Below are 57,671 nucleotides of genomic sequence, written 5' to 3' on the forward strand. Positions count from 1 at the left end.
GAAGGTCTCGAGGCTCTCACTCGCGGACATGTAGCTGCCCAGCAGTAATATAAGCGCACCGCTGAACCAGACCATTCTTTGATAAACGTTTCTCTTTCTTGCCAGGCTTTTGCCTGCCAGGCTTAAATAAGAAACGATCGTTGCTGACATGGGAATGATCCATATCGTCAGGAAGATTAAATCCAGACGGTCAAAGAGCTGAAAGGATAATCCTTTGAGCAGGAATAGCACGGGTTCCTTAATTTTGGACAAGGCCTCCTGACTAAAGCCGATCAAGCATATAAAAACAAAATAGGCGTAGAACAAGGTAACAAACCAGTTGGCAAGCGATATGGTTCTCAAGGTGCCCCGAGGCGTATCCTTAACCTGGGCGCTAAAGAAGAGAATAACCTCAAAGCCAAGCATGGCGAAAAAGGTTTTCTCGCTCCCTTTAGCCATTTGGGCTATACCCGTTTGTCCCACTGGCAATACATTCGAGAAATGCGCATTATTAAAGAAAGTGGCCAGGCTCATGGCAAACAAGACGATGAACAGAACAGAGGCTACTTCATAAAATCTGGCTATAACCCGCAAATCTTCGACGGCGAGGTATATTCCGACTCCGAGAATAAGCAGCAGCAGCACCCAGTCGGGGGTCAAGGGGAGCAGCCAGACTTTAATGAGCTTGACATATAGGGTGCATGCATATCCCGCAATAACGACAAAAAAGCAGTAGTAAATAACATTGACCACTCTGCCGGCATATTTACCGAAAAAAAGCACGGTCATTTCGCTTAAGATTATTCCGGGATATGTGCGTATTAAATGCCAATACACCAGAATAATCAGCTGGATGATAACCCCTGAACAAAGCACGGATATCCATGCGTCCGCTCCGGCGGTATTCTGAATGACGGAAGGCAGAGATAACAAGCCAATGCCGATTTGGGTTTTGATGATCAAGAAAAACAATTGTCTGTTCGTAATGGAGATATTCATTGGCGTTTCCACCTTAGAGTAAAGGACTGTTTGCGGGAGCCGTTCTTTTGAGCATTTTGTTCGGTTTTCCAGACCGGCAGTCTAAGAAATATATCCTTCATGCTGTCTTTGCCATGGAAAGGACCAAAAGGAGCGAAATAAGGGACGCCCAAGGTCTCGATTTTGCATAAATGGATAAAGATGACCATCATCATGACGGAAATGCCGAAGAATCCGAACAGAGAGGCGGCAAGCATCGTCGGAAAGCCCAATATGCGAAGACTCGTTCCGAATTCGTTTAAGGGAGCGGCGAAGGACGCTATAGCCGTCAAACCAATGACGACTATCATCGTATGGGAGACGAGATGGGCCTCAACGACGGCGGTTCCGATAACCAGACCTCCAACTATCCCGATTGTCTGGGCAATGGGAGACGGGAGCCGGATCGACGCTTCTTTCAATAACTCGAGAATAATTTGCATGGCCAGCGCTTCTACAATAGGGGGAAACGGAACATAGGTCAGGGAGACCTTAACGGAATATAGAATCCCTGGAGGAAGCACTTCCGAATGATAGGACACGATTGCGATATAGATGGCGGGCAGACTGATCGCCAGAATAAAGCTGATCATCCGGATAAACCGGAAAAAGGAGCCCGTAATCCACCTGCTGTTATAATCATCCGGCGATTGATAGAAGGAGAAGAATGTGATGGGAAGAATCAATACCGTTGGATTTCCGTCGACGAGTATATTGATCTTTCCTTCCAATAAATAAGACACGGCCCGGTCGGTACGCTCCGTGTGCAGCGATTGGGGAAAGGGAGACATGGGATGTTCCTCGATCATTTCATCCACTTCGCCCGTTGAATAGAGATGGGTAAGATTAATGGATTTCAGCCGTCTCTCGCATTCTTCCACGATGTTGGAATCGGCCAGCTTTTCCATATAGACCATGGCAACCTTGGTATTGGTGAGAGTGCCAATGGAAAAATATTTCACCTTGAATTGAGGGCTTTTGACCCGGTAGCGCAGCAAATAAATATTCGTGTTCAGATTCTCGACAAAGCCTTCATGCGAGCCTTTAATGATCTGTTCGGCAGAAGGCTCGTCGATCGAGCGGCCATGAGATTGGGGAACGGCGATCATATAGGCTTCCGGATGGTTTTCCAACAAGACCACGCAATAACCGTCCAACAAAGACTGGCCGATAAGAGAAAGATCCGAGGATTTGAGAATGCCTGACACAGCTTCAAGAGAAGCGATGCCATCCTCAAGCAAAGGCAATACAATGAGGGATTGAATAAGCTCTATTTTCGCAAAGGATTCCAAATAAAGAATGGAGCAGGCTTGGTTATGAAAGGCAAAGCGTTCGGTTTTCAAATCCTCGGTACCGGACAAATATAAATTAATTTCCTCGCCGGATAACGTCATGACATCACCATCTTCATTTCCTAGTTTGTTCTCTATTATGAGCTTTCAACAGGAAAATTATGAAAAATGGTTGAGCAGCTTCTCCGTTGCCTGCTGCTGCTGGTATTGTCCCCGGGGTAAGCGCAGCAGATCGCTCATGAGGTTGGCCGGCTCCGCTGTTCAAAAAGCAAAAAGGAATGACGCCGCTCGATTATCGCTTCGCGCTGCATTATTCCGCCAAGTAGCCGGCCGGGTTATACCCGGCCGATTCGGAAAGAACGGTACTGCCCGGGGGTAAAGCCCGATTGCTTGCGGAACAGCCTAATGAAGTAATTCGTATTTTCAATCCCGACCTGATGGCCGATTTCGGATACGGAAAGCCCGGTGCTCTCGAGCAGCGCCTTGGCCTTTTTCATCTGCAGGTTATGCAAATATTGAAGCGGGCTCATCCCCGTGTATTTTTTCAGGCAGCGGGCGAGATAGTCGAAATGGAAATGCAGGGTCTGCTCCATATGCTTCGCGTCAAACGGGCGGGTCACATGCTGCTGCAAATAAGCGATCGTTTGGTCGCAGAGCAGCCTGGACCGGGGAGCCAATTGACTGCTTACGGCCGTCTGCAGTTCAACAAACAGCCCGGCTAACCGCGTTTGGAGCGTTAATGAGCTTGCGGGCGATAAGGTATGATGGAGCTCCAGCATCTGCTGCAGGAACGGCAGAACGTCGGTGGCGCGTATATTCGTAAATTTCGGTAAGTACATCACCTGCCGGTGGGGAGTAAGGTCGTCGACCGTCCCTTTGGCAAAAGGAATCGACCATGAGATCTGCCCGCTGTCAATCGTGCGGACCGGGGCGGAATGGGCGAAATGGATCCAGTAAATTTCGGTCGCTTCCTCGCAGGGGCGATGCCCGATATGCATACGGTTTGGCTCCAGCACAAGCATGCTGCCTTCCTTGATCTCGTAGGGCACACCGTCTTCGGTCATATATAAAGTCCCTTTCAGAACAAACAGCATGTCGTACACGTTGAAGGATCTTGCCACATGCTGTTGTCCCGGTGCCCAGCAGGAATGGCCGATGGTCAACAACTGCGGAAGCGGAGGGATGATCAGCTCCAGGCAATGCATCGTGAAGCCAGCTCCTTTGTCTTGTAATCGCTTACCCGATTGTAACACGGTCATTGCCCGTTAGGTAGAAAATGTGCTATAAAAAGTCGTTAATGAACCTGTCCGGTCAAACGCGGAACTTATATAGTTAAGGTAAACGAACCGGAAAGGATGACAACTTATGCGTTTTCGCCAGGTCCATCTTGATTTTCATACCTCCGAAGCCATTACCCCCATTGGTCATCGGTTTGACAAAAAACAGTTTCAGGAGATGCTGCGGCTAGGCCATGTCGACTCGATCACCGTTTTCTCCAAATGCCATCACGGCTGGGCCTATCATCCATCGGAAGCCAACGAGATCCATCCGGGCCTAAGCTTTGATTTGCTTGCCGCGCAGATTGAGGCCGCGCATGAAATTGGCGTGAAGACTCCCGTCTACCTGTCCGCGGGTCTTGACGAGAAGCTCGCCAGGCGGCATCCGGAATGGCTGATCCGCGACGAGAACGATACTACCGGTTGGGTAAAAGGCTTTATGGAGCCGGGTTATCACCAGTTTTGCATGAATTCGCCGTATCTCGGTATTCTTCTCGCGCAGATTCGCGAAGTGGTGTCCCGATACGATGCGGATGGCGTGTTCCTCGATATTGTTGGCGTGCGCAAATGCTATTGCCATAACTGTATCGAAAGCGCAAGGCGGGAAGGCATGGATCCAAGGGATGAGCAAGCCATGCGCCGTTTATGGGAAAGTACGTATGCCAACTATACGGCTAGGGTGAAGGAAACGGTGGATTCCGTTAAGCCGGGACTGCCGATCTTCCATAACGGCGGGCATATCAGGCGGGGCCGCAGGGATTTGGCCATGATGAACACGCATCTGGAGCTGGAGTCGCTTCCAACGGGCGGCTGGGGTTATGATCATTTTCCGTTGTCGGCCAGATACGCTCAAACCCTTGGCGTTGATTTCCTGGGCATGACGGGGAAGTTCCATACGTCCTGGGGAGAATTCGGCGGCTATAAGCATCCGAACGCCCTGCGTTACGAAGCGGCGCTCAGCATAGCCAATGGGGCGAAATGCTCGATTGGAGATCAGCTGCATCCGGACGGCTATATGGACAAAGCGACGTATGCGCTGATCGGCGCCGCGTATAGCGAGGTCGAGAGCAAGGAAGCCTGGTGCGCAAACGCGGCAAATGTGGCCGATGTGGCTCTACTGTCGATTGAAGCCGTTGGCGTCCATGAGAAAGCGCGGGCTGGGCAGTCCACAGGCGTCTCCGATGCCGGGGCCGTACGTATGCTGCTTGAAGGAAAAATCCTGTTTGACGTGATCGACAAGGAGCATGATTTTAACGCCTACAAGGTGTTGATTATGCCGGATTATGCGGCTGTTGACGCTCATCTGCAGGGCAAGCTGGAGCAGTACCTGCAGCAAGGCGGCAAACTCCTCGCAACGGGCTGGTCCGGACTTGATCCGGCGGGAGAGAAGTTTGCGGTTGACCTCGGAGTACGGTACTTGGGAGTGAACCCTTACAAGCCGGATTATTTCCGTCCGGGTTTTGCGTTAAAGAGTCTAAAAGAGGCTTCGTTTATCTTTTATGCCCAGGGGCAAAAGGTTGAGCTGGCCGGGGGGACGGAGCTAGGCAGGCGTGAAGATCCGTACTTTAACCGGGATGCGTTTACCTTCTGCTCCCATCAGCATACGCCAAGCAGCGGGAACGATGGCGGTCCGGGCATGGTGGAGAGCGGCAGCGGGATTTATATCGCCTGGAACGTATTTGAGGATTACGAGAAGAAAGGCAGCCTGATTTTGAAGGAAACCGTTCTATACGCGCTGGACCGCCTGCTTCCGGGCAAGACGCTTCAAACCGGTCTGCCGGCGCAGGGCGTTGTTACCCTTCAGGAACAGAAGGGGCTCAATCGCCTCGTGAATCATCTCCTTTACGCTTCGCCGGTGCGAAGAGGCGATGGAGTGGAAGTGATCGAGGATATAATTCCGCTATACAATGTTCAAGTTTCGATCCGGACGGACCGTCCCGTCAAACAGGTCTATCTGGCGCCGCAAATGACTCCGCTGCCATTCAGCAATAATGATGGCATGGTTGCTTATACCGTGCCCGAGCTGGAATGCCATCAGATGGTCGTTATGGATTACGAATAAACAATCTTATCTCATGCGAATGGAAGTGCATTCATGAAAGCCTTAACCGATTTTATTAACCGCGTAACCTCCTGGCGAATTCCTTGGGCAGAGGTCATGGTCGTTCACCGCAATGAAACGGTATTCCGTTACCGAAGCGGTCTCTCGAGCCTGGAAGAAGAGACTCCCATTGAAGAGGGACGGATCTTCAACCTCTATTCCATGACGAAGATTATGACCTGCGTGGCAGCCCTTCGGCTTGTAGAGCAGGGGAAAATGCTGCTGAACGATCCGCTGTCCGCTTACCTTCCCGAATATGCGGAGATGAACGTCCGCAAGCGGCTTCAAGGCGGCAAGCTCGAGATCGAGCGAGCTAAAAATCCCATCCTTGTTCGCGATCTGTTTACGATGACGGCCGGTTTTTCTTATGATATCGGTTCTCCATCCCTTAAGGAGGTTGCGGAACATACGCAGGGAAAGGTGCCGACGCGCGCGTTTGCGGAGGCGTTAGCCAAGGAACCGCTTCTCTTCGAGCCGGGCACCCGCTGGAATTACAGCTTGTGCCATGACGTGCTTGCGGCACTGGTTGAGGCGGTGGACGGCCGGCGTTTCGGCGCTTATATCCGGGAGGAGATTACGGGACCGCTGGGAATGAGGGATACGGCGTTTGATTTAACCGAGGAGCAAAGGAGCCGACTCCTTCCCCAATACGAATACAAAGACGAGCTGGGCAGACCGGTCCGCAAAGACGGTAACGGCTACCGGTTAGGAACGGAACACGAAAGCGGCGGTGCAGGGCTATTGTCTACCGTAAGCGACTATGCGATTTTCCTCAACGCCCTTACCAATAAAGGAAAAAGCCCGGAAGGGGTTCGTATTTTGTCGCCGGCAATGATCAGTCTGATGCGGACGGACCATTTGACCGACCGTATGCGCGGGGATTATAACTGGGAGCAGCTGAAAGGCTACGGCTACGGCTTAGGCGTCAGAACGCATGTGTCCAATGCCCGAAGCGGGTCGCTTAGTCCGCTGGGGGAATTCGGCTGGAGCGGCGCCGCGGGCTGCATGGCGATTATCGATCCGGATTCCGAGCTGACGGTTATGTACGCGCAGCATTTGCTGAACAATCAGGAGCCTTATATCCATCCTCGGTTGAGAAATATCATCTATTCGAGTTTAAAATAAGAAGGCACAAGGAAAGTTTATTGCTTGTGTCCGTACAGCCCGCCTATGGCGGGCTGTTGCGGTTTTGTCGTATAATGGGAGAAAGCGCTTCCTGACGGGGTTAGTCCGGAATAAACGCAAGGAGGGACGGGATATGAGGGGAATTGTTCGGATGACGTTGATTGTACTCGCCGTTTCTTCCGGGCTTGCGGGCTGCTCGATCGGGGAAGGCAAGACGGACGCCGGCATGGGCAATGAATCCGGCGCAGGCACGGCGAAGAGCATAACGTTAAACGTGCTGACTAACCGGGTGGATTTAATCGAGAATGGCACGATGAACCGTTATGCCGCGTTGTTTGAACGGGAGCATCCGGGGACTTCGGTGGAATTTCAAGGATTCAGCAATTATACGGCTGATATTATGACTCGTTTGTCCACCCTGAATATGGGGGATGTCCTGCTGCTGCCGGCTAATATGCTGGCGGAGGACCTGCCGCAATATTTCGAGCCTCTTTCGGACGACGATTTATTCGCTTCGGTCCGCTTCGCGGATTATAAATCGGTTAACGGAGCCCGGTATGGCATTGCGTCCGGAACCTCAACGATTGGGATTGTATATAACAAGAAAGCGATGGAAAAAGCAGGCGTAACCGAGCTTCCGACAACGCTCACTTCCTTCTATGAAGCATGCAAGAAGCTGAAGGCTGCTGGCATTACTCCCGTTTTTCTGAATTACGGCGCGCAGTGGCCGATGAAAACCTGGGGGGAAGAGCTGGTCAGTTTTATGTCGGGAGATCCCGACTACCTGAGCGAGATGGCGGACACGGACAAGCCCTGGGATATAGGCAATGAATGGGGACAATCCATGAAGATCGTGCAAACGTTGATTCATGACGGCTACACGGAACAGGGCTTGATGAACAATCAGTGGGAACTGTCCAAGAAAAAAATAGCGGATGGCGAAGCGGCCATGCTGCTTAACGGCAATTGGGTTATTAATCAGATTATTGAAGCGGGGGCTAAGCCCGAAGATATCGGATTTTTCCCTTTTCCTTATGATGATGAGGACAAGCGTTACGCTCCGCTTCTACCGGATTGGTTCATTGGCGTGAGCAAATTCAGCGGCAATAAGGAGCTCGCTAAAGCGTGGGTGAAATTTTTTGTAGAACAGTCCGGTTATGTGGAGGAGCAGGGGTATCTTCCCGTGAAACTGGCTTCGGACACGGATATATCGCCCCAATTGAAGCAGTTCCTGTCGTTCAAGCCGTCGTTTGTTGAAAACGTGCCGCCCAGCGACAAATTTCTTAGGATAGCGGAAAAGGCGAATCTGTCTTTATGGTCGGGAGAGTACATTCAGGATTGGATCGCTTCCCCTGACCTTCAGAAAACGTTCGAGCAATACAACGCCATGTGGCAAGAAGCGCGTCACTTAGAGCAATAACCTAAAGGAGCTGTTCCAAATGGAACAGCTCCTTTATATGTCATTAGCTATTCAGCTGAAGGTTGCGATCGATCAATTGTATCCGCTGCTCGACGCACGCGTACGAACGAAGAGGGTCCTCCGGCGTATTCGTGACATAGTCGAGCAATTGGTCAACCGTTGTCGTTGCCACGTGGCAGCGCGTGTCCGAGGAAGCGTAGTAAACGAACACGTCGCCGTTATCGCGAGCGATAACCCCATTGCAGAATACGACGTTCGAGACGTCGCCGACGCGCTCGATTCCTTCCGGCGCGATAAAGTGGCCGCCGGGACGGTGCGTGACGACATTGGGGCGATCCAGCTCCGAGAGAAACGCGTACAGCACGTAACGCAGGCCGGCCGCGGTGTTACGGACGCCGTGGGCAATATGAAGCCAGCCTTTGCTTGTCTTGATTGGAGCAGGCCCTTGCCCGTTCTTCACTTCTTTGATCGTATGATAATGGCGATGGTCTACAATCGTTTCGTTCTCGATTACCGCGTTCTCCATCGAATGCGATAATCCCCAGCCGATGCCGCCGCCGGAGCCCGCATCGATGAATCCGTCCTGAGGCCTGGTGTAAAAAGCGTATTGTCCGTCAACAAACTCGGGGTGAAGAACGACGTTCCGCTGCTGATTGGATCCGGTTTTCAAATCCGCGAGACGTTCCCAGGATTTAAGGTCTTTGGTGCGAACGATGCCGCATTGGGCGACGGCGCTCGATAGATCGCCCGGAGGGGCTGCGGGATCCTTGCGCTCGGTACAGAACAGACCGTAAATCCAGCCATCCTCGTGCTTGACAAGACGCATGTCGTAGACGTTCGTATCCGGAATTTCGGTTTCCGGCAGCACGACGGGATGATCCCAGAAGCGGAAGCCGTCCACGCCGGTAGAGCTTTCGGCGATTGCGAAAAACGATTTGCGGTCATGGCCTTCCACGCGGGCTACCAGATAGAACTTGCCGTTCAACTCGATAGCGCCGGGATTAAATACGCAGTTTACGCCAAGCCGCTCCATGAAATACGGATTGGTCTCGGGATTAAAATCATACAACCAGATCAGTGGCGCATGAGCCGCGGTCAATACGGGATTCTCATAGCGGTCGTAGATGCCGTTTCCAAACGGCACCTTATGATTGGGTTTCGCAATTAAAGTTTCGTAACGTTCAGTAAGGGCTTCTTTGCGGCTTGAAAAAACAGTATTCATCGATTATTCCTCCAAATCTTGTATTCGTTCGGTTAACGGGACAAGCGCTCCAGCATTTCAAAGCAGGCTCTGCCGTTATGGTAAGGGCATTTCCAGGCGCCAACCTTCGGATGTCCGGCCACGGGCTCGCCGTCCTTCGTAACGCTCCAGTGCCATTCTCCATGCTCCCGGTCGACGAGGAAGTCTTGGATAAACTTCCAGGAAGCTTTGGCCGACTCGGCATACCGCTTGTCTCCGGTCAGCTCGTAAGCGTTATAAAAGCCGACAACCGCCTCCGCCTGCGGCCACCAGTCCCGGTTCGCGTCGATCAGACCGGAGCTGTCCGCTTCATTGGGAATGCCGCCTTCCGCGTCGATTCCTTCGCGAAGCGTGGCTTCGGCCATGAGGACGGCAACGGCTTTCGCCTTTTGAAGCAGCGCTTCATCGCCAAGCACTTCCGCCGCTTCGTGCAGCAGCCAGCTGCCTTCGATATCGTGGCCGTAAGAAATATGGCCGGATTTGCTGTTCCAAGCTTCGTCGAAGAAGAGTTTGAAATGGCCTGTTTTCGGATCCACGATATAGTCCATCGTAATCTGAATCAGCTCGCCAAGGGACTTCCGAAGCGATTCGTCGGGCCATATCCGGTACAGGTTGGTATAACCCTCAAGCACGTGGAGATGGGTATTCATGGATTTCTTCTCGTTCAAATCCTTGTCGCTGAGACTAAGCTCGTCGGTGGTGCTCCAATCTTCGGCAAGAGCTTCGATATAGCCGAGATGCAAGGGGTCCCGTCCGTATTTTTCGATGAGCCGGTACAAGCCCGCTGCCTCCTCGAGCGCTTCCGGATTGCCTGTTGCCCGGTAATACTCGGACCAGGCATAGATCGCGAAGGCTTGGCCGTAGATTTGTTTTTTGGCTGAGACCGGTCTGCCCTCCGCGTCCAGCATCCAATAGAGACCGCCATGCAGCTTATCGATGAAACAGCTATGGATGTAGCGGTAAGCCCGATTAGCCGCCTCCAGATATTCCTCTTTTCGGAATAAACGGTAAGCGGTGGAAAAGGTCCACAGGATGCGGGTGTTTAACACAAGACTTTTCTCGGCATGATCCATCCGCGTCATGTCTTGCCTAATCTCGCCGACAAAGCCTCCGAATCTTTCGTCCGGCGCATGCTTCAGCCAGAAGGAAAGAATATTCCCGTCAAGCTCACGCTCGATCTCAAGCCTCCATTGCCGTGTCTCTTCCGTTAACGAAGTCATCCGTTTGCCTCCTCGTGTTCCCGCGTTTTTTGAGTGTAGTACCGTTTGACGACATGTTCTCCCGATTTGCCGAACATGCAATAATCGTCGTTGCTCGAAGCCTGATTCTCCGGATAAAGCTGCGCCGGCCAGTCCCAGAGCATGAAACCTCCAACCCATTCCCTGGAATCGCAGGCGCCGAACATCGTCTCCAAATATGTTTGCTGCACTTGTTCGTCCGGATCGCCGGCTAGTCCCCAGTCATTGGGAAGCGCATCCGAGCCCTGGCGGCTCGGACAGCCTGCTTCCATGAAGAAGAAAGGCTTCCGGTGGCGTCGAACGACGGCTTCGATCCGGTCCAGCTGCCGTTCCCAATCGTTAACCGGGTAATAGCCGCTGGAGGAAATGACGTCAACCGCATCCCACCAATTCACGTGATCCTCCTGATATTTGTCGCAATTATAAGTAATAAGTCCGGAGTAGACCGCTCTTACTTTCCGGATAAGGGCTCGCCATTCGGATTCCCTGCGGTCCGTTTGAACCATTTCGCAGCCGATGCACAGCATCTCGCAGCCGGTTTCTTCGGCAATAGCCGCATAATGCAGCATGAAGTCGGTATACGAAGCGAACCAATCCGACCATTTAGGCTCGCAGGGGACATCGTGATCAAAGAAATTGATATGAGCCCTCCATGTGCCGTCGGCGCAATTAACGACCGGCTTCAGAACAACCTTCAAGCCAAGCCGTTTCGCCTCGCCGATTGCATGACGGACCTCCTGATCCGTTACGGTGGGAGCTTCCTTGTAAGCTATCTTTGTTGCCTGCGGATGCGCCTGCATCGCGGCAAAGGTGACGGCGGTCCAGTTAACGTTGAGCCTCTGCGCCATCAGCTGCATGGAACGAATCGCTTCCTCATTCCCCCAGGTTCCTCTTATCCCGGTCCATCCCCAAGTCATTCCGCCAATAAATGGTTTGATCATATACACCTCTCCGAATAAATGTTGTTAGCATAACAAAAATAATGATTTGTTATCATAAGTTAACAACATCAATTGCTGTTTGGCAATAGCTTGCGGGAAAAAATGCTTAGGATCCCGATACTAGGCCGAGAGCGCCTGATATTTATATGAAACAAGATAAAAACGGCAAAATATAGCGGTTCTGGCAAACAGGAGGAGTCATTTTGCCCAAAGTGTTTTTAAGACCAGAAAAGATAATACAGACCATTTTATTATCCGGGAGATGGTTATATACTCGAAATGCAAGCGGTACCAAAAACATTTTCAGGGGGAATTGCGAATGAAAAAGAAGTCATTGTTATTGTTGACTAGTGCAGTTATGCTAACAACTTTGGCGGCGTGCGGCGGAAACAACAGCAGCAATAGCAACAGCAGCACAAATGTGAAGCCTTCAAACAGCGCTGCGGAAGCGACGCCGGCAGCATCCGATGCGAACGGCGCTACCGAAGAGATCAAAGGGAAAGTCGTCTTCTTAACGCAGCGTACCGACATGATCGGGAAAGAATTTAACGACTACAAGAAAAGATTCGAGGAGAAGTATCCCGGCGTAACGGTTGAGTTCGAGGGAATTACGGACTATGAGAAAAACGCCAAAATCCGGATCGCCTCCGGCAAGTTCCCGGACGTTATTCTGATCGGACCGGGCATTCCAAACTCCGATTTCCCGAAATATTTCGCGCCGCTTGACGACATTAAGTTCTCGGACGAGATTCGTTTCAAGGATTTGAAAGCGTTTGAAGGCAAGATGTACGGTATTTCGTCCGGCAACAGCACGGTGGGAGTTGTCTACAACAAAAAGGCGTTTGAGAAAGCTGGCATCGCGGAGGTGCCAAAAACGCTTGACGAATTTTATGCAGCGGCGCAAAAGCTGAAGGATGCGGGAATCGTGCCGCTGGCTTCCAACTTCAAGGACAAATGGCCGCTTGACGCTTGGATTTACGACGTTCCAACCATGGCTGGCGGAGCTTCCGACCACCAAAACAAACGCGCGGACAGCGACGCGCCATACACGATGGACGGCGTATACGGCCAATCCTGGTCGATTCTTCGCACGATGCACGAGAAGGACCTGCTGGAGAAGGACATTAAATCGACAAACTGGGAGAAATCGAAGAAGGATGTCGCCCAAGGCAAATCGGGCATGTATCTGCTTGGCAACTGGGTTATTAACCAGGTTATCGACAATGGTGCAGCTTCGGAGGATATCGGCTTCTTCCCGTTCCCGGTCGACAATTCCGGCACGTTTAAGGCTCCGCTTAACCCGGACTGGTTCTATGCGGTGAATAAAGACGGCAACGTGGCCGCGGCGAAAGCTTTTGTGAAATGGATGATTGAGGAGTCCGGTTACGAGGATTTTGCGGGCTTCATTCCGACCTTGAAATCCAAAGAGCCTAAGCTTTCCCAGCTGGCTGAATTCAACAGCTATAACCCGCAATACATTGAGCTTGGCCCGCCGAACGATACGGCCACTTCGATCCAAAATGCGGCGCAAATCGATCAGAACAGCATGGTTCAGGAGTTTGTTCTGTCGAAGAATCCGCAAACCGTGCTTGATAAATACAACAAGCTGTGGGCAAACGCAAGAAAATCGGCAGTTAAATAAGCAGCAAGGCTTGACGTCTCGGGAGCGGGGGAATTGTATGCATCCTGCCGCTCCCGGGGCATACACCATGCATGCCGGATCCAGATATCCGGCCGACTAGACAAGGGAGAGGAAGGGATACCATGCTCAGCAGGCTTCCTTTTGGAACACAGAAAAAGATCATTATTATATTGTTTGTCACGCTGCCTCTCCTGCTGCTCTTGACGTTCTCTTATTATCCGGCTCTCGAGCTCGTAAGGCTCAGCTTCACCAATTGGGACGGCATGAGCGCGGACAAAGAATGGATTGGGCTTAGGAATTACAAGGAGGTCTTCACGAATCCGGAAATATTCGGCGTGTTCAAGCATAACATTGCCTATTTCGTGGTGGGAATTGTACAAAATATCGCCGCGATCTATTTCGCCATTATTTTGAACGGAAAGCTGAAAGGCAGATATTTTTACCGCCTGCTCCTATTCCTGCCTTACATCCTCAACGGCGTAGCGGTAGCTTATTTGTTCGGTTATGTATTTGATACGACGGAAGGCTCGCTTAATTATTTGCTTGGCAAACTGGGACTAGGCTCGGAGACAAGCTGGCTCGGTTCGGAAGGGTTTGTGAATTATACGCTTGCATCCATCGGATTTTGGCGGTTTATGGGGTTTAATATGGTTATTTATTTGGCCGCTCTCCAGTCGATTCCTTCCGACTTGTATGAAGCGGCATCTATAGACGGCGCAAACCATTGGCAAAAATTCCGGTTCATCACGGTTCCTAATATATACAAAATTATTGAATTGAACTTGTTCCTGACCGTGACCGGCGCTCTGGAGGTATTCGATCTACCGTTTGTGCTGACGAACGGCGGACCTGCGGGAGCGAGTCAAACCTTTGTTATGAAAATTATCGAGACCGCCTTCCAGTTCAATAATTACGGACTTGCATCGGCGATGAGCGTAGTTTTGTTGCTGGGCGTTGTTCTTGTGCTTTCCATCCAAAGATACTTCTTGAACAAAGGGAGGGATTGATCGTGATACGAGAAAATCCGGTCTGGACCGTTACCAAATATGTATCCCTGCTGATCGCAGCTTTTATCGTATTATTCCCGCCTTATATCATTGTGGCGAACGCATTCAAGACTCCCGATGAATATTTGACCAAATCGGCCATGGCGCTTCCTGACAGCTTCCTGAATTTCCGGAATTTTGGCGAGGCCTTCATGCAGGCCGATATGGGAAGAGCGTTCGGCAATACGCTTATCATCCTGGGTACCACGCTTGTTCTGAACGTGCTGCTCGGCTCCGCTTTTTGTTATGCGGTATCCCGTTTTCAATTCAAGCTGCAGGGGCCGCTCATCGGACTGTTTTTGTTCGCGACCATCATTCCGCAAATAACAACCCAGGTGATTAACTACAAGACGATTCAAGGACTCGATCTGACCAATCATTTGATGGGCCCCGTGCTGCTCTATGTCGGCGCGGATATTTTGCAAATTTATATTTATCTGCAGTTCATTCGCAACATTCCTTATGATTTGGACGAAGCGTCCATGATGGAGGGGGCATCCCTGTTCAAAATCTTCTTTTCCGTCATCTTCCCGCTGCTTGGGCCGGCAACGGCAACGATTGTCATTCTGAAGACGATAGCCATCTATAACGACATGTATACGCCGTTCCTTTACTTGCCGGGCTCGGAAAACGTTGTTGTTTCGACGTCTTTAATGCGGTTCTTTGGAGTCAATAGCGGGGACTGGCAGATGGTTTCTTCCGCGATTCTCATTATTATGATCCCAACCGCGATTATGTACGTGTTCTTGCAGCGTTATATTTTCGCCGGCGTTACGAACGGGGCTGTCAAATAGAAAGCATGGACATATGAGGATAGAGGGGACGATTACGTTCTCTCTATCCGCTATACAGCAGCAGGCAGCTTCGTGGTTTGATTAAATTGAAAGCGCTTTAACCCAATCTGTCCATGGAGAGTGAACAAGCTTGAACAAGGCGAAGAACAGGTCCACCGCGCTAATGGCTGCGGCGTTATCGGCAGCACTTTTGTTTCAGGGAACGATTCAGGCGGCAGGCTTGCCTCTGAAATCCTCTTATTCCGTACCGCTCCAGGCTGTCGTGCAAGAGGGGGGGCACTGGGCTTCCGGTGCCTTGTCCAGGTGGGCGGGGTATGGCGTCATTAAAGGCTTTGCGGACGGCTCTTTGCATCCGGACGACAAAGTGACGCGCGCGGAACTGGCAACGATCCTTAACCGCCTGTTCGGCTATTATGCCAAGTCTGGCAATACATTTGCGGATATCCCCGGCGGAGCGTGGTATGCCGATGCGCTGAGCATTGCCCGCAAGGCAGGCTACTATGAGGGGGTTCCGGGCAATTTGTCCAAAGCGTCCGCTGCCGTTACCCGGGAGGATGCGGCGGTCTTTCTCGCGAGAGTGCTCGAGCTAAGCGCGCCAGAGCCAACCGGCCAATTGCCGTTTGCCGATTCGGCTCAAATCAGCGCGTATGCACGCGGGCCGGTCCTGGCGCTTGGCGGTACTTTGAAGGGCTATGCCGACGGTACCTTCCGGCCAAACGCGGAGATGACGCGCGCGGAGCTTGTCACCGTCATCGACCGGTTGGTCGGCCAGCTGTACCAGGAGGCGGGAACGGTTTCCGGCGGCAAGCTGGAGAGCCACGTCATCATCAATCAGCCCGGAGTAATGCTTAAGAACGCCGCAATCTCCGGCAACCTGTACCTTGCGCCGGGAATTGCGGACGGTGAAGCATCGCTCGAAGCCGTACAAGTAAAAGGCAATACTTTTATTTCGGGCGGGGGCGATCACTCCGTGCATATTGGACAGGCAACGCTCTCCGGATTGATCGTAAACCGCGCGGAAGGGAAAGTTCGAGTCGTTGTATCGGGCGATTCGGCTGTTCAAAGCTTGTCGTTGAATTCGGCTGGCGAAATCGTGGTGGACGGCGAATCAACGGTACATTCGATTACGATTGGCACCGAGGCATCGGGCTCAACGCTGACCCTGCAAGCGACGACGGGTGAGGTAACGATTAACCTTCTGGGCGGCAATGCCGTTATAAACGGCCAGACGATTACCGCGGCAGGTTCATATGCATGGAAAAACGGCAAGCTGCTGTCCGGCACGTTAACGGGGACGGGAAGCGCTCCGGGAACAGCCGCGGCAACCGCAAATCTGGTAGACGCGGACGCTACCGGCGAAACGAAGTCGCTCTTTGCTTTTTTACAGGATACGCGGGGGAAAGAAGTGCTATTCGGCCATCAGCATGACACAACGGTCTCCATCGCCGGAAAAGACGGTGACGGAAATATTATCTCGGATGTAAACAATGATGTTGGCGACTATCCGGCTGTTTTTGGCTGGGATACTTTGAGCCTGGAGGGCCGGGAGAATCCTCCGGGCGTAGCAGGCGATGCTGAGGCGAGCCGGGCCGGGCTATCGGCAGCCATGAAAAGGGCGTATGCGCTTGGCGGCATCGTAACGCTCAGCACGCATCCGTACAATTTCGTAACCGGCGGAAATTTCAACGATACCGGCAATTCGGTTGGCGCGGCTGAGTCCGTAGTCACGCGGATTCTTCCCGGAGGAGACAAGAACGGGGAGTTCAAGCATTACCTGGACCGGATTGCGGCTCTGGCAAATGGGCTCAAGGATGACCGAGGACGTCTGATTCCGGTACTGTTCCGGCCTTTCCACGAGCAGAACGGCAGCTGGTTCTGGTGGGGGGCTTCCACAACTGCCAAGGCGGAATATGCGGAGCTGTACCGTTACACCGTTGAATATTTGCGCGATGCGCGTCATGTCCGCAACTTCCTGTACGTGTATTCCCCTAACGGACCGTTTAACGGCAACGAGGACGAATATTTGACAACCTATCCGGGAGACGAGTACGTCGATATTCTCGGAATGGACCAATACGATAACAAGGATAACGCGGGCGGCAATGCCTTTCTTGGCGGATTGGTCAAAGATCTGAGGATGATCTCGCGCTTGGCGGACCGCAAAGGGAAAATCGCGACGCTCTCGGAATATGGCTACAGTGCGCAGGGGATGAAGACGACCGGCAATAACGAGCTTCAATGGTTCACCAAGGTGATGAATGCGATCAAGAACGATCCGGATGCCAAGAGAATTGCCTATATGCTGACCTGGGCCAACTTCGGCGAGGGCAATAACCTGTTCGTCCCGTACAAGGATGCAGCCGGCAAAGGCAATCACGAGCTGCTGCAGGATTTTATCCGCTACTACGATGATCCGTATACGGCTTTCGCAAGGGATATCCGAAGCGATAATGTTTACGGCAGGACGCTGCAGACGGCAGAGGAGCGGCCTTTTCTGCATATTGTCTCGCCGACGAACGTAGGCACCGTAACCGAGGCGCCTGCCGTAATCCGGGCAAAGGTTATCCATGCAGCGCCGGCTAAAGTAACCTACACGGCCGGGGACAGCGGTACCGAGGCGGAAATGAAGCTGGACGGGGACGGTTACTATGCAGGCGCATGGCTGCCCGAAGCGTCATTAAACGGCAAATCGGCCTTGATAACGGTTCATGCCTATCTGCCGGGCGGGGCAAAGCTTGAACAGACGATCTCGGTATTTGTCAAAGTGCCCGAGCTTGATGTAAAGCGTTTCACCTTTGAACAAGAGGGCGATATGTCCGATGTTCAAAATAACGGTACGTACCCGTCCTCCATCGAAATGGCGCTCGAGCATAAAGCGTTGGACGGGAAAGGCATGCTTGGTCTAACCGTATCCCGCGGTCTTGCAGCCGGCGATACTTGGCAGGAGCTGAAGCTGCAGCTGACGGGCGATGGGCTTCGCGGCGTTAACCTGTCCCGGGTGAAACGGTTAAAGCTGTCCGCATTGCTTCCGTCTGCGCTAGGCCAAGATGGGGCGGTGCAGGCCGTTGCGATGTACCCGGAGGATTGGGGAACCAAGTATGGCGGCAATGCCGCGAAACGTTCGCTCTCGGAATTGGAGCCGATTACCGTAAACGGAACGGTATATTACCGATATGAGGCGGTTATCGACCTGAATAGCGAAGCCGCGGCGGCGCAGGCATCGGGGCTCGCGGTATCGCTTGTGGGAAGCGGGCTCTCCGCTTCCGGGCCAATCACGGTCCTGATTGATGAAATCGGCTTGTACAATACGTATGCCGCCCCGGTTCGGGATACCGGCCTTATTGACGATTACGAAGGATACGGGGGCGCCGGCGACGCGCTTAAAGCCAAATATCCGAAGGCAGGCGGCGATGATATCCGCGTTTCCTTAAGCGGGGAGGCCAAGTCGGCCGGCGAATATGGCATGAAGCTGGAATATGCGGTTGGCACAGCGGGCTATACCGGTGTCGGCAAGAGCCTTGGCACGGTTGATTGGAGCGGCGACAATGCGCTGTCGTTATGGATCAAAACCGACGACGCCGGCGCCTTTGCCAAAGACGGCAAGCCGCTGAAGCTTGTGGTGCAGCTTATGATCAACGGCACGGCGTATGAAGCTTATCCGGCTCTAGCGCCGTCTGAGGAATACAGCCTGACGATTCCGTTTGCGGATTTTGCCGTCGCGCCTTGGAGCTCTGGAGGACCGATCACGAAGGAAGCGCTAAAGAGCGTCACGAGCTTCAACCTTTATATCAATGCAATGGACGGCGGCAGCCATAGCGGCTCGCTGGGCTTTGACGAGATTCGAGCGGTGAGCGCAGCGGGGCTTCCCGAGCTTCCCGGCGCGGCGGAGCAGCCGGGAACGCCAACCGGGCTGCTGTATTCGTTCCAAGCGGCCGGCGATGTGACCGATTGGAGGCTGGAAAACAATACGGCGAGCGCCAAGGACATAGGCTTCGATGAAGAGGAAGGAACGCTGACCGTTGATTTCCCGCTTGTAAATACGGGTCAGAATCCGGCAACTCATGCCTGGAACGAGGAGTTTGAACTCACGATAAACCCGTCGGCGCTTAATTTGACGGGAAAGAATTCCCTTACCGCGGCAGTTAGATTAAGCGAGGGATCGGCTAAAGCGCGTATTTTCATCAAGAGCGGAAGCGGCTGGACGTGGGTGGACAGCGGCGCCCCGTCAGCCGTCAGCGCCGCGGATTATACACCGCTCACCCTTTCCCTCAAGGACGCTGCTCAGGTCGCGGGCGTCGATCTGAAGCATATCAAGGTGATTGGCATTAAGCTGGAGGAGCTCGGCAGCAGCGGAGCTTCCGCCAAGCTCCATCTGCGTCAAATTTCGTTGCAATAACAAGGGAAAGAGGCATCCCGCCGTCCAAACGGACAGGCGGGAGGTCTCTTTTGCCCATTCCTAAGCTTGTTAGGGGAGTTAGCTAACTTTACTAACCCGTCATAACAAAAACATGCGATTGCTAACGGATTGTCGTATAATGTTTGGGTATATCAGTTGAGGGTGGTAAGACTAGCATGATGAACGCGAAACAATGGGCCGGGGCGGTATGGTCCAAGGTGACGGACATGCCGATGGAGCGCAAGCTGCTGACCGTGTTTCTGGTCGTCATCTCTTTGCCGCTGGCTTTTATCGGTTACATCTCTTATTCCAACTATTCAGGCTCTATCGAGAATACAACCGTGTCCTATTCCAACAATTTGATGATTGCCATGATGGAACGAATGGATGACTACGTAGAGGATATGATGCGCGTATCCTCTATTCCGGCTTATCAGGCGGAGATCAAGCAAAATCTGATCCGCTCCAACACCTACTATGAACGGCTGCGCAAGAACGGCGAAGGACAGTCGGCGGGGAACGACATCAATCAGCTGCTCCAAATTCAGCGGGGAATCCAGTCCTCGGTAAAGTTTATCAATAACATAAAAAGAGGCGCGAATGTCGTTTATATCTTTGATGCGTATGGCAACGGCTATTATTCGACGGAGACCGGCTCCGTGCGGAGCAATCTGGAGGAGAGCTACCGGCGGTGGAAAAGCCTTTCCGATCAATCAAGCGGGGAAGCGCTGCTCCTCGGGACCGAGACTTACGTCAGCACGCTGAACAGCAACAAGAACGCTTTGACCGTCGTGCGCAAAATTCTCGACGACATTTCGCTCACGCCGATCGGGCTTATTGCGGTGGACACCGATTTCCGCGTCATTGAGGATCAAATTGTCGAAATGAATAAGCTGACGCACGGCAACGCGTTGATCATGGATGATCGGGGCAGCTTGATTTATGACAGCGATAACAATCACAGCGCCCGCGATATCGCTGGCAAGGTCGCCGAGCATAGCGAGAAAAACGGACATTTCTACGCCGATATTGACGGGCAGCGGCAGCTCGTTATTTACACAACCTCGGCCGATACGCACTGGAAGTGGTTTGTCCTCATTCCGGAGAAGGAGATGAACAAGGACTCGATCCGTACCCGGAACACGACTTGGGCAGCTACGTTCGCCATCATCGGGATTGCGCTTCTTATCTCTATTCTGCTCTCCATCGCCTTGACGAAGCCTCTGAGGAAAATGATGAGGCTGATGCGCAAGGTTCAGGAGGGGGACCTGAGCGTACAGTTTCCGATCCGGCACAGGGACGAAATCGGGCAGCTCGGCCTTCAGTTTAACCGCATGATCGTAAGAATCGACCATTTGATCAAAGACATTTACGAGATCGAAGCGAAAAAGAACGAAGCGGAGATTCACGCGCTTCAGAATCAGATTAATCCGCATTTCATGTACAATACGCTGGAGACGATTCGGATGTTTGCGGAGCTGAATGACGATGAAGCGGTCGCCGATATGCTGACGGAATTCGGTCAGCTGCTGCGTTACAGCATTGGCGATGTGCGAGAGAGGACAACCGTTAGAGCGGAGCTTGAGCATGTCAAGCATTATGTCGAGATGCTTAACTACAGGTATCCGAACCGGTTCCGGCTTCACCTCCATTTGGAAGAGAATCAGCCTTTTCTTGAAATTCCGACGCTGAGACTGCTATTGCAGCCAATTGTCGAAAATGCGATACAACACGGGTTTGACGATTCGAAGCCGGTAATGAATATTGAAATTCTGATTGCCAGTTCCGATCAGAGCCTGCTGGTGCGTATCCTGGACGATGGCTTGGGCATTCCGCCCGAAACGAGGGAGCGGTTAAATCAGGCCTTTCTCAACCTGCAGCCTGTCCGTGCAACCGGCCGTGGCGGGATCGGCCTGCGGAATGTAAACGAACGAATCAAGCTGCACTGCGGAGCCCATTACGGCTTACAGGTGCTGGAAAGATTGCAAGGCGGTACGGAGGTTGTCCTGAAGCTGCCCATTGGCGGTTACGAGGATAAGGGATTAACGGAATATAGCGACGGGGGAAGACGATAGTGACGAAAAAAGTGACCATGCAGCAAATCGCGGATCATCTGGGGGTATCCAAATATGTCGTTTCCAAGGCTCTCTCCGGTAAAGGAGGCGTCAGTGAAGCGACTAAGGAACGGGTTATCGGAGTTGCTTCGCAGCTTGGCTATTTCGCTCAGAACAGCGGTTATGTCAAGGCGGGCAAGACGGGACACGAGGACGGCAGGCTCCCGGAAACCGGAGTGAGGCAATCCGTGCTTGTGCTTATGCCGAATATCAGGTTTCAGACAAGGGATTCCGTCTATTGGGGACGCATTCTGGACGGCATTGCGAGCCGGCTGGAGGAAAAAGAAATAGGCAGCGTCATCGTTATGGAGCAGAAGGTAGAAGGCTTCCTGCAGCTTTTGAAGCCGGAAGGACTGCTCGGCATGATTGGGGTTGGCGAGATTGCTTCTTCCATGCTGCTCGAGATACACCGTCTTGGTATCCCCATGGTGCTCGTTGACCATGAGGACATGCTGATTCCGACAGACACGGTCTACGCGAATAATTACGATTGCATGTATCGGTTGACAAAGCATCTGATCGGCATTGGTCACCGCAGTATTGGCTTTATCGGGAATATACGATATTCCCGCAGCTTTTTCGAGCGCTGGAACGGATTCCGGCATGCGATGGAGGAGTTTGAGCTTTGGGACGGACATGATCATCTGACCGATCTGGCGGCTATGGAGCATTTCGATGAGCCGATCAAAGCCTGGCTGACCCGCCGCAAGAAGCAGCGGCTGCTTCCGACGGCACTGGTATGCGCCAATGACTCCATCGCCATTGACGCGCATAGGGCTGCGAAAGAACTGGGGATGGAGGCGCCCGGCGATTTCTCTTTAACCGGATTTGACAATATTGAAGATGCCGCCAGGCATTACCCTCCGATTACGACCGTAAACGTACCGAAGGAGTGGCTTGGAATCCGTGCGGTAGATAAGCTGCTGGAGAGGATCGAACGGCCGGAGGAGCCGCTTGAGAAGCTCATGATACTTGGCGATTTGGTTTATCGCCAGTCTATTCAAGGGATTAAACCATAACAAACGTTAACGACTCGAAGAAGGTGTATAGGCATGAAGGCCATGATTGTCGATGATGAAGACGTTATTCGTCTGGGGCTGGTTAAAATCTTGTCCAAGCTGAACCCCGGAATCGAAGTGATCGGTACATTCTCGAACGGACAAGCGGCTTGGGAGCAGTTCGAGAGCTTATGCGGACAAGGGCTCGACCTTGTCATTACGGATATCAAAATGCCCCGAATGGACGGGATTCAATTAATCAAGAACATCCGGCAGACCGGATCCGGCGTTGATATCATCGTGTTGAGCGGCTTTGAGGAGTTTGATTATGTAAGAGCTGCCTTGCGCAGCGGCGTAAAGGATTACCTGCTTAAGCCGATCGTCAAATCGCAGCTCGAAGCCGTGCTTCAGGAAATCGAGCGCAAGCTTAAATCCTCGGAGCCGGCACCCGAGAAATCGCGGGAACGGGAGCATCACGCGGTCGAAATGGTCAAAGAAACGTTAAAGCAGTCGTACGGAGAACCCTTTGAGCTTGATAAGCTTGCCGACATAGTCGGAATGAACGGTAACTACCTGAGCCGGCTGTTTAAAAATCAGACGAACATGACGATCACGGACTATTTGATTCACCTTCGGATTGAGAAGGCCAAGGAGCTGCTTAGCGAGGAGCCTTCCCTGCGAAATTACGAGGTTGCGCAGCTTGTCGGCTACCATGATCCCGTTTATTTCAACAAGCTGTTCAAGAAAATGGTTGGCGTTACGCCGAAGGATTTTAAAGGGAAAAGGTGGCCGGGACTTGAGTAAGGCTTGACTTGGAGTCCACTCCAGCATATATACTCCTTCTGTATTCGAAAACGATACAGTCAATCTGAACAGAGAAGGAGTAGATAAACCATGTGCACGTCTCATGTACTCAGTGTGGCAAGCGCGAAGGCGCCCTTTGAAAAAACAACGATCGAACGGAGGGCATTGCGTCCCGACGATGTTCTAATTGATATCAAATTCAGCGGTATTTGCCATTCGGATATTCATACGGCCTTTGGCGAATGGGGCGAAGCGATCTTTCCGCTCGTTCCCGGGCATGAAATCGCGGGTGTTGTCGAAGCGGTTGGATCCGCGGTGACCAAGTTTGCCGTTGGCGACCGCGTCGGCGTAGGCTGCTTCGTGGATTCCTGCGGGGAATGCGAATATTGTCTGCAAGGCGAGGAGCAGTTCTGCACGAAAGGCGTAGTCAGCACCTATAATTCACTCGATTATGACGGACAACCGACTTATGGCGGTTACAGTCAGAAGATTGTTGTCACGGAGAGATTTGTTGTCCGCGTTCCGGACAGCCTGGAGCTTGATGTCGCAAGTCCGCTTTTATGCGCGGGCATTACAACGTATTCTCCTCTGAAGCATTGGAACGCAGGTCCCGGCAAAAAAGTTGCGATCGTCGGCATGGGCGGTCTTGGCCACCTGGCCGTGCAATACGCGCATGCCTTGGGAGCGGAAGTGACCGTTCTGAGCCAGTCGATGAACAAGCGGGAAGAAGCCTTTGCGTTTGGAGCGGATCATTACCGGGCAACAAGCAATCCGGATACGTTCAAAGAGCTGGCTAACCGGTTTGACCTGATTTTGAATACCGTGTCCGCCAATCTGAATGTGGATGCGTATCTGTCGATGCTCCGTGTTGACGGTACGCTGGTTAACGTAGGCGCGCCTTCCGAACCGGATTCCTATCGAGCCTTCTCTCTGATTATGCAGCGCCGGAGCCTTGCCGGCTCGCTGGTTGGCGGCATCCGCGAGACGCAGGAGATGCTCGATTTCTCGGCGGAGCATGGCATTAAACCGCAAATCGAACGGATCAACGCCGATCAGGTGGATGAAGCTTATAAGCGCGTACTCCGCAGCGATGTCCGTTACCGGTTTGTCATCGATATGTCGACGATGTAAACTGTTGTTAGATGGATCAGGGAATAGGAGGGACAATTCGTATGAGAATGGCCGAAGTAAGCGCCAGGTACGACCTGTCACAGGATACGCTCCGTTATTACGAACGTATTGGATTAATCCCGTCCGTGAATCGCAATAACAATGGCATCCGGGAGTATACCGAGGATAATCTCAGGTGGGTTGAATTCATTAAATGCATGAGATGCGCCGGTCTTCCGATTGAAGCATTGATCGAATACGTCAATCTGTGCCAGCAGGGCGATCATACGACGGAGGCAAGGAAGGATCTCCTGATCGAGCAGCGGGAGCAGCTCCGTCTACGGATTGAGGAAATGACAAAGACGCTGGAGCGGCTGGATTCCAAGATCGATAACTACGGACAAAACCTGCACCGCAAGGAACAGGAATTATACAAACCGCAGGAGCGGGAAGCAAGATAGAAGTACAGAAATAGAAATAGAAATAGTAATAGAAATAGAAATAGAAAGAGAAAGAGAAAGAGAAAGAGAAAGAGAAAGAGAAAGAGAAAGAGCAAGCCGTTTATCCATACGGCCTGCTCTTTTTTTCATTGCGCCATCGTTTTCTCCGGGGCAGGATCTAACGGCGTCATCATTTGCTTAAGCCTTTGAAAGGTAAAGCGGTCAGGGAGAACGTACCCTTTGGGTTGAGCTTCCAGAATACGTCTCCAAACCTCTTCATCCGTTTTTGAAAGGGTAAAGCCCGGATCAAGCGGCGAAGCAAAGAGAGGTGCGAGGTTTAGCGTTTCAACAGCAATCGGTACTTGCTTTTTTCTTCGTTTGCGTAACGGCGGAGAATTTTTTTTTGACGTTTTTATCTTTTTCCTTTTATTTTTTTTCGGTATTTTTTTGTTTTTCGAGCTGACGGTTTTCTCTTTTTTGGTGTAACCCATTTGCGGTCCTCCTCTTCCATTGTTATGACTCGTTCCCCAGATTGTGCCTCAAAGGCTAGGCGCTCCTCCGTATGTTTGCTCCGGGCGTACTCGTACAGCTCCAGAACCCGAGTGATCATCGTAGACAATGACCAATGATTATGCCCCCACACTTTGGCTTGGTTGGCCATGACGCTTAACAGCACCGGCTCTTCTAGAGCAGTTCGAAGGCATGAATAGAGCTGCTCTGGGTCCCCCATGTGAGATACCAGCCCGTTCTGAAGGTGGATAACCATTTCCGGTATGCCTCCGGCATCAGAAGTGATGACCGGCTTACCTGCGATTTGAGCTTCAATGATGGCAAACGGCTGATTGTCTTGCATGCTGGGCAGAACGACAAAATCAGCTTGCTGCATCATTTCGGGCACGTCCTCCCGGTGTCCCCAGAAGAGAATATGATTTGCCAGACCAAGCTGATTGGTCAGTTGAATTAATTCTTCACGAAGGAAACCGTCGCCAACCAGCCAGCAAACCCAGTCAGAACGTTCTTCTTTTAGTTTGGCCAGAGCATGAATGAGAGTGGAGTGTCCTTTAACGATATCGAAGCGGGCGGGGCAAATAAATACTTTCTCCGCAAGGGGTTTAATCGTCGTAGACTCTCTTAGCATTTTATTCTGAAATTCCTCGATATCTATCCCATAATGACTAACCGTTACGCGCTCTTCAGGAACAGCAAAGTCATTGACCAGTTCGTTTTTTAACCAAAGCGAAGGAGAAATCGTTACATCGCTAACCGTTGCGCCAAGATACTCCCGCAAGGACGAATAGTACCACAAGGGAGAGTTTACATTTTGGTCAGTCAAGCCCAATTCCTTCAATTTAACGAACCATTCCTTTGTAAGACAACCATGAATGGTTGTGACAAGGGGGATGTGTGCAGGTTTTACGCGGGAAATCGCGTGTGCGCTTACGATGTCCTGCGCGTGTATGACATCGTATTCAGCCAATCCAAAATACAAAGCGGCTGCTTCCATGCACAATCTATCAACCTCTGCTTGCTTGATCCAAGGATCGATACCCGGCAGCAGTTGATTCAAATAAAGATCCGTTTGGTGGGCAATGAGAGGGGAGATGCGACTTTTATCTATCGATAAATTTCTGCTTGGAATATAGAAGCCTTTCGCATCGGTTGTTGAGGAAAATATATCAACTTCATGTCCCGCGCTTTGCAATCCCTTGACCAGTTGATTGATATAGGTATTGACTCCGCCGGCATGCGGCAGTGCCCACATGCAAGCGATTAATATTCGCATGTTTTGTCCTCCGATTGGTCCGTCGTCCCATTAGTATATGATTCAACCAAAGCGTTGTTAACGTACACGAACCTATTTCAGCCGTATTTCCGGACGGGCATCTCCCTATTAAATAGCCCTGTAAAATAGATAGAATTCCGACATCAACCCCTAAAGCATGGCAATTATCTCTTCTAGTCCACAAATTCGGGATAATCTACTATTTTCAAAGCTATTAGACGTTTAACTTATGCGTCTCTGATTCATTTGCGTATTATGCTAGAGGATGAATTAAAGGAGTTGAGAGAGATGGAGCTTGCCCTTAAATATAATATCGCCATAATCGGCCTGGGGTATGTCGGATTGCCGCTCGCGAAGCTGTTTGTACAGAAAGGGAATACGGTATACGGAATTGATACCGATATTCGCAAGATTCAAATGCTGCAGAAACGTCAATCCTATTTATCAGACTTTAAGAGAAACGATATTCGAGAGCTCTTCAGCGGAAAAAACTTTCATGTCAGCCATTCGTTTGAAGTGATAGAGAAAGCCGACGTTATCATTCTGTGTGTTCCAACGCCGCTTGACGAGCAAATGCAGCCGGATTTGAGATTTGTTATAAACGCCACACGCTGCATTCTCCCTCATTTACGAAGAGGTCAGCTTGTTGCCCTTGAAAGCTCAACTTTCCCCGGGACCAGCGAGGAAATTTTGAAGCCGCTTTTGGAGTCCACGGGACTGGAGGTCGGGAAGGATCTTCTGCTTGCTTATTCGCCGGAACGAATCGATCCCGGATCGCACTGGGAGCTTTCCCAAATTCCGAAGGTCGTAGGCGGAGTGAATCCGGCAAGTACTTCGTACGCCAAAGAAGTCTATGGCACCGCATTTGAGAAGATAGTTGTCGTCTCTTCTCCTCGAGCCGCGGAGATGACAAAGCTGCTGGAGAACTGCCAGAGATTCCTGAACATTTCTTTTATGAACAGTCTTCTTAAGCTATGCGAAGAACTGGATATCAATCTTTGGGAAGTTATTGAAGCAGCAGGGACAAAGCCATTTGGATTTACCAAGTATTATCCGGGTCCGGGGATTGGCGGACATTGTATACCCGTGGATCCCTTGTATTTGCTTTGGAAGGCGAGAGAGCATCAGATCGATATGCCCTTTATCGAGCTTAGCTCGCATGTAAACGAGAGTATGCCCGTTTATATCGTGGAGAGAGTTTCCAAAATCCTGAGGCCGAAAGAGCTCAAGGACAGCAGCGTGCTGATTATTGGAGTCACGTATAAAAAAGACGTCAATGATATGCGCGAATCTGTAGCTTTGCCTATTATTGAAAAATTGCTGCAGGAAGGCGTCCATGTCGGCTTCTTCGACCCCTATGTCGAAGAACTTCAAGTCGGCGAAACAACCCTCCATTCGATTCCGCTTACTGCAAGGAATATGAGAAATTTTGACTGCACCCTTATTCTGACGGATCATTCTAATATTCCATACGAGCTGATTGCGGCTCATACCCCTATCGTCTTGGATACGAGGAATGCAACCGTCAAACTTGCGGACCGAAATAACATTATCCTAATTTAAGGAGAGAGTTCGTTGAAAATATTAGTAACAGGCGGTGCGGGATTCATTGGTTCTCATCTTGTGGAATGCTTGTTGGCGGAGGGTCACACAGTCTTGACATTGGACGATTTCTCGAACGGACGGCCGGAGTTTCTCGCTCATTTGCTCAATCATCCTCGTCACCGGCTTATCGTAGGCTCGGTGCTGGACCGCAAACTAGTGAAGAAATGCTTAAGTCAGGTAGATACCGTCTATCATTTGGCAGCCGTGCTTGGAGTGAAAAATACGGTTGAAGATCCCATTAAGGTCATTGAGGGCAATATTGACGGGACCCGTAATATTCTTGAGCTCGCATATCCGAGCCGAACAAAGGTTATATTTGCATCGACTTCCGAGATTTACGGGAAAAACGAAAAGCTGCCGTTTAACGAGATGTCGGACCGCGTTTACGGTGCGCCGTCCATCCATCGCTGGAGCTATGCAACAGCTAAATCCATCGACGAGCACATGTGCTTTGCGTATGCTGCGAAAGGACTTCCGGTAACGGTGCTCCGGTATTTCAATGCTTACGGACCTAGACAAACGAATTCGCAGTATGGCGGGGTCGTAGCCAGATTTATCACTGCCGCGTTAAAAGGAGAACCTCTCGAGGTATACGGGAGCGGTACGCAGCGAAGATGCTTCACTTTTGTGGACGATACCGTAAGAGGAACGATCGCCGCGTTAAGCCCGGAGGCAGATGGTCTGTCCTTTAATGTCGGTTCGACCCACTCCGTAACGATCACTGAGCTTGCGCAGTTAATTATTCGGCTGAGCCGCTCTGCATCGCCGATTATACTCAAATCTTATGCAGAGGCTTATGGTCCGGGATATGAGGATATGCCGGCTCGCGAGCCCGATTTGACTCGGGCAGAGACTATACTTGGGTATAGACCATCCGTTTCTTTGGAGCAAGGACTTATTAAAACGATTGAGTGGTACCGTGAACGTATCAGCTTAGAGACGGTCTAGCCGGAGGAGGGAAGCGGGATGAAGATTGCACTTGTTTCCTATTGGTGTATTCCCTATTCCGGCGGAGTTTCCACTTATACGCTGGCACTAAGGAAGGGACTCGAAGAGCTTGGGCATGAAGTGGATATTATCTCCCACAACGAAACGGGAATGAAGTACCACATTGTAGACAAGGGGAAAACCATCGATAAACCGTTGATTTCGGAAGCGGTAAAGCAGAATACCGGTAGGCGATACAATATAAAAATGCATGCCTATGACGCTTGGCTGGCGGATATGGAAAGCGAGCGAATCGCTTTCCGTCAAGCGTTATCCCATTTCAGATTGGATAGCTATGATCTCATCCACGCGCAGGATGTCATATCCGCGATAGGCGCCTATGAAGTGAAGCCGAGCAATATTCCACTGTTATTAACTCTTCATGGAGATTTGGCTGCGGAATGGCAGTATCAGAGGGTTGTCTCGAAGCGCTCTTTATCCTGGGAATGGGCGAAAGCACTCGATCATTACGGAAGAACAGCGGCAGACCAGATTGTCTTTCCTTCCAGATGGCTTAAGCGGCAGTATGACATAAAACCAGGCCGAACGAATTCCAAGGCAATCGTTATTCCTTATGGCTTCGATACGATCAAATTCCTCCACCAATCCGCGCTTTTTATACCTTCAATTAATAAAAGCGGCTCGAAGTTAATTCTATGTCCTGCGCGTCTGGATCCTGTGAAGGGTCATTATTTACTGCTGGAAGCTTTGTATAAGTTAAAGGAACTTCGTTCGGATTGGATTTGTTGGCTTGCGGGGGAGGGTCCCATGCGCAAACAGCTGGAACACTTGGTTAGCCAGTTAGGGTTAGGCCATCAGGTCAGCTTTCTTGGTCACCAAAATAATATGGCGCTGCTCCTGCAGGAAGCGGATTTGATCGTTCTGCCAAGCATTCATGACAATTTACCTTTTGCCGTAATGGAAGCGCAGGTGGCTGGAAAACCTATCATTGCTTCAGACACAGGGGGAATACCCGAAATGATTGATAACGGAAAGACGGGCTTGCTGTTTCCAAGCGGGAAGTCGGATCTGCTATGCAGGGGGTTAAATCAATTGCTTAGCGATGAAGACCAGCGAAAGAAGTTGGCCAATCAAGCGAGATATCATGGTCTTCGCAATTGGTCGCTTCAAACCATGATTAACCGGACGATTCTTCTTTACGAGAAAGCCATAGCCTCGAAGCGTGCTGACAGCCTATGAAAATTCTAATAGCAACGTATTGGCTGATTCCGCATGTAGGCGGGGTATGGGTATATATACAGGATCTGAAAGCCAGTCTGGAGAAGCTCGGGCATGAAGTAGACATACTCGCAAGACATCCGGACGAGAACAGCTACTATATCGTGAATACCGGGCGCAGGGTGGAGAAGAAGTTGTTTCGGCCGCTGATAGAAAAAAAAATAAAAGCGGTGTATGCCTCGCAGCCAATTCCAATCGATCCTTGGATCGTGGACCAGGAAATCGAGTTTTGCTCCTATGCGTTAGCAGCCTCGTATTTAGGCCTTCGAAGCTATGATATCATCCACGCTCAAGATGTGATTTCCTCGCGTGCCTTATGGCAAATCAAGCCGGATGGTGTTCCTTTGATAAATACCATACATGGTTGCCTAGCAACCGATTTCTGGGTTTCGTTGGAAGGGCAAACGCCTTCCGATTCGATTTGGAAGTATGCCTGCGCCAGAGAGTATTATGGAGCAACCTCAAGTGATTTGGCTGTTGTGCCGACGCAATGGCTGCATAAGACGCTTGGCAGTTATTTGGTGCCCGGCGATCATATGGAAGTGGTTCCTTACGGGATGAACATCGAGCATTTTTTACAGCGCACCAAAGAGCGAAATTCTTTCAGACTTCCGAAAGACAACTGCAATATTCTATGTCCAGCCCGCCTGGATAAAGTAAAAGGACACAGCAGCTTGTTGGATGCCCTGTATCTGCTCAAGCAATCCAGGACCGATTGGAGATGTCTGTTTGTTGGCGACGGTAGTCTCCGGGAGGAGCTGGAGGCTAAAGCTCTTCATCTTGGCTTATCGCCTTATGTTGTATTTGCGGGCAGCAGGAATGATGTGCCTGCGTTAATGCGGCAATCGGATATCATCGTCCTTCCAAGCCTGAATGACAACCAGCCGTATGCCGTTATGGAAGCTCAGCTCGCGAGCAAGCCGATAATCGTTTCGGATGCCGGAGGCATTCCGGAGATGGTTCAGCACGGTCAGACCGGTCTGATGGCAAGAGCCGGGGATAGCGGCGAGCTGTCGCGCTGCCTTGAATTATTGATTGAGAACAAGCCGCTTCGCAATCGAATAGCCAAGAACGGACACAGCTGGGGTCTGAAGCAATGGTCGCTCCCCGCAATGACAGACCGAATCGAAGAACTTTATGGACAGCTCCGGAGCAATAAGCATATCCGCAAAGCTTTACATCCGCCTAAGCATCCCGCCCATCACGGTTCAAAAATATGCACCTATTTCCGGAATGCTTATCAGATGGATATTCCAAAGTCTTTTTCGATCGTAGACGACCATATTGTCGGTTCGATCTTGTTCCAAGCCAACCAGTCTTAATAAGTTTTAGAAAGGGAGTGACGATAGATGGCAAATCAGCAAATTACCCCTTCAGGGCCTCAGCAGGAGCCGTCCATTGCGCTTAATAATCTTGACCAATCCACCATCTTGGTAACGACAAACGATTTGCGTTCGGGCAATAACATGACAACGGTCTACCGTTCGATTAACGCAGGGGTATCGTATGCTCAAACCTTACTTTCACCTCCACCGGGATTTGACGCGTCGGGAGATGGCATAGCCGCTTTTGGTTATGCTCAAACCTTTCTGGTCGCCGCTACCGCGCTCACTGTAAACCCTGTGCAAAACTCCTCGATTATCGTTTATCGTTCAACCGACAATGGAGCTACTTTCTCTACTCCTATCATTGTCAATCAGGGCTTCGGGACGGCCGTTTATAATGATAAACCTGCGCTTACTATTGATACGGCGAATGGCAGCCCTTATTTGGGGCATGCGTACATCGCATATACCCGGTACTTTAACAATTTTACGCAGTCGGAAACCCTGTTTCAGCGATCTCTGGATCAAGGACTGACCTGGTCTCCGCCAATTCTTCTGACGAATCAGGTGCAAGGCGTAACAAGCTTTGGATCCACGATTGCGATCGGACCGCAAGGCGACGTGTATGTCGGATGGATGCAATACGGACCTGGGACCCCGCAATATTTAATGCGGAGATCGCTGGACGGAGGGGTAACCTTTGGTCCAATCGTAACCGTGTCCACGGTCAGCCTTGTACCGACTCCTCTGCCGGTTCCAACCTTTGGCTTCCGCGTCTTGACCATTGCTTATATGGCGACGGATATCTCGCCGTTTAACGGTCAAGGCATCGTCTATGCCGTTTGGCAGGATGACCGTACAGGCAGCGCGCATATCTTTATGTCGCGTTCGACGGACAGGGGCAATACCTGGTCAGCCGCAAAGCAAATTGATGACAGCCCCGCCGGTACGCAGAATTTTCTGCCCAATGCGACGGTTTCCCGCGACACCGGAGCTTTCAAAGCTATGTACTATACCAATCGCGTAACCAGTAATCTTATTGACGTATTTTTGGCCGAGTCGAATGATGCCGGCAATTCGTTTCTGCCTAACCGCCGGATTACCGGCGTCTCTTTTAATCCTAACGCGGACCCTTCGCTTGGCCTTCCTACACCCTCCATTGGGGATTACAACGACCTGGAAATCAACGCGGCAGGAACAACTTTCGTTGTATGGATGGATACCCGAACCGGCTCGCAGAATATTTTCGAGGACCGGTAAACAAAGAAGCGGTTGGTTAGCCGGAATCCAGCTAACCAACCACCTCATTGCTGCTTACTTACAGATACACGGTTCCATCAAGATGCACGGGGCCGGTTATGGTAACCGAGTTTTGTCCAACATGCTCTACGGTGAGGGAATATTGCTGGAAGGTACCAACGAGCCCGGCCGTTGCCGTTTCCGTATGCTGGAAAGCCGTCGTGAAATCAAGCGCTACCCAAGGGCCTTCTTGCGCTGTTCCGATAAAAGCGGAATCCATGGTCTGATAAACAACCGGAGCAGGAGCAGAGATACCACCGCGCCGGATGCGGAAGAGCAGCTTAGGAACGATATTGAGCAGCAGCAGCTGTGCTTCCCAGCCAATGGATGCTTTGATTTCAATCCGGTTATTGATGTTATTGATTTGGAGAAAAACGGAAGTCAACAAGTATTCGGCACCCGGAGAGATTATAAACGGGAGAGAACCCGTTCCGGCCGCAACTTCTTGGTACTGGTAGTCTACAATTGAAACAGTCATGCTATCACCTCCTTTCAAAAGCAGAAACCGTCAGGAATAACCGATTGTTGTTCCTTTCAAATCGATAGGTCCCGTTATAGTTATCCTGCCGATTCCAGCTGATTCTGCCGTCAGATAATAGGACTGGTATAATCCGGAGGTGCCAGGCTCGGGGGATTCCACATGATAAAAGGTAGTTGTGGTAGAGCGGGCAGATGTGTTGTTGGTGCAGTAACAAGAATCAGCGATTTGAGAGACCTCGGGGAAAGCGGCAGTAACGCCGCCGCGTCTTAGCCTGAGTATGATCTTCGGCACAATGGATAGTTGAGACGGTTCGGCCCTCCAACAGACGGAGGCCTCGATAAAATTTTTACTGTCTGGGCTAGAGCTTTTTAGAAATAAGGATGTAAGCATGATTTCTGTACCCGGAGGAATGGGAAGCGGGAGGGAATAGGTGCCCGGCAATATGTTTACGGAAGCAGAATCAAGAATAGCCATCGTTTTGTTTTCCTCCTCTTTCTATAGGTTGAAAGTTCCGCCAATAAGCGTAATCGGTCCGGAGATTGTGGCTTGACCAGCACCTGCAAGCTCTGCCGTCAGGCAATATTGTTGAAAGGTTCCGACGTTCTCTATACTTGGCTGATCGGTGAATTGCAAGGATAAAGTTTTATCTATCGTTAATATAGGAACGTCATGGCCTAGAGTGATGGAATCGACGAACCAGCAAATTAACTTATGGTCGGATGTAAACCCGCCGCGGCGTATTCGGAAAATCATATTGATATGCTGCGTGTTCTGTAACAGAGGAGTCTCCCAGCCGATCGTTGCATAACCATTTACTCGGGTTTGATAATCCGGTATGGAAAGGAAGACGGATGTAAGCAAAATCTCGGTACCCGCGGTCAAATTCAGCGGCAGCGATTCCGCTCCGACAGATACCTCCTGCGCGGAAAAATCAATCCAATTGCTCAAGCCGATCTCCTCCTCGTTTTTTTGCTTTCATATATTAGATTCATAGATTTGGTAGGATGCAATGTACAGATATCCCCTGGTAAATATCTGTTCTTCGGAATAAGTTTGATTTTATGGTTAGTGGAGGGAAAAAAATGGATGACGAAATTGCGAAGATGGAACGAATGTATGCAACGTCAGTAGATGACGCCATGCCGGATCATTACTTTCGCTATCAATATGCGGTACGATTTATCCGCCCTGGTGATATTTTGCTTGATGCAGCATGCGGTTCTGGCTTTGGAACGCATTACATGGCAACCCAGTCTGCTTGCACATTAGCTGTCGGGGTGGATAAGTCTGAGCATGGATTAGACTGGGCGGTTCATCACTTCTTCTCCCACAAAACCGTTTATTGCCAGACCGATTTATCGGGCAATTTCCATGAGGAGCTCCCGCTGCCACTCTATGATGTCGTTATTTGTTTTGAAACGGTAGAGCATATGAAGGATGATCAGTCATTTATCCGAAAACTGTATCAATGCTTGAATAAGGGCGGGGTGCTGCTTATTTCCGCGCCTAACGAGAACGTTATTCCCTATTTGAAAAATCCCTACTTTTTGCATGGCGTCAACCCGCATCATTATCGCCACTATCGTCCTGAAGAGCTGCGCAGCTTGCTTGTTAAGCAAGGCTTCCATATCCAGCAGGCCGTAACGCAAGATAACGATACGTACGAGATTGTGCCCGGAAGGGACGATGGATTCACAATTATTTATGTGGCCACCAAGTGAAAAAAATGACGGAGAAAGCTAATATGCCACTGGCTGCAGTGACGATATTAGCTTTCTTGTTATTTCATTTGCACATGCTGATAGGTGTTAGAGAGCCCTTCAAACAAACTGCATGCAGGCCGCCAGCCTAATCGTTGACTGGCTTTTGTATTGTCCAGACAGCTGTCCATAATATCGCCAGGCCGTTCCGGGCCGTAAATAATCTCGACATTTTGACCGTGGATAAGCTTTATTATTTGAATCAAATTGTTTATGGAAGTGCGCAATCCCGTGCTGATATTGATCGTTTCCTGGTCTCCTTGGTGAATAGCCGCCAAGTTCGCTTGGACAACATCCTGCACATAGATGAAATCCCGGGTTTGATTTCCGCTGCCGTTAACGTAAAGAGGAAGGGCTTGTTTTAATTTGTTCATAAAAATAGAAACGACGCCGCCTTCACCCGAAGCGTTTTGCCGAGGGCCGTACACGTTGCTGTATCGTAATATCGTATAGCGAAGACCACACATTTCATGGAACAGCCGGATATAGTTTTCTCCAGTAAGCTTGGACAGTCCGTAATAGGAAATGGGGGCTGTAACGGCATCCTCCGCATTCCTTTCTTTATTGGAATCGCCATAAACAGCGGAGGTAGAAGAAAAAACAAGCTTGCCGACTTCGGCCTGCCGGCATGCCATCATAAGGCGAATCGTTCCAACGATATTGACGGAAGAATCAAAGGCGGGATCCGCTACTGAATGCTGGACATCGACCTGCGCAGCCATATGAAATACAACATCTGGTTTAACTTGCTTGATGATCTGCATAGCGGCATCACTATTAATGTCCAGTTCATGTAGAACTGCATCGGGATGGACGTTGTATTTAAAGCCCGTAGATAAATTATCAATGACATGGACTGCGGCGCCTGCTCGAACAAGCGCATCTGTTAGGTGGGAACCAATAAAGCCTGCGCCTCCAGTAACTAAAGCTTTCATTATTCAACTCCTCAATTGACGATATCCTTCATAGTACGTGCAAGTTTGGAGTTGGAATAATGTATATATCTCATAGACTATAGCCAATTTATTTCATTCGATATCTAAGAAAGCTGGTTAAGGACTGCTTATTCCGTTGTTCATTCAACAGGAAAATCCATGATTAGACAAAAATAACGGCTGAGCGAAGAAATTTTTAGGAGAAAAGTAGGATGTGGAGGGGAGGGACAGGAAGTAAAATCGAGAGCGTGGAGCCCCTCTTCAGATGACGGCTCCACCTTTTCGGAGCTTTAAGAAACCGGTTTCATGAAACCGTTTTCTTAATTAGCCCAACCAATTCAAATCAAGGGGGAAGACGAGTGAAACCGTTCAAGCTTAAGAAAAGGACCGCGGCAGCCATGCTGGGTACCGTCATCAGCCTTACCTCGCTGGGGAGTCCAACTTACGCGGCAGAAGCAGCGATAACGCCTGTTACATACGACGCCGTCGTAAAGGTGGATGCCTCGACCACCTTCCAGACCATCGATAACTTCGGAGCGTCCGATGCCTGGAGCATGGAGCAGCTCGGGAAGAACTGGACGGAGGAGAACAAGAACAAGGTAGCGGACCTGCTCTTCTCAAGGGACAAGGGGATTGGCCTTACCGCTTGGCGTTTCAATATCGGGGCGGGCTCAACCGAGACGGACAAGACGATCATTACCGATCCTTGGCGCCGCGTCGAATCGTTCAAATCCTCGGAGAACGGCCACTATGACTGGAGCAAGCAGGCCGGTCAGCAATGGTTCCTGCAAGCAGCCAAAGACCGCGGCGTAGATACGCTTATCGGCTTCGTGAACAGCCCGCCGGTATGGATGACGAAGAACGGCCATGCCCAGCCGGATTCCACGGTTGGATCCACGAACCTGAAAGACGGATACGAGGACGAATTCGCGACCTTCCTGACGGATGTCATTGAACATTTCAAGAAGCAAGGCATTTATCTGAACTATATCAGCCCGATCAATGAACCGACCTGGGATTGGAACAAAGCGGGCCAGGAAGGCAACCGATATAACAACGACGATATTAAGCGTGTTATTCTCGAGCTGTACAAGCAGCTTCAGGCCAAAGGGCTTGAGACGCAGATCAGCGCGCCGGACGGCGTAGAGATTACGGCACTGCTGGACGATGAAGTATTCAAATCCTTCTCGGGCCAAGAGAAGTACAGCGGCGGCTCCAACAGCCTTGGCGTTGGCAAATACCGCGAATATATTAAAGACCTGCTCGGGGATCCGGAGCTGCAGGAAGCGGTTGGCCATCATATCGCTTCTCACTCCTACTGGTCGGATTACAGCAAGACGGGTGATGACCGGTACGGCACGTTAAGGGATTTGCTGTTCTCCAATTTGAACAAATACGACCGCGAAGCGGTTTATTGGATGAGCGAATATTGCATTCTCGGGGACTACGGTCCCGGCCGAGACCTTGGCATTGACCCGGCGCTCTATATCGCGAAGACGATCCATTTCGACCTGGCGAGAGCAAATGCTTCCGCATGGCAGTGGTGGACGGCCGTATCCGCGGGAGATTACAAGGACGGCCTGATCTATACCGACTTCCATAACCCGGGCGACGAGCAAAATATCCTCACTTCGAAAATGTTCTGGACGCTAGGCAACTACAGTAAATTCATCCGTCCGGGCGCGGAGCGTATCGCGCTCTCCGGTCTGGATGAGAATGCGCGTAACGGCGCATTGCTCGGATCGGCCTACAAGCATGACGGAGAGAATACCGTAACGACGGTATTCGTCAACGACAGCGCGAAGGAGCAGCATATCAAGGTTGAAATCAGCGGCATCGACAAGCATGAGGCGGTTCATGTATTAAAGCCGTATGTCACATCGGCAGACGAGGATCTGGCGAGAGGCTCGGACATTCCGGCATCGGCTGACGGCTCGTTCGATGCGGTTATCCCGGCCCGTTCCATCGTGACGCTTAACGGCGATGTCGTAAAAGAAAACAAAAAACCGGATGCTCCTCAAATCGTAAAGGTAGAGCCGCTTAACAAAGGTCTTAAAATCGACTTCGAGGCTCCAAAAGGCGCTTACCGATATGAAGTGGAATACGGCAGTAAAAATGACAAGAAGGTATTGAAGCTGTCGAACATGTCCACCGATACGGTTATTCTGCAAGGTCTGAAGAACGATAGTCAGTATGATGTGACGGTACGCGCGGGCAATGACAATGGCTTTGGCCCGCCATCCAAGAAAGCGTATGGCACGCCTAAGCTGCTTACGCCATCCGGCGTAAAAGCCGCAAGCTGGGATGGAGGTTTTGTCCTCACTTACAATACTCAGATTGGCGTACCGTCTTATCGCGTTCGATACGGCACCAAACAAGGCAATTATGACAGGCAATATGTGACCCAGGTACCTAACGGCAAGATTCAGATTGACGGACTTGCGAACGGAACGGTGTATTACGGCGTTGTGGAAGCAGTCGACGGCACAAGCGCGAGCCAGCCTTCCGTCGAATTTCAAGTAATGCCGGATATTGCCGCGCCAGGCAAGCTGGTTGCGATCCCGGGCAACGGGGAAGCGCTGCTTACGTTTGGAGCTGTTGGTGGAGCAGCCGGCTACAGCGTGCAAACCTCGCTGAACGATAACGCTCAGCAGATCACTAGCAACAAAACCGTATTAACCGGTCTAACGAACGGAGAAGCGGTAACCGTGCGCGTCTCGACGATTGGCAAAGGCGGCAGAGGAACCGGCTACACCGAAACCTCGGTTACGCCTGCGAACGGGGAAATCCGGTTTAAGGACGATTTTACAAGCGGTAATCTCTCGGGTTACACGCAGGATGTAAGCAAGTGGGTCATGGAAGACGGACTTCTAAAGCATGCTTCCGGCGGCAATAACCGCGGCGAGATTGGCGTAAACAATCTTTCGATCATTGACGGTACCATTACCGCTGTAGCGAAGCATGCCTTGGGCGAAGCGGATTGGGGAATTACGTTCCGCGGCAGCAGTTATTCGAAGGGGTATGTGTTTGGCTTCGAGAACGGCATTCTGTTCCTTCGCAGAGACGGGCAAAACCTGGCCGAAGCCGTACCTTTCTCGCCTAAATTAGGGGAGTACTACAAGATGGAGGTACAGCTCGACGGTCAGCATATTCAGGCCTATCTGGACGGAAATCTGATCTTTGACGTCAAAGATTCGACGTACACGAGCGGACGCGTTGGACTGCATAGCTGGGCGGACGCGCAATTCGCTTACCTGCAGGTTGCCCGTAATCCCGAAAACCTGACAGCCGCTCCGGAAATTTATCAGATCAAGGAAGGGGACGGGCAGGTTGTGCTTCAATTCAGGGAAGTAGACGGAGCGGACAGCTACCTGATCCGTTATGCGCCAAAAAATGGCGGAGCGGCAGCGGAGGTTGCAGCAACACCAGGCTCGTCGGTTGTAACGGGCCTTCAGAACGGCACGGCTTATTCGTTTAAGGCCGTGGCCGTTCGCGGCGGAGTTGCTTCGGAATCCGCACCCATGGATGCGACGCCTAACTCGAATAACAAAGTCGTCTATTATGCGGATGCCGGAGACGGAACTCCTGGCACTCTAGAGGATGGCGAAGTGTTGGGCATTTACCAGTCGCAGGAGGAGCAAGAGTATGGCCTTGATTCGATTACCGGCATGAAGTGGGGCTATGTCGCCGACGACGGAAAGACATGGGCTCAAACCTCCCCGGTAGACGCTTACGAGACGATCCGCCAATACGACGGCAACGAGAACGGCAAAGGAATCGCCTATCGCTTTCAGCTGCCGGAGGGTGCGTACAAAGTGACGGTTGGCTTCTATGATCCATGGAAGGCCAGCGACCGGAATATGGACCTGACGATTAACGGCGAGACCAAGCTGAGCGATTACGTCATTGGCTCCAGCCGCGAAGCGAAGGTATTCGAGAACATTTCCGCAGTAAACGGCGAGATTATTGTCAAAGCGGTTAAGGACGGAAATTCCAAGCCGATGATTGCATGGATCAAGATCGAGAAATAATATTGATTGCAAGCAAAAGCGTGCGCTTCCGAGAAAGGAAGCACACGCTTTTTTTCTAAGGCGTATTTACGAGGATTTGAAATATTACGGACTGCTTAGGACGGACAATTAGATTTTATCGCCATAATCCTTTATCATTATCCTATATGGTTAGCTTAATAAAACATTTCTTATATAGAGAGGATACGAGCCAAATGCCTGATACTGAAAAAATCAAACTGACTTCCTACTCCACGAAAGGCGGCTGCGGCTGCAAGATTGGTCCCGGCGACCTGTCGCAAGTTATCCGTTCCCTGCCGGTACCCGTGGCGGATCCCAATCTTCTGGTCGGCATCGATACGAGCGACGATGCAGGCGTATACAAATTAAGCGACGACCTTGCGCTGGTGCAAACCGTCGACTTCTTTACTCCCATCGTCGACGATCCGTATTCGTTCGGGCAGGTAGCCGCCGCCAATGCGATCAGCGATATCTACGCGATGGGCGGCAGACCGCTGACCGCGCTGAACATCGTTGCCTTTCCGATCAAGACGCTCGACAAACAGGTGCTGGCCGATATTTTGCGCGGCGCGGGCGATAAGATGAAGGAAGCCGGCATTACCCTCGTTGGCGGCCATTCCATCGACGATAACGAGCCGAAGTTTGGTCTGGCCGTTACAGGGCTCATTCACCCGGACAAAGTGAGAACCAATGCGGGTTCGGTTCCGGGAGACAAGCTTATCCTGACCAAGCCGATTGGCGTAGGCATTCTTACGACCTCCATCAAGAAAGACAAGCTGTCGGATGAAGAGGTTCAGCGCGTGACGGATGTGATGGCAACGCTGAATAAGACGGCGGCTGAAACGATGGAGCCGTATAATGTGCATGCGTGCACGGACGTGACCGGTTTTGGCTTGATTGGTCACTCGCTTGAGATGGCTAAAGGCAGCGGCGTCGGGATCCGCATCCATGCGAGTGAAGTGCCGATGCTGCCGCGCGTTAGGGAGCTGGCCGAGGAAGGTTTCGTACCGGGAGGAACCAAGAACAACTTCGCCCATGTGCAGGATTCGATCAGCTTCCCGGAAACGCTGGATCAGATCGGTCAATGGATTTTATGCGATGCGGTGACGTCCGGCGGATTGCTTATTTCCGTGGATGGCAGCCAAGCGGAGGAGCTTCTGGGCAAGCTGAAGCAATCCGGCGTGGAAGCGGCCATGATCGGAGAGACGGTAGCCGACCATCCGGGACGTATCGTTGTACTGTAGCTTGATCGGATAAGGAGCGGTTAACTTGTTTCAAGACATCACCATAGAGGAATTGCTGGCATTACGGGAGAAGAAAGAAATCGTGATGATCGACGTGCGTTCTCCTTCGGAATACGCCGATTCCACCATTCCGGGGAGCCTGAATATTCCGCTCTTCGACGATTCGGAGAGGGCGGAGGTGGGCACGATTTACAAGCAGGTCAGCGTCCAGGCGGCCAAGGACCGGGGGCTTGAATTATTTTCGGCCAAGCTGCCGGCTTACATCAAAGCCTTCGAGCAGATCAAAGACACTAAAGCCGTATTCTGCTGGCGCGGCGGCATGCGAAGCAAGACGACGGCTACGGTGCTGTCGCTGATGGGAATCCGGGCTTACCGGCTGACCGGAGGCTTCCGAACCTACCGGAAGTGGATTGTGGATACGCTTGAGCATCTCGAGCTCAAGCCGCAGGCGATTGTGCTTCAAGGCCATACGGGAACCGGGAAAACGGCGATATTGCGCGAGCTTCAAGGGGAAGGCTATCCTGTTCTCGATTTGGAAGGCATGGCGGGGCATCGAGGCTCGATCTTCGGCCAAGTGGGGCAAAAGGCGAATAATCAGAAAACGTTTGAAGCTTTACTCGTAACGGAGGTGCTGAAGCTGCAGGACTCGCCGTACGTGCTGATGGAGGGGGAGAGCAAAAGGATCGGCAAAGCCGTGCTGCCGCCATTCCTGATCGAGAAGAAAGAAGCCGGGAAGCAGCTCTTTATCCGTCTGCCGTTGGAAGAACGGGTCCGCCATATCGTGGAGGACTACAATCCGTATGAGAACAAGCAGGAGCTGATTGCCGCGTTCAGGCAGATCGAGAAGCGGATGCATACGCCGATTGCCGCGCAGATTATGCAGGCTCTGACGGAAGACCGGTTCGAGCCTGCTGTACGCCTGCTATTGGAGCATTACTACGATCCGCGTTACGAGCATTCCATGATGCAATATGAGCAGGATAGAATCGAAATCGAAGCGGATACGATCGCGGATGCGGTGCAGAAGGTGAAAGCTTATCTCGCTTTCCATGCTAAATAACGATGAAACCAGTCTAAGGGCCGCCCGCTAGAGAAATGGCTCGCATAAACGAAGTGAATTTAAAAAAAGCGTTGTAGAGGGCTATCCCTACAACGCTTTTTTAATCCCATCGTCAATTACGCAACTTATTGGATAACGCGCTTTTCATTTGCATTAAGCCTTCTGAGCAGCAGTTGTGATCATCCATCTTAGGCCGAATTTGTCCTCGATTTGTCCAAATAGGGCTCCCCAGAAAGCCGGCTCCAGCGGACAAATGACGTTGCCGTTTTCCGCCAGCTGATCGAAGGCAGCTTGAGCTTCAGCTTCATCTTGGTATTCCAGACTCAGATTAATCGCATTGCCTTGTCTAAGCGGCTCAAACACGGAGTCGGACATAAGAATGGTAATGCCTGCCGCCGTCATGCTGAGATTAACAACCTTGTCCTTCAGTTCTTCATTGGATTCAAGCTGGCCGTGGGTGACAACCGACAAAATTTCTCCTCCGAGTGCCTGCACATAAAAGGCTGCCTGTGCTTTCGCGTCTTCCGACATTATGTAAGCCGTAAGTTTTGCCATTTGAATAACATCCTTCCGTCGTGGTTTAGACTGTCTTCTTCAGTCTCTATGAAGACAACGAACGAGGGATGTCCAAATCGACAACGGATATCATTTTTTTGAAAAGATTTTTCCGGGCCGACCGGGTACTACGAAAGTTAGAACTGACGGGCTTGCTATTCCCAAGGTATAATGCTGGTAAATTCATCCTGCTTTATGCGAAAGGAAAGGGGAGAAGAGCGATGCATCCAGCTATGGGCCAACTATTCATGAGGAAAATCATAAGCGCCGGCATAACCACTTTCTTATTTACCATTATTTTCGCCATAGGCGAGCCGGATTTATTTCGCATTCATGATAACCTGTCCTTAGGAGATAGATTGCATGAAGCGTTTTCCAGCGTTTGTTTCTATCTGTTGTACGCCGGCCCTGTTATTTACGTTTACGGATCGATGACTTCGCTGCTCAGTGAAATCATTGCACGTTTTGTTGCCCCGAGGCGTTGGGTTCAATTGACGGTCTCCGCCGTATTTCATGGCGTTTTCGGACTTATTCTTTATCAAATCAGCTTATTGGCCGCGGCGATCTTTTACTTGTCGGATACGATCTTTTTCATCACCCGGAAGAAGCCGTTGACTCCCCATATAACGGTTGCAAGCGTCCTTCTTCCTCTTGGCCTGTGGCTTGCGAGTTGGATTTATATCCGTATGACGGGCTAAGAAAAAAGCCTCATGCTCCAAGCCTGCTTTGTTTGCGGACGAAGGCATGAGGCGTCGTATTAATTCATTTCCACCGTCTGATTCAGCTCGGTTCCTTCCGTGTTTTTACCCATTAACCGATTGAACAGAAACTTCACCAGCTTGAATTTGTTGCCGGAATCCCAATATTCGGCGGCCTCGGCATCCACCTTGATCAGCACAAGGTCCGGATCGTCATAGGTTGTCTCCAGTATTTCCTCGTAGGCTTTATTCCAGAATTCCTTTATTTTGTCGGTGCTGTCCACAAGCTCCGCCACGCCGCGGATGGAGACAAAGGATTTGTCCGCGTAAGCTACGTTCACTTGCTTATTGTGGAGCAGCTCGTGAAATTTCTCCGTATCCTTCTTCGTAAGAAACCACAGGGTGCCGTCAAATTCGACATCCTGCGTCTTCATCGGGCGTGACACCAAGCCTTCCTCCGATACCGTAGTCAGCATCGCGATTTTGATGTCCTTAATCAGTTCCCTTACCTTCTCGATGGCTTCCTGAGTATTAGAATTTGCATGCATTCCCATCACCCCGTCCTGAAATTTATGTATCGATATAGTATTACACAAGGAACGGTCCGGCTAATCAGTTATTCATCTCGAAAAGCACGATAAGCCAGTATTGAGCTGCGATCCTTTATTGTTTGCCGCGATGCTTTCCGTTACGATGGAGGAGCACAACCGGATAAAAAGCGGAATACCGTTTACAAATTAGGGAATTATTCGTATTATAATAAACAATTATGGAAACGCAATGACGAGAAGAGTAAGGGAATAACGTTCTTGAACAGAGAGCTCCGGCAGCTGAGAAGGAGCGGAGAGCGATTCCCCGAACCAAGCCTCTGAGCAGCATGACGGATCCTTACGGGGTGATGGCATGACGGGAGCTCCCGTTACAGAGCTAGAGTATAACCATTGCATGCATGCAGTGCCGTACTCGAAGAGGTTGATGTGGCGACATATTAACAAACTGGGGTGGCACCGCGGAACTTCGTCCCCAAGACTAACGTCTTGGGGGTGGAGTTTTTTTTGTTTCGCAATACCTAGTAGGAGGAACTCGAAATGGAGAATTCAAAGGAACATTTAGCGGAGCACCATATGTTTAGACTTATTAGCGAGGAGCTTGAACGGAAGCCGTTCAGCAGGGAAATGTGCACGAGATTTCCTCCCGAGCCTAACGGCTATCTCCATATCGGGAGTGCCTACGCGATTCTTACGAACGCTATGATCGCGCAAAATTTCGGCGGCACCTTTCATCTGCGGTTCGACGACACCAATCCGCTAAAGGAAGATATCGAATACGTAAACGCGATAATCGAGGATATCAAGTGGCTTGGCGTTGACCCGAAACAACATATTTATTACGGCTCCGATTATGCGGAAATAATCTACAATGCCGCTATTACCCTAATCAAGAAAGGCAAAGCATTCGTATGCGATCTGACGCCTGACGAGTTAACGGAATACCGCGGAACTTTAACGGAGCCGGGAAGAAACAGTCCGTACCGGGAACGCTCGGTGGAGGAAAACCTGGAGCTTTTCACAAGGATGAAAAACGGAGCCTTTCCGGCCGGTTCCAAAGTATTGCGCGCGAAAATAGACATGGCATCGCCCAATATCAATCTGCGTGATCCGGTTCTTTACCGTATGATTTACGCCGAGCATTATCGGACCAAACGCGACTGGTGCATCTATCCGATGTACGATTTTGCGCATCCGATTCAAGACGCCATTGAAGGAATTACCTACTCGCTCTGCTCGATTGAATTCAAGGATCATCGGCCTTTGTACGAATGGGTCCTGAATGAACTGGAGATTGCCGAACCTCCGCGGCAAAGAGAGTTTGGCCGATTGAGCTTAACCGGCGTTGTCACGAGCAAGCGGTTTTTAAGACAGCTGGTGGAAGGCGGCTTCGTGGACGGATGGGATGATCCCAGACTGCCTACCCTTCGCGGCTTAAGACGCAGGGGGTATACGCCGGAGAGCATCCAAGATTTTATTGAAGAAATCGGGAGCATCCGAAATCAAAGCATCGTGGACATTTCACTCTTGGATCATTTCGTTCGGCAGGACCTTAAGGAGAAAGCGGCAAGCGTGATGGCGGTTATGGAGCCGTTAAAGGTCACCATCACGAATTATCCGGAAGATTCGGAGGAAATGCTGCTGATCGAAAATAACGGCGAGAACGAAGCGCTTGGAAAAAGAGAGGTTCCATTCTCCAGAACCGTATATATCGAGCGGGAAGACTTCATGGAGGAGCCGCCCAAAGACTATCACCGGCTTCGTCCGGGAGGAGAAGTAAGGCTGAAGGGAGCTTATTTTATCCGATGCGATGAGGTTATGAAGGATCCTATTTCCGGTGAAGTCACAGAACTGAGATGCACGTACGACCCGCTTACGAAGAGCGGTTCAGGCTTTACCGGGCGCAAGGTGAAAGGGACGATTCATTGGGTCTCCGCGGCGCATTGCATCCAGGCGGATGTTAACCTGTACGATAAATTGCTTCTGGACGGGGAGCTGCCACGGGATGATGAGGATTGGACATTCAAAATAAATCCCGATTCCTTGGTTCGGAAACAGGTTCTCATTGAAGCGCATGTTAAGCATGCCGGTCCCGAGCGAAAATTCCAGTTTCTGCGACATGGGTATTTCTCTGTTGACACGAAACCCCGTAAGGATGATCATTTGGTGTTTAACCGGGTTGTACCGCTTAAGGATAGCTGGAAAAAACCGAACTAACAACGGGAAGGAGGCCAATCGAAATTGGCTTCCTTTTATTGTTGATAAACAATATCTATCCGCGGGATAAAAAGGTTAAAGCATGATGGTTGAGCCGCTCATGGTATCATACCCCTATCTGGAAAGAAGGTGGTGTGCTCTATGGAACAATTGTCCGAACGGTTTAGACGGTTTGCCGATATGGAATGCAGGCATTCCAGTCGATTATATGAACATCTGGCAAGGAATGCGGCTGAAGATCCGGAGCTTCTTAAGCTTGCTGCCCATTCGCGGCCCGGGCAGCCTGTACCGAATCTTTTTCTGGGGGCGGTTCATTATTTGCTCTTGAAGGGCATTCGGCATGAACTCGCTTATTATTATGACAGCATTGTGCAAGATCCTAAGGATTTGGCCGGGGTATTTGCTCCATTCAAGCAGTTTTGCAAGCAATATGAGGCTGAGATAGTCGATCTCCTGGAAACCAGGCTCGTACAGACCAATGAAATGCGGCGCTGCGCCTACTTATATCCTGCTTTCTGCTATATCTATCAGTTAACAGGTAAGCCGCTATCCCTAGTCGAGATTGGAACGAGCGCCGGCTTGCAGCTCCTGTGGGACAAATATAGGTATTCGTATTCTTCCCAAACGGTGGAGTATGGTAATGAGCATGCTGCCCTGAAAATTATATCTGAACTAGGAGGGAATCCTTTTTTATATGTCCAAAGTCCGCCGGTGGCTGACAGAGTTGGAATTGATCTGCATATCAACGACCTTAAGGATCCGGATCATTACCTTTGGCTGAAAGCGTTGATCTGGCCGGAGCATAAGGAACGGAGAGCTTATTTCGAAGCGGCTGCGGCATGTTTGGAGCATTACCCCGTTCATCTAATCGAAGGCGATGGGGTTGAGCTTCTCCCCGACATTATCCCGACACTAGCAAACGATTCGACCTTATGCATTTTTCACACTCATGTGGCCAACCAATTTCCTGCCGCAACAAAAACCAAACTTATCCAGTTCATTCAGGTACTAGGCCAGCAAAGAGATGTTTTCCATCTCTATAACAATATGTGGGACATGGACCTCCATCTCGACTTTTATGGGAATGGCGAAGAAAAGAAGCTTACACTTGCCGAAACAGACGGCCATGGCAGATGGTTTAAGTGGGAGGGATGAATTTCACCGGCGAATTTTTCCGTTGTTACAGGCGCACGGCAAAGCTACCCCCAAAACCGGAGACAAAGACGAATACTATAATACGTTCGATTATTGTAGAATCATCGCTTGTTTTGTTCCCTATTAGTTCTAGAGGGCCATCTTAGAAGATGGTCCTTTTCATTTATGCGGAGGAGTATATATTAATAATAAGGAGGCTGTCCGAAGATGAAACATACGGCTGATCGAATACAGAGTTTTTATCAAAAACAGTACAAGCTCTGCTACATCCAATCCTTTAATCTGGTTCGCTGCGAGCATGAAGCGGGGATGTTGACGGATAATTTGATCATAACGCTTAGTTCGCTTCCGCTCGCCCAGGAAGCTCCCAAATTAATCATTACGTTTGAGGATGTCAAAGATCTGAAGATAGGCAGCTTCCAGGGAGCCTTCCGTTTGGATATCAACATTCAGGATATTTCATCCGACCAGCTTGAGAATATTAACTTCCGGGTAAAAGAACAAGAGTACGAAGCCTTTGCCTTTGTATGCAGATGCTTCGAATGGGTTAGAACCTATTAGCGGGATGGCGTTTGGCCAAATCAAAATGCTTAAGCGAAAGTCCAGAAGCACCGGCAGTATGGAATCCATACTGTCGGGTGCTTTTTTTATTGAAAACGAAACTATTCATCCGCCTCCGCCGTCTAACAACTAGAATTAAACCCTTATACTGGAATTTACGAACTTAGAGGTGATCGATTATTAAGCTGGAGAGAAGAACGATCGTCAAGCTTGCCGTTATTGTTGCAGCAGCCTTATGGATCATTAGCTTCCTGTCCCCGCAGTTAACGACCCGGAGGTATATGCTGACCAGCTTCCATCTTGGAAGCGTATTTTCGTCTAAAATTACCAATATGCATCGCTATGATCATCAATACGGCCATTTGTACGATGTGACTAACTTCAAAGACAGAGTTACCGGTGGCGGAATGAGCGTATTTTACTTGAAAAAATTTGGACCGTTCTGGATCGTTTCGAGCGTTGGAACGGGGCCTTGATGGAAGGAGGGGCTCGTCATGAACATCAGCCTAAAGAGCTGGAGGATACGGCTTATTGTTGCGCTATTTTTGGTACTAGCATTCTATATTGGTTTTTATGTCTGGATCCTGCAAAGCGTTAAACATACCGTAACCTCGATCTATATGGACGGGAAAAACGGAATAGCGTTAGACGATTCCTCTGTTTCGGATGCGGTTAAAAGCAAGTTTCTTCAGTTTGTGGATTTCCCGAATCAAAAGCCCGATGACAACGTCCAAGTTCAATTAAGCACGGGTCATGTCTTTCATACCTTTACCAGAGGGACGGTATGGATTCGGTACACGTACGAAGGCGTTGGTCGACATGACCATGCAGCCAGGTATGGGGTATCCAGAGTTCCAATCAAGATTAAAGCCAAGCTTGATCATGGTTCGTGGGTGATCGTCGATAAGGAGGAACAGCCCTAAGGCCAGGAGTAAGTTTTTACAAGGAATCTAGCGAAATTACGATTGCTGGGCGTAATGCCGGCTAAGTAGAATAAATGGAACAAACCGTTTAGGAGAGTGTTCCCTTGGCAAAGGCAGCCGCTAATTCATTATCCGTTTATCCGATTCCAAAAGCATTGCCCGTCAATCATGATTTTGATGTATTTATACGCATCCCGGGCGGGGAATGGACGGAAGTTGGAGTCCTGCTCGTTAAAGTCGACATGCATCATGTAAGAGAGGCTTCGCTTGCGAAATTCGATTGCAACGGTGAAGTCGAAGTGAAAGTCATTTGTAACCGTGAGCCCGTGAGGGATGCCGTTATCCGCCCGCTCTCCACCGGCATTCATGCCGAAATCATTGACGACCGAACCATGCAGTTCCGCTTATCCAAGCCGCAGAAGCTGTCGGTTGAAATAAACGGCGACCGGTTCCATAACCTTCATTTGTTTGCCAAAAAGCTCGCGGAGCAGCGTCCCGATTCGTCGGATCCCGGCGTTGCTTGCATTCATCCCGGCATTCATCGAATCGACGATTTGCAAGCAAAGCTGGCGGATGCCCGTTATCATACGTTATGTTTCGCGGCTGGTCTTCATCATATTGAGCAGGTCGTTGTTCACGTTCCATCGAACAAGAAGATTTACATCGAGGGAGGAGCTTATGTAGCGGGAGCTTTCGTCTGCGACAAGGTGGAAAATGTGCAAATCTCCGGCCACGGAATTATTTACTTGGCGGAGTTCGGCCGCTTCTCAGCGTTCCGTGGCGTCAGGATCATGTATTCGCGGAATATTTCGGTGTCCGGCATAACCGTTGTGGATCCGCCGCATTACAGCATTTATTTGGGACAGTCGCAGCAAATACGAATTGCCGACTTCGAGTCGTTCAGTACGCGAGGCTGGTCTGACGGCATCGATATGATGTCCTGCAGCGACGTTGAGATCGATCATGTCTTTATGCGAAATTCCGATGATTGCATTGCCATTTACGGGCACCGCTGGGGGTATTACGGCGATACGCGCAATATTACAGTGAAGAATTCAACCCTATGGGCAGACGTGGCTCACCCGACCAATATCGGTACCCACGGCGATTACGAAGCAGACGGCACGCAAATTGAGAATATTACTTTCGAGAATATCGATATTCTGGAGCATCATGAACCTCAGGATAATTACCGCGGCTGCCTGTCTATTAACGCCGGGGACAAAAATACGGTGCGCAACGTGACCTACCGCAATATCCGAATCGAACGGTTCGAGCTCGGCAGAATCATCGATATCCGGGTAGTGTGGAATCCGGATTACAATCCGGTCCCGGGCAGCCGGATCGAACAAATCACGTTCGACGGCATTTACTATACCGGCAGCGACAATGCTGTCTCAAGAATCAGCGGCTTTGACGATGATCGCTGCGTCGACGGAGTAACCGTCCATAATCTCTATATCAACGACCTCAAGGTCACTAATATCTCTACCGGCAATATCGAGTTAGGAAGCTATGTAAACAATCTCACTTTCAGTTAAGTTTTCCTTGTATTTAAGATGGTGGTGTTCCATCATTTCTTCCCATCGCCTTGCTCATGGATTCCGCAAAGGAGCAAAATCTAAAAATAGCGTTGCAGGGATAGCCCATGCAACGCTATTTTTTATGGTCACTAAAAGTATTTAGTTACAGTGTAATTCGCGGTATTTTTAAAAAGGCTGGGCTTTTGGCCGCCTTGGATGCGGGCGGCATCGTAGGTTGTGTCTATAATAACCCATTTTTTCAGATTGCTCAGGTACACTTCGTTCCAGGCATGTTCTACGTTCGGCTTGCTGCGTTCTCTGCCCATGACGAGTTTTGTCGGGATGCCAAGGCTTCTGGCCATGGCCGCAAAGGTCGCCGCGTAATCGTAGCAAATGCCTCCGGAAGCCTTGAACACGGTATCCAGGTTCGGAATATAGCCGGCTTTCACGGTCTTTGCTTTGTTATTATCGTAGACGAATTTTTTGGTGATGAAATTATAGATCGCTTGAACCTTTTGTTGATCCGTAGCAGCGGTTTTCGTCAACTCGGCCGCTTTCTTGACCGCCATGGTCTGGCTTGTCCAATTAATCAGCGGATTGGATAGCTTGAACACCTGCTTGTCGTCGGTCTGTTTCACCGCCAAGGTTTCCTGCTTAATAACTTTGTACTGCGTGGCATTCACAGCTTCGGCGATTAGTACCGAATAGCTGCCATTTCCAAGCTGCAGCGGATATTTAACGCCGTTAGTCAGAGGATAATCGTATTGGGTCTTGCCTTTGGCAATGCGGACAATCACTTTCGCGCCGTTTGCGGGCTTGTAATTAACGGTTATGTACCCTTGAGCGACGCCTTGTTTCCCGATAATCGCGGCGGTCGTGGAAGTGGCGGCGAACGTGCTGTTCACGGGCAGGCAGGAGGCAATCAGAGTTGCAAGCAGCAGGAAAAACATTCTTTTAAACATAAAAAAACTCTCCTTTCGGCGGCTGGCTGTCATCTCGGGCATGCGCGCGAGGAAGACCCTGTAGCTTTGCGTCTTTAGCTTTCGCTAAATTTGCCTTTGTCGGTGGAAAGCACCGGTTAATTTGGTTTGCTAGTTTTAATTTACTATAAGCTTGCCGGTTTTCATAGAAAAATCTTCAAGATTCGGCGTTCTGATTTTCGGCTAGAATTCCTTTCACAATGATCCTTTGGGTCGGTTTATAAAGAGGATGGCAGGTAATAAGCGTAATTTCGCTGTCTTTGCCGTTTCCTTCCAGCACCTCGACTTGCGTCGGTTTTACGTATTGCTTCGAATTTACGATATAAGTGAAAGTCTCGTCAGCCGTCTGCACCTGAATGCGGTCGCCAATCTCGATTTCGTCCAACCGGTTGAAATTTTTGCCGTACGTATGGCTGCGATGGCCCGCGATGGCGTAATTGCCGATCTGACCGGGCTTGCCGGTATGCAGGATGCTTGCTACGGATAAGGCTAGATGCGCCTGCGTCGCGTTGGTGATAATAGGCAGCTTCAAATTAATTTTGTCGATGATCAGCACGCCTTCGATCGATTTTTTGCCGATGCCTTTGGACTGAAGCCGCTGTTCCATATCATCCGCCGAGTTGGCGCCGGTTAAGGCCGGGCTGACGGAAGCGGGTGTTTGGTCCTGCTCATCGGCCGTCGTATTCTGCGCATCAATAGGTACCTGGTCTATTCTTTGCAAGTTGTCTTCCCATGCCTTAAGGATTTGACGCTGCTGATAAATCTCGTAACGGTCCTTAATGGTCGGGTAGAGAAAGATGAGAAGTCCTGCGAGAATGAGGAGAATGGGAGCAATTTTTTTAATCATTTTGTCGAATCCTACCTTTTTTATGGCTAAAAATGGATTAAATTGGTTGCGACGTTGTCGAATTCTAGTATAAACTGGATAAGTGCTTTCTGCCTAGTTGTTTTCTCTATTTTTTAGTAGAATAGCGCAAATGGCTGGGACGATAGACTATCATTCAAGAAAAGAGGTTGATGACGGAAAATGGTTTTTAAAAAAATAGCGGGATTAGCAATCGTCCTGCTGCTGCTTTCCCAGGTGGTAAGCGGGACCGGCTTTGTTTCTAAGGCGTATGCCTCGTCCATCGATGATGTGATCAACATCATTGACAGTGCGGAGCTAACCGTACTGGATGCCGGCAATAATCCCGTACCGCTTACGGAGCTGCTTGAGCAGGGGGCGAAAGTAAACCTAGCCTATAGCTGGTCACTGCCCAACGGCCACGGCTTTAAAGAAGGCGACACCTTTACGTTCGGAATTCCGGACGAGTTCTTGCTGTTCAATGACATCTCCGGCGAACTTATGCTGGACCCTGAGACAACAGTCGGAACGTTCGCGGCAACAGCTTCGACCCATCAAGTGGTAATGACGTTTAACGATTACATTACCGATCACGACGATGTAGGGGGCATCCTAAAATTCTCCTCGCAATTCGATAAGCAAAAAATTACGGGAAGCACAACGCATGCCATCACCATTCCGACCAAGGGCGGTACTACGGTGTTTACGCTGCGCTTCAAACCAACGGTTACGTCGACAATCGAGAAGAGCGGCGTGCCCGCAGGCTACAATCCGAAGTCGATTGACTGGACCGTAGACGTGAACAAGGCGCTTGACACCGTTAATAACGCTGTCATGACCGACCCTATTCCGGCCGGCTTGTCGATGGCGGACGCCTCGTCGGTTCAGGTTTACGATTTGAACGTTAATCTGGACGGATCGGTTGCTGTCGGCGGCGCGGTGGATCCAAGCCGTTATACGGCGGATATTACGGGCGGCGCTCTCAACGTGCATTTTGCCGACCCGGTCACATCGGCGTACCGCATCAAATTCACCACGAGCATCGATGATGCCAGCAAGGCTTCCTTCAGCAATACCGCCAAGTTCATGGGCGACAACAAGCCTGAAGTAACCTCTAACTCAACGGTGAACGTCAATTACGGCAAGCTGCTCGATAAGTCGTCGACGGGCTATGATTCCAATACCCAGACGATATCTTGGGCGATTAATTACAATTACAAGGAACAAGCCATTGATCAGACGGACGCGCTGCTTGCGGACACGTTTAATGATGTTCAGGAGCTTGTGCCAGGTTCCATTGCGGTATATCCGGTAACTTTCGATATCAACGGCAACGGAACGAAGGGGGCCGCTCTTCCGGGGTCGGATTACACGGTAACTCCGACCAATGATCCCGCCCAACACTTGAACGGTTTCAATCTCCAATTTAACAACGCGGTCACTTCCGCTTACAAAGTGGAGTATCAGACCCGTTCCATCGATCGCGTAGACGGATCGGGCGCCACGAATATCGTGAACAAGGTTACTGCGAATGGAGCAATGGCTTCCGCTAGCCGCGGCATCAAGCAGGTTATTTTGCAGAAGGGCACCGGCACGATCGATTACGCTGCGCAAACGGTATCCTGGCGTATTCGATTAAATGAAGACAGCAAAACAATGTCTAACGCCCAGTTGATCGACGAGTTTACAAAGGGCGGAATGCAGCTGGTACCGGGGAGCTTAAGCATAACGCCGGACAGCGGAACGGCGGCCGCCTATACGGTTACCGAAATAGCAAGCCCAACTCCTGCGGTTAATGACGGCTTCAAGATTCAGTTTACCGAAGCGATTCACGTGCCTTATACCATTACGTACACAACGAAATACAACAACGATTGGCTGAACTCGGATTGGATTACAACAAACGCCTCTTATCCCAACCACACCACGGTAGATTGGGATGAGAACGCAGCAGCATCTGCTGTCGGGGTAACGGCAACGTTTAATCCGAATAACGAAACAAAGGCCAATGGCTACAAAAAAGGGTCTTACAATGCGGCGACCAAAGAAATCACTTGGACGGTAGGCGTAAACTACAATCGCAAAACATTGGCAAACGCGATCGTGCAAGATCAATTGCTCGCCGGCCAGAAGCTGATTCCGGAATCGCTTCACGTGTATAATATGACGGTTCCGGCCAACGGAAATCCCGCTCAGGGCACTGAAGTCGATGCCGCGGAATACACCGTCAACTATACGGGCGATGTGGTGAAAGTAACCTTTAACCAACCTATCTCCGCGGGATATATTCTGGTGTTCTCCACAAGCCTGGCGGATGACCTCATCGATGCGTCGATAGGCAACACGGCCCAGCTGCTGGACGGGACAAAATCCGAATCCAAGGATTTGACGGCTTCCGTCAATATTCCTCAAGGCGGCGAGTACGTTAACAAGGACGGTCAGCAGAACGGCGGCAAGATCAGTTGGACGATCTATATTAACCGTGGGCAATCGACCGTAAACGACGCTCTTGTGACGGACGAGCCCACGGATAATCAGCTGCTCATTCCGGAGTCGTTTAATTTGTATCCGACGACGGTTGCCGCAAGCGGAACCGTTACGAAAGTGAACACGCCGCTAGTCAAAGGCACGGATTACACGCTTGCGATCGAGACTGATCCCGAAACGGGGAAACAGCTCTTCAAGCTGGCGTTCCTGCACCAAATTACGAGCGCTTACGTGCTGGAGTACCAGTCGCTGATCGTGGCGCAGAATGGCGATACGGTCTCTAACAAGGTCAGCTTCAGCGGCAACAACGTACAGACTGTCACAAAAGATTCCGTAAAAGAGATCGTCGTTGGCGTATCGGACGGTTCGGGGACGGGCAGCGGCGTACGCGGCGCTCTCACGGTGCTGAAGCAGGACGGGGATACGCAAGCTGCGCTTAGCGGAGCGATTTTCGCGCTTTATCGCCAATCGGGCTCGGACCGTATTCTCGTAAATACGCTTACGACAGGCGCGGACGGCAAAGTTGAATTCAAGAAACTGCTGTACGGGAACTATGTGCTGATTGAAACGGCTGCACCGATCGGTTACCAATTAGACGCAACCGAACGTCCCGTCAAAATCGATTCCACAACAGCCGTTAACCTGACCATCGACAATGCTAAAATTTTGGTCTCGCTAACGGTGCTGAAACAGGATAAGGATAACCATGATCCTTTAAGCGGAGCAACCTATAACCTCTTCCGTCAATCCGGAGCGGCTCGCACGCTCGTGAACACGTTAACGACGGGAGCGGACGGGAAAGCCGTATTTACAAACCTGCCTTATGGCGATTACGTACTTCTTGAAACGGCAGCGCCTTCCGGATATGTACTGGATACGACGGAGCATCCGGTGGCCATCAATTCGCCTACGAATGTTGAAGTGACCCTTGACAACGTGAAAAGGCCTCCTTCACCACCACCGGTAACGCCAACGGATCCGGAACCGCCGACTCCGACGCTGCCGTCAGATCCGGAACCGTCGACGCCGACAGAACCGACAGATCCGGTACCGTCGATGCCTACCGAACCGACTGACCCGGAACCATCGACGACGCCTTCGAAGCCCGTCAAGCAGCCGGACATCCATAAAACGACCAAAAAAGACGAATTGATCGAAAGCAGCGTGAATGTACCTCTTGGCGGCATCGCTGTCGTGAATCAAGGTCCAAAGCATGGTGAGGTCATCGTCAAGCCTGATGGCAGTTGGACTTATAAGCCCGACAAAGGCTATACGGGCAAGGATCGTTTCACCATTATCGTTAAAAATAAGGATGGCAATGCCACGGAAACCTTGATTACGATTACCGTCGATGGCGTACCCCTCGGCACCATTGATGCAGGCACGCCGACATTGCCGAAAACTGGAGAGGGCAGTCAATTGGGAATAAGGCTGGTAGGATTAGCTATTATTCTCTTAGGCGTATTCTTAATGAGTAGAAGGATAATGCGTAAAGCAGAATAAATGTAGTGAGAATGTATGTTTATTGATAACTAACAAGGGGGTGTCCCATAAGTCATGAACATGACGATGGGACACCTCTTTCGTGTTCGGGTATTAGAAATCGAAAAATAGCGTTGCAGGGTCAGCCCTCTGCAACGCTATTTTTATGAGAAATAACTGTTATTTCGCGCTCGAGGAGCATTTAATTGCTCAGTATGAAGCGAAAATTACAAGGAATCTTGTAATTTTATGATATTTTCGTTTTTTTGATACGCTTACAATTTAAGTAACAAGTCAACGACAGAGAGTAGGAGAATGAACATGGCGAAAGACGAGATTCAGCAGTGGATCGGCAGCACATGGAACAAAATCGAGCGATTGAAGCTACGCTTCGCTTGAACAACAAGCATGTGCTCCTGTGGTAGAGAGAAGAGGAGAGAAAGGAGCAAGAGAGGATGGAAAAAACGCATGCCGTCAAACTTGAAAGCGTCAACATTCCGGGAAAGCAATCCGCTTTAAAGCGCACCTGGAAAGAGTACAAAAAAAGCAAATATCTTCTTCTTATGCTGCTGCCGGTACTCGTATGGTACGCGATCTTTTGCTATGGGCCGATGTACGGCATTCTGATTGCCTTCAAGGATTACAGTCCTGTTCTCGGAACCTGGGACAGTCCTTGGAACCACTTTGCCTACTTTGATTACTTGTTCAACCAGTCGCCCGAGTTTCCGAGGATTCTGAAAAATACGGTTATCATCAGCGGGTTGAATATAATTTGCGGATTTCCGGCGCCTATTATCCTAGCTCTGCTGCTGAACGAGCTGCGGATTACCTGGTTTAAGAAAATCGCGCAGTCGATCTCGTATTTGCCGCATTTCTTCTCGTGGGTTGTTCTATCCGGCATTGTCTTCCTGATGCTGTCCCCGTCGACGGGACCGGTTAACTACATTCTGGGCTGGTTCGGAGTCGATCCGATCT

Annotated in this window: 46 protein-coding genes, 1 riboswitch and 1 other annotated feature (2 of these 48 only partly in view); of the genes, 30 read left to right on the forward strand and 16 right to left on the reverse strand. The window is 50.5% G+C overall.

The genetic code is table 11. The features are described 5' to 3' along the window. The 3 genes from FHT67_RS07765 to FHT67_RS07775 form a co-directional block, all read right to left on the reverse strand. Positions 1-978 carry the 5' portion of a GerAB/ArcD/ProY family transporter gene (locus FHT67_RS07765; RefSeq protein WP_132306910.1) on the reverse strand. Its footprint begins 108 nt before the window's first position, so the window shows 978 of its 1,086 coding nt (coding positions 1-978); the start codon lies at positions 976-978; its stop codon lies off the left edge, out of view. Next, positions 975-2,390, reverse strand: coding sequence for a spore germination protein (locus FHT67_RS07770; RefSeq protein ID WP_167197167.1), 1,416 nt, complete (start codon positions 2,388-2,390; stop codon positions 975-977). Before FHT67_RS07770 ends, FHT67_RS07765 begins: the two co-directional genes overlap by 4 nt. 233 nt (positions 2,391-2,623) lie before the next feature. Then, positions 2,624-3,547 (reverse strand): helix-turn-helix transcriptional regulator, encoded by a 924-nt coding sequence (locus FHT67_RS07775; RefSeq protein ID WP_243867031.1) that lies wholly within the window; start codon positions 3,545-3,547, stop codon positions 2,624-2,626. A gap of 106 nt (positions 3,548-3,653) precedes the next feature. On the opposite strand from FHT67_RS07775, the gene FHT67_RS07780 reads away from it, so the two are divergent. The 3 genes from FHT67_RS07780 to FHT67_RS07790 all read left to right on the forward strand — a co-directional run bounded on the left by FHT67_RS07780 (position 3,654) and on the right by FHT67_RS07790 (position 8,211). Continuing rightward, positions 3,654-5,627 (forward strand): alpha-amylase family protein, encoded by a 1,974-nt coding sequence (locus FHT67_RS07780; protein WP_167197170.1) that lies wholly within the window; start codon positions 3,654-3,656, stop codon positions 5,625-5,627. 33 nt (positions 5,628-5,660) lie between these two features. After that, a complete protein-coding gene (locus tag FHT67_RS07785) occupies positions 5,661-6,791 on the forward strand; it encodes a serine hydrolase domain-containing protein (protein ID WP_132306902.1) in 1,131 nt (376 codons plus the stop codon). Between the two features lie 133 nt (positions 6,792-6,924). After that, positions 6,925-8,211, forward strand: coding sequence for an ABC transporter substrate-binding protein (locus tag FHT67_RS07790; protein WP_167197173.1), 1,287 nt, complete (start codon positions 6,925-6,927; stop codon positions 8,209-8,211). Positions 8,212-8,254: 43 nt separating this feature from the next. Here the strand turns inward: FHT67_RS07790 and FHT67_RS07795 are convergent, their stop codons facing one another. From FHT67_RS07795 to FHT67_RS07805, 3 genes are read right to left on the reverse strand one after another with little or no spacing between them, the layout of a single operon-like run. After that, entirely contained in the window at positions 8,255-9,433 is a 1,179-nt protein-coding gene (locus tag FHT67_RS07795; protein ID WP_167197176.1) for a glycoside hydrolase family 130 protein, read from the reverse strand. Positions 9,434-9,465: 32 nt separating this feature from the next. Then, positions 9,466-10,671 (reverse strand): AGE family epimerase/isomerase, encoded by a 1,206-nt coding sequence (locus tag FHT67_RS07800; RefSeq protein ID WP_167197179.1) that lies wholly within the window; start codon positions 10,669-10,671, stop codon positions 9,466-9,468. Then, positions 10,668-11,630 (reverse strand): glycoside hydrolase family 113, encoded by a 963-nt coding sequence (locus FHT67_RS07805; RefSeq protein ID WP_167197182.1) that lies wholly within the window; start codon positions 11,628-11,630, stop codon positions 10,668-10,670. The genes FHT67_RS07800 and FHT67_RS07805 overlap by 4 nt, the downstream gene beginning before the upstream one ends. A 319-nt stretch (positions 11,631-11,949) precedes the next feature. On the opposite strand from FHT67_RS07805, the gene FHT67_RS07810 reads away from it, so the two are divergent. The 9 genes from FHT67_RS07810 to FHT67_RS07850 all read left to right on the forward strand — a co-directional run bounded on the left by FHT67_RS07810 (position 11,950) and on the right by FHT67_RS07850 (position 24,995). Beyond that, the gene (locus FHT67_RS07810) at positions 11,950-13,272 is read left to right on the forward strand and encodes an ABC transporter substrate-binding protein (protein WP_167197185.1); all 1,323 of its coding nucleotides are present in this window, start codon (positions 11,950-11,952) and stop codon (positions 13,270-13,272) included. Positions 13,273-13,394: 122 nt separating this feature from the next. Then, positions 13,395-14,279, forward strand: coding sequence for a carbohydrate ABC transporter permease (locus FHT67_RS07815; RefSeq protein ID WP_167197188.1), 885 nt, complete (start codon positions 13,395-13,397; stop codon positions 14,277-14,279). Positions 14,280-14,281: 2 nt separating this feature from the next. After that, positions 14,282-15,112 carry an ABC transporter permease subunit gene (locus FHT67_RS07820; protein WP_167197191.1) on the forward strand — a complete coding sequence of 277 codons (831 nt, stop codon included), beginning with the start codon at positions 14,282-14,284 and terminating at the stop codon, positions 15,110-15,112. 130 nt (positions 15,113-15,242) lie between these two features. Further along, complete coding sequence (locus tag FHT67_RS07825; RefSeq protein ID WP_167197194.1) at positions 15,243-19,508, forward strand: glycosyl hydrolase; 4,266 nt, start codon at positions 15,243-15,245, stop codon at positions 19,506-19,508. A gap of 176 nt (positions 19,509-19,684) precedes the next feature. After that, positions 19,685-21,583: a cache domain-containing sensor histidine kinase gene (locus tag FHT67_RS07830; RefSeq protein ID WP_243867032.1), complete on the forward strand. Its 1,899-nt coding sequence runs from the start codon at positions 19,685-19,687 to the stop codon at positions 21,581-21,583. After that, positions 21,583-22,641: a substrate-binding domain-containing protein gene (locus FHT67_RS07835; protein ID WP_167197197.1), complete on the forward strand. Its 1,059-nt coding sequence runs from the start codon at positions 21,583-21,585 to the stop codon at positions 22,639-22,641. The genes FHT67_RS07830 and FHT67_RS07835 overlap by 1 nt, the downstream gene beginning before the upstream one ends. Positions 22,642-22,674: 33 nt before the next feature. Further along, positions 22,675-23,424 carry a response regulator transcription factor gene (locus FHT67_RS07840; protein ID WP_167197200.1) on the forward strand — a complete coding sequence of 250 codons (750 nt, stop codon included), beginning with the start codon at positions 22,675-22,677 and terminating at the stop codon, positions 23,422-23,424. A gap of 90 nt (positions 23,425-23,514) precedes the next feature. Continuing rightward, positions 23,515-24,555 carry an NAD(P)-dependent alcohol dehydrogenase gene (locus FHT67_RS07845; protein ID WP_132306880.1) on the forward strand — a complete coding sequence of 347 codons (1,041 nt, stop codon included), beginning with the start codon at positions 23,515-23,517 and terminating at the stop codon, positions 24,553-24,555. Positions 24,556-24,596: 41 nt separating this feature from the next. Then, positions 24,597-24,995, forward strand: coding sequence for a MerR family transcriptional regulator (locus FHT67_RS07850; RefSeq protein WP_132306878.1), 399 nt, complete (start codon positions 24,597-24,599; stop codon positions 24,993-24,995). 125 nt (positions 24,996-25,120) lie between these two features. Here FHT67_RS07850 and FHT67_RS07855 read toward each other — a convergent pair whose 3' ends face one another. After that, the gene (locus tag FHT67_RS07855; protein WP_132306876.1) at positions 25,121-25,465 is read right to left on the reverse strand and encodes a hypothetical protein; all 345 of its coding nucleotides are present in this window, start codon (positions 25,463-25,465) and stop codon (positions 25,121-25,123) included. Then, a complete protein-coding gene (locus FHT67_RS07860; protein WP_167197203.1) occupies positions 25,387-26,757 on the reverse strand; it encodes a glycosyltransferase family 4 protein in 1,371 nt (456 codons plus the stop codon). Before FHT67_RS07860 ends, FHT67_RS07855 begins: the two co-directional genes overlap by 79 nt. 288 nt (positions 26,758-27,045) lie before the next feature. Between FHT67_RS07860 and FHT67_RS07865 the strand changes: the two genes are divergently transcribed. From FHT67_RS07865 to FHT67_RS07885, 5 genes are read left to right on the forward strand one after another with little or no spacing between them, the layout of a single operon-like run. Next, on the forward strand, positions 27,046-28,320 hold the full coding sequence (locus FHT67_RS07865) for a nucleotide sugar dehydrogenase (RefSeq protein ID WP_132306872.1): 1,275 nt from the start codon (positions 27,046-27,048) through the stop codon (positions 28,318-28,320). A gap of 12 nt (positions 28,321-28,332) precedes the next feature. Continuing rightward, on the forward strand, positions 28,333-29,310 hold the full coding sequence (locus FHT67_RS07870) for an NAD-dependent epimerase/dehydratase family protein (protein WP_167197207.1): 978 nt from the start codon (positions 28,333-28,335) through the stop codon (positions 29,308-29,310). Between the two features lie 18 nt (positions 29,311-29,328). Continuing rightward, the gene (locus tag FHT67_RS07875) at positions 29,329-30,549 is read left to right on the forward strand and encodes a glycosyltransferase family 4 protein (protein WP_167197210.1); all 1,221 of its coding nucleotides are present in this window, start codon (positions 29,329-29,331) and stop codon (positions 30,547-30,549) included. Beyond that, a complete protein-coding gene (locus FHT67_RS07880) occupies positions 30,546-31,910 on the forward strand; it encodes a glycosyltransferase family 4 protein (RefSeq protein ID WP_132306866.1) in 1,365 nt (454 codons plus the stop codon). The genes FHT67_RS07875 and FHT67_RS07880 overlap by 4 nt, the downstream gene beginning before the upstream one ends. Before the next feature lie 27 nt (positions 31,911-31,937). Then, complete coding sequence (locus FHT67_RS07885; RefSeq protein WP_167197214.1) at positions 31,938-33,173, forward strand: sialidase family protein; 1,236 nt, start codon at positions 31,938-31,940, stop codon at positions 33,171-33,173. Between the two features lie 58 nt (positions 33,174-33,231). On the opposite strand, the gene FHT67_RS07890 is transcribed toward FHT67_RS07885, so the two are convergent. The 3 genes from FHT67_RS07890 to FHT67_RS07900 are packed head-to-tail and all read right to left on the reverse strand — an operon-like array spanning position 33,232 to position 34,641. Next, positions 33,232-33,690, reverse strand: a complete 459-nt coding sequence (locus tag FHT67_RS07890; protein WP_132306862.1) for a hypothetical protein — start codon at positions 33,688-33,690, stop codon at positions 33,232-33,234. A 30-nt stretch (positions 33,691-33,720) separates the two neighbouring features. Further along, on the reverse strand, positions 33,721-34,167 hold the full coding sequence (locus tag FHT67_RS07895) for a hypothetical protein (RefSeq protein ID WP_132306860.1): 447 nt from the start codon (positions 34,165-34,167) through the stop codon (positions 33,721-33,723). A gap of 21 nt (positions 34,168-34,188) precedes the next feature. Continuing rightward, positions 34,189-34,641 (reverse strand): hypothetical protein, encoded by a 453-nt coding sequence (locus FHT67_RS07900; protein WP_132306858.1) that lies wholly within the window; start codon positions 34,639-34,641, stop codon positions 34,189-34,191. Positions 34,642-34,775: 134 nt separating this feature from the next. Here FHT67_RS07900 and FHT67_RS07905 point away from each other — a divergent pair, with 134 nt between their 5' ends. Continuing rightward, entirely contained in the window at positions 34,776-35,414 is a 639-nt protein-coding gene (locus FHT67_RS07905) for a class I SAM-dependent methyltransferase (RefSeq protein ID WP_165930655.1), read from the forward strand. 59 nt (positions 35,415-35,473) lie between these two features. Here the strand turns inward: FHT67_RS07905 and FHT67_RS07910 are convergent, their stop codons facing one another. Beyond that, positions 35,474-36,388 carry an NAD-dependent epimerase/dehydratase family protein gene (locus FHT67_RS07910; RefSeq protein WP_132306854.1) on the reverse strand — a complete coding sequence of 305 codons (915 nt, stop codon included), beginning with the start codon at positions 36,386-36,388 and terminating at the stop codon, positions 35,474-35,476. Between the two features lie 359 nt (positions 36,389-36,747). Between FHT67_RS07910 and FHT67_RS07915 the strand changes: the two genes are divergently transcribed. From FHT67_RS07915 to mnmH, 3 genes are all read left to right on the forward strand, one after another. Beyond that, the gene (locus tag FHT67_RS07915; RefSeq protein WP_167197217.1) at positions 36,748-40,419 is read left to right on the forward strand and encodes a glycoside hydrolase; all 3,672 of its coding nucleotides are present in this window, start codon (positions 36,748-36,750) and stop codon (positions 40,417-40,419) included. Positions 40,420-40,613: 194 nt separating this feature from the next. Beyond that, positions 40,614-41,663, forward strand: a complete 1,050-nt coding sequence (gene selD / locus FHT67_RS07920) for a selenide, water dikinase SelD (protein ID WP_167197220.1) — start codon at positions 40,614-40,616, stop codon at positions 41,661-41,663. A gap of 25 nt (positions 41,664-41,688) precedes the next feature. Further along, complete coding sequence (mnmH, locus tag FHT67_RS07925; RefSeq protein WP_167197223.1) at positions 41,689-42,723, forward strand: tRNA 2-selenouridine(34) synthase MnmH; 1,035 nt, start codon at positions 41,689-41,691, stop codon at positions 42,721-42,723. 153 nt (positions 42,724-42,876) lie between these two features. Here the strand turns inward: mnmH and FHT67_RS07930 are convergent, their stop codons facing one another. Continuing rightward, positions 42,877-43,278: a VOC family protein gene (locus FHT67_RS07930; protein ID WP_167197226.1), complete on the reverse strand. Its 402-nt coding sequence runs from the start codon at positions 43,276-43,278 to the stop codon at positions 42,877-42,879. Between the two features lie 248 nt (positions 43,279-43,526). On the opposite strand from FHT67_RS07930, the gene FHT67_RS07935 reads away from it, so the two are divergent. Beyond that, a complete protein-coding gene (locus tag FHT67_RS07935; protein WP_208403186.1) occupies positions 43,527-43,976 on the forward strand; it encodes a hypothetical protein in 450 nt (149 codons plus the stop codon). Positions 43,977-44,035: 59 nt separating this feature from the next. Here FHT67_RS07935 and FHT67_RS07940 read toward each other — a convergent pair whose 3' ends face one another. Continuing rightward, positions 44,036-44,530, reverse strand: a complete 495-nt coding sequence (locus tag FHT67_RS07940; protein ID WP_167197231.1) for a pyridoxamine 5'-phosphate oxidase family protein — start codon at positions 44,528-44,530, stop codon at positions 44,036-44,038. A 217-nt stretch (positions 44,531-44,747) separates the two neighbouring features. Continuing rightward, positions 44,748-45,004: a binding site (T-box leader), on the forward strand. 60 nt (positions 45,005-45,064) lie between these two features. On the opposite strand from FHT67_RS07940, the gene FHT67_RS07945 reads away from it, so the two are divergent. The 6 genes from FHT67_RS07945 to FHT67_RS07965 all read left to right on the forward strand — a co-directional run bounded on the left by FHT67_RS07945 (position 45,065) and on the right by FHT67_RS07965 (position 50,921). Beyond that, entirely contained in the window at positions 45,065-46,741 is a 1,677-nt protein-coding gene (locus FHT67_RS07945; RefSeq protein WP_167197234.1) for a glutamine--tRNA ligase/YqeY domain fusion protein, read from the forward strand. Positions 46,742-46,873: 132 nt separating this feature from the next. After that, positions 46,874-47,896 carry a DUF2332 family protein gene (locus tag FHT67_RS07950; RefSeq protein ID WP_167197237.1) on the forward strand — a complete coding sequence of 341 codons (1,023 nt, stop codon included), beginning with the start codon at positions 46,874-46,876 and terminating at the stop codon, positions 47,894-47,896. A 207-nt stretch (positions 47,897-48,103) separates the two neighbouring features. Then, positions 48,104-48,457: a hypothetical protein gene (locus FHT67_RS07955; RefSeq protein WP_167197240.1), complete on the forward strand. Its 354-nt coding sequence runs from the start codon at positions 48,104-48,106 to the stop codon at positions 48,455-48,457. A gap of 332 nt (positions 48,458-48,789) precedes the next feature. Next, entirely contained in the window at positions 48,790-48,933 is a 144-nt protein-coding gene (locus tag FHT67_RS29675; protein WP_208403188.1) for a hypothetical protein, read from the forward strand. 18 nt (positions 48,934-48,951) lie between these two features. After that, positions 48,952-49,380: a hypothetical protein gene (locus FHT67_RS07960; RefSeq protein ID WP_132306834.1), complete on the forward strand. Its 429-nt coding sequence runs from the start codon at positions 48,952-48,954 to the stop codon at positions 49,378-49,380. Between the two features lie 104 nt (positions 49,381-49,484). After that, complete coding sequence (locus tag FHT67_RS07965; RefSeq protein WP_132306832.1) at positions 49,485-50,921, forward strand: glycosyl hydrolase family 28 protein; 1,437 nt, start codon at positions 49,485-49,487, stop codon at positions 50,919-50,921. 131 nt (positions 50,922-51,052) lie between these two features. Here FHT67_RS07965 and FHT67_RS07970 read toward each other — a convergent pair whose 3' ends face one another. Then, positions 51,053-51,865: a transglutaminase-like domain-containing protein gene (locus tag FHT67_RS07970; RefSeq protein WP_132306830.1), complete on the reverse strand. Its 813-nt coding sequence runs from the start codon at positions 51,863-51,865 to the stop codon at positions 51,053-51,055. A gap of 14 nt (positions 51,866-51,879) precedes the next feature. Beyond that, positions 51,880-51,970: riboswitch (cyclic di-GMP riboswitch) on the reverse strand. Positions 51,971-52,040: 70 nt separating this feature from the next. Further along, positions 52,041-52,730 (reverse strand): class D sortase, encoded by a 690-nt coding sequence (locus FHT67_RS07975; protein ID WP_132306828.1) that lies wholly within the window; start codon positions 52,728-52,730, stop codon positions 52,041-52,043. 180 nt (positions 52,731-52,910) lie between these two features. Here FHT67_RS07975 and FHT67_RS07980 point away from each other — a divergent pair, with 180 nt between their 5' ends. After that, positions 52,911-56,717: a collagen binding domain-containing protein gene (locus tag FHT67_RS07980; RefSeq protein ID WP_167197243.1), complete on the forward strand. Its 3,807-nt coding sequence runs from the start codon at positions 52,911-52,913 to the stop codon at positions 56,715-56,717. A gap of 434 nt (positions 56,718-57,151) precedes the next feature. After that, positions 57,152-57,671 carry the 5' portion of an ABC transporter permease gene (locus FHT67_RS07985; RefSeq protein WP_167197246.1) on the forward strand. 449 nt of this gene lie beyond the right edge of the window, so 520 of the gene's 969 nt are visible here — the first part of the coding sequence; it begins with the start codon at positions 57,152-57,154; its stop codon lies beyond the right edge, outside the window.

Origin of the sequence: Paenibacillus sp. BK720 (assembly GCF_011761545.1) — a bacterium.
Lineage (GTDB): Bacteria > Bacillota > Bacilli > Paenibacillales > Paenibacillaceae > Pristimantibacillus.

What these genes read in the sequence shown, in the direction of transcription:
- FHT67_RS07775 (WP_243867031.1), bottom strand. Translation starts at nt 3,547, where the DNA reads ATGACCGTGTTACAATCGGGTAAGCGATTACAAGACAAAGGAGCTGGC.
- FHT67_RS07785 (WP_132306902.1), top strand. Translation starts at nt 5,661, where the DNA reads ATGAAAGCCTTAACCGATTTTATTAACCGCGTAACCTCCTGGCGAATT.
- FHT67_RS07930 (WP_167197226.1), bottom strand. Translation starts at nt 43,278, where the DNA reads ATGGCAAAACTTACGGCTTACATAATGTCGGAAGACGCGAAAGCACAG.
- FHT67_RS07830 (WP_243867032.1), top strand. Translation starts at nt 19,685, where the DNA reads ATGATGAACGCGAAACAATGGGCCGGGGCGGTATGGTCCAAGGTGACG.
- FHT67_RS07895 (WP_132306860.1), bottom strand. Translation starts at nt 34,167, where the DNA reads ATGGCTATTCTTGATTCTGCTTCCGTAAACATATTGCCGGGCACCTAT.
- FHT67_RS07935 (WP_208403186.1), top strand. Translation starts at nt 43,527, where the DNA reads ATGAGGAAAATCATAAGCGCCGGCATAACCACTTTCTTATTTACCATT.
- FHT67_RS07910 (WP_132306854.1), bottom strand. Translation starts at nt 36,388, where the DNA reads ATGAAAGCTTTAGTTACTGGAGGCGCAGGCTTTATTGGTTCCCACCTA.
- FHT67_RS07980 (WP_167197243.1), top strand. Translation starts at nt 52,911, where the DNA reads ATGGTTTTTAAAAAAATAGCGGGATTAGCAATCGTCCTGCTGCTGCTT.
- FHT67_RS07945 (WP_167197234.1), top strand. Translation starts at nt 45,065, where the DNA reads ATGGAGAATTCAAAGGAACATTTAGCGGAGCACCATATGTTTAGACTT.
- FHT67_RS07885 (WP_167197214.1), top strand. Translation starts at nt 31,938, where the DNA reads ATGGCAAATCAGCAAATTACCCCTTCAGGGCCTCAGCAGGAGCCGTCC.
- FHT67_RS07815 (WP_167197188.1), top strand. Translation starts at nt 13,395, where the DNA reads ATGCTCAGCAGGCTTCCTTTTGGAACACAGAAAAAGATCATTATTATA.
- FHT67_RS07800 (WP_167197179.1), bottom strand. Translation starts at nt 10,671, where the DNA reads ATGACTTCGTTAACGGAAGAGACACGGCAATGGAGGCTTGAGATCGAG.
- FHT67_RS07790 (WP_167197173.1), top strand. Translation starts at nt 6,925, where the DNA reads ATGAGGGGAATTGTTCGGATGACGTTGATTGTACTCGCCGTTTCTTCC.
- selD (WP_167197220.1), top strand. Translation starts at nt 40,614, where the DNA reads ATGCCTGATACTGAAAAAATCAAACTGACTTCCTACTCCACGAAAGGC.
- FHT67_RS07810 (WP_167197185.1), top strand. Translation starts at nt 11,950, where the DNA reads ATGAAAAAGAAGTCATTGTTATTGTTGACTAGTGCAGTTATGCTAACA.
- FHT67_RS07770 (WP_167197167.1), bottom strand. Translation starts at nt 2,390, where the DNA reads ATGACGTTATCCGGCGAGGAAATTAATTTATATTTGTCCGGTACCGAG.
- FHT67_RS07940 (WP_167197231.1), bottom strand. Translation starts at nt 44,530, where the DNA reads ATGGGAATGCATGCAAATTCTAATACTCAGGAAGCCATCGAGAAGGTA.
- FHT67_RS07860 (WP_167197203.1), bottom strand. Translation starts at nt 26,757, where the DNA reads ATGCGAATATTAATCGCTTGCATGTGGGCACTGCCGCATGCCGGCGGA.
- FHT67_RS07840 (WP_167197200.1), top strand. Translation starts at nt 22,675, where the DNA reads ATGAAGGCCATGATTGTCGATGATGAAGACGTTATTCGTCTGGGGCTG.
- FHT67_RS07795 (WP_167197176.1), bottom strand. Translation starts at nt 9,433, where the DNA reads ATGAATACTGTTTTTTCAAGCCGCAAAGAAGCCCTTACTGAACGTTAC.
- FHT67_RS07845 (WP_132306880.1), top strand. Translation starts at nt 23,515, where the DNA reads ATGTGCACGTCTCATGTACTCAGTGTGGCAAGCGCGAAGGCGCCCTTT.
- FHT67_RS07850 (WP_132306878.1), top strand. Translation starts at nt 24,597, where the DNA reads ATGAGAATGGCCGAAGTAAGCGCCAGGTACGACCTGTCACAGGATACG.
- FHT67_RS07880 (WP_132306866.1), top strand. Translation starts at nt 30,546, where the DNA reads ATGAAAATTCTAATAGCAACGTATTGGCTGATTCCGCATGTAGGCGGG.
- FHT67_RS07955 (WP_167197240.1), top strand. Translation starts at nt 48,104, where the DNA reads ATGAAACATACGGCTGATCGAATACAGAGTTTTTATCAAAAACAGTAC.
- FHT67_RS07975 (WP_132306828.1), bottom strand. Translation starts at nt 52,730, where the DNA reads ATGATTAAAAAAATTGCTCCCATTCTCCTCATTCTCGCAGGACTTCTC.
- FHT67_RS07905 (WP_165930655.1), top strand. Translation starts at nt 34,776, where the DNA reads ATGGATGACGAAATTGCGAAGATGGAACGAATGTATGCAACGTCAGTA.
- FHT67_RS07855 (WP_132306876.1), bottom strand. Translation starts at nt 25,465, where the DNA reads ATGGGTTACACCAAAAAAGAGAAAACCGTCAGCTCGAAAAACAAAAAA.
- FHT67_RS07780 (WP_167197170.1), top strand. Translation starts at nt 3,654, where the DNA reads ATGCGTTTTCGCCAGGTCCATCTTGATTTTCATACCTCCGAAGCCATT.
- FHT67_RS07890 (WP_132306862.1), bottom strand. Translation starts at nt 33,690, where the DNA reads ATGACTGTTTCAATTGTAGACTACCAGTACCAAGAAGTTGCGGCCGGA.
- FHT67_RS29675 (WP_208403188.1), top strand. Translation starts at nt 48,790, where the DNA reads ATGCATCGCTATGATCATCAATACGGCCATTTGTACGATGTGACTAAC.
- FHT67_RS07805 (WP_167197182.1), bottom strand. Translation starts at nt 11,630, where the DNA reads ATGATCAAACCATTTATTGGCGGAATGACTTGGGGATGGACCGGGATA.
- FHT67_RS07865 (WP_132306872.1), top strand. Translation starts at nt 27,046, where the DNA reads ATGGAGCTTGCCCTTAAATATAATATCGCCATAATCGGCCTGGGGTAT.
- FHT67_RS07875 (WP_167197210.1), top strand. Translation starts at nt 29,329, where the DNA reads ATGAAGATTGCACTTGTTTCCTATTGGTGTATTCCCTATTCCGGCGGA.
- FHT67_RS07960 (WP_132306834.1), top strand. Translation starts at nt 48,952, where the DNA reads ATGAACATCAGCCTAAAGAGCTGGAGGATACGGCTTATTGTTGCGCTA.
- FHT67_RS07970 (WP_132306830.1), bottom strand. Translation starts at nt 51,865, where the DNA reads ATGTTTAAAAGAATGTTTTTCCTGCTGCTTGCAACTCTGATTGCCTCC.